Below are 57,671 nucleotides of genomic sequence, written 5' to 3'. Positions count from 1 at the left end.
GGTTTATGAATATATGAATCAGGTAGATTTTTTAAATCATCAAGGTGTGTTTTAACCCAGTTAATGGTGCGTTCAAGTCCATTTTCGAGTGACACTTGGTCTTGCCAATTAAGCTGCTCACGCAACTTGGTCGCATCTAGCAAGTATGCTGCATCTTTTCCAAGGCGATCTTCTGTTACTTGGCATACTTGCTCAAATGGGACTTGTAGCATGTCACAAATCAGCTCAACGAGTGCGCGGATAGAAATGGTGCGCTCGGTTGAAATATGATAGATGTCACCTAGCTGCCCTTGCTGAGCAATTGCGTGAGTCGCTGCTGATACATCGTCAATATGAATGAATGAGCGGGTAGAGTGGCCACCACCATGTAATGGTAATGTTTTGTCAAGTAGTGCAAATAAAATGGTGCGAGGAATAATGCGATACAACTGCTGTCCTTCACCATACACATTCGCTGCCCGTGTATATAACACTGGAAATTTATGTACGTCAAAAAAGGTATGTAAGCTCATATCTGCAGCCGCTCTGGATACAGCATAAGGGGTACTGGGGTTGTAATTGCGGTGTTCAGGCACTAACCCTTCGCAGCTACCGTATACCTCTGGCGTTGAGATATGAATGTACTTGTCTAAGTGATCAATATGTCGCAGGCGGTTGTGTAATTGTACAGTAGACACGCAGTTAGTCATAAACCAGTGCTCAGGGTAATCCCAGCTTTGCCCAACCATACTTTGTGCTGCAAAGTTATATACATGTTTTACCTTGTGCTTTTCAACCAAAGCAATGATTTCATCAAGATGATGATTTAAATCAAGTTGATGAAAATCAAGGTTATTTTTTTGCTCAACCCAACGGTAAGGGAGCAAGGCATTATGTGGCTCTTCTGAGCGACTAGCAGCAATGACATGCTGTTCTTTTTCAAGCATATGTGCACAAAAAGAAGCGCCTGAAAAAGAATTGCTACCAAGTACTAAAATAGGAGAATCAGACATCTTTAAGTTCCTGATAAAGTGCTTTCATAAGTATGTGCCCGATGATCACTTGGGTATCTTCAGATATTTGCATATCTTGTACATCAAAATGAAAAGCCTGATCGAGCATCGGCTTGGCTTTACCGCCTTTAAACCCTAAGATCCCAACGGTGGTCATACCGAGTGCTTGTGCTTGTGCAATGGCGTTTATGATGTTTTCTGAATTACCACTGCCAGATAACACTAAAAGTACATCGTGCTTATTTGCTTTGACTTTGAGCTGATGGCTGAAAATATTTTCATAGCCAATATCATTACCCAAACAAGTCAGCACTGAGCTATTGGCGGCCAAGGACTCAACTTTTAAGGCGTTACCTTGAGGATGAATACCAAAAGTAAAGTCATTAGCAAGGTGAATGGCGTTTGCTGCTGAACCGCCATTTCCGCAGATAAATAAGGTGCCGTTGTGCGCTTTCATATCGAGCAAGGTAGCTACGAGCTGAGCGACTTGTTTACCGTCCAGTTGAGTGAGTACCTGACTTAATGTCGTTGTATAGTCCGCGGTAATGGACTCTGCTGGATGTGCTATTTGCAGCTCAGAAACTGCACCTTGTTTGTTGCTCATAGTACTTCTCGTTGCATCCACTTTAGGTTGTAGAAACGGTCTTGATCTTCAAGTTGACCATTTCCAAATGCATCTATTATCTCGCTAATAGCGGTACTGACATTTTTCTTTGGTGTAAAGCCTGTAGCCAATAACTTATCTGAATTTATTCTGTAGCAGCGCGGGTCGTTAGACGGCGTAACTTCAATCTCACAATTAACTTTGCTTTGTACCATTTTTGCGATATCCATGATCGAGATATTCTCAAATCCAGCATTAAATATGCCAGAAGTCTTTTCTGGATTTTCAAGCATATAGATGTAAAGATCGGTAATATCATCGATATGAATATTTGGGCGTACTTGTGCACCACCGAAAACGGTGATTTTTTTATTTTTAAGCGCTTGCATCGTCAACATATTGACAGAGACATCTAAACGCATACGATCTGATAGACCACACACTGTTGCAGGTCTGACAATTTGCACAGCCATGTCATCCGCGTAGCTTAGTAATACACGCTCAGCAACCATTTTAGTTTTGTTGTATTCAGAGATAGGCTCCAAAGATAAGTCTTCAGTCACTTGCTCTTCTTCTTTTACACCGTATACACTGCCTGATGACGCATAGATAAATTGTTTAATTCCAGACTTTTTAGCTTTGTCTGCTAGTTGCATTGTAGCTAAGGCACTGACTTCCCATGTTAGTTTAGGATTGAGATCACCACAGGGGTCATTAGCAATAGAAGCCAAATGAATAATACTGTCAATACCGTTTAAATCAACATTGTTTGTGTCTCTTACATCCCCTTTTATCACCGTAAGGTTGGGGTGTGCAGGTAAAAAATTGCCAAACCATTGCGTGTCTAAAGCGACTACTTTATAGCCCTTATCCAAAAGCTTAGGTACGAGTACGGTGCCTTTGTAACCTGTTGCACCGGTGACTAAAATTGTTTTGTCTGTCATATTTTCTCTACTTTAAATTACGGTCTTTTCGGCAATTGCATAGAGGACGATTTCATTACAAAAATCGCCGTGTGAATGTAAGTAAAATTGATAATCACTGTGGAGTTGTTCAATTAACTCCGCAATCTGCCATAGATGTTCAGGTTCGTGATAGACTGAAATTGCTAGATTGGGCTTAAACTGCCTAATAATATCACTAGCACCTTTAAGTGCTTCTATTTCAGCCCCTTCTACATCCATCTTGATGTAATTTGGGGAAAGCCCAAAACAGATATCGTCTATTTTTGCGACTTGCAAGCTATTACATTCAGACGTGGTGTCTTCGATAATTTTGCTTTGATCGCCACAAGAACTGAAGCCTAACCGGGTGTTTTTAGACCATACGCCCGCAGGCTGTGTGAACACTCGTGGGTATTGAGTATTTGTATCTCTTAAGCGGCTTTGCAGCTTGCCATAGTTCTTTGGGTCTGGTTCAAAGCAGACAATACTGTCAAATTTTATATGGTATTTTTTTGTAATGTTTACAGCTAGTTGCAGTGTGTCGCCATTAAACGCGCCACAATCAATCATTTTAAGTGGCGATTTAATCAAGCCTTTACTCATTAACTCCTTAGGAAAGTATTGCGTTTCCCAGTCATTTTTGAGATAGGTTGTGTGGCTTGGCTTTTGTCTAAACGCCCTAATTCTCGCAAGGCAGTCTTTGCTCTGAGCATTGGCGAGTTTAGTATGTAATGCGTTTAATTGTTCGGCGTACTGAATTTCACTTTGCTGCAATGTTTGCTTATGATCTTCATCGTAAAAATGGTTGAAAATATGGCTAAACTCGGACATGACCTCATTAAGGTCGTAGCAATTTTGAAAGCCCTTTTCAATCATTTGTGCTTTTACAACATGGCTTAAGCACGAAAGCGAAATAAGCACAGGGTGCTCACTCGGTGAGACTTCATCTGGCTTAAAAATCGGGACCCCTTTGTAATCTTTTTCATTTGAGTACAAATCAACGAAAAATAAAACTTTATCTCCCTGTTTAGACATAGCGTCGAAAATAGCTTTACCATTTCCTCCGGCGCCATAAATAATGTATTCCATTGGTTCCCCTAAACAGTTTTTTGATTTACATGTTTATTTATATCGGTAAGCGCGGGCTTTTCCTTTAATTGTTTTTTCAGCTCAGGATAGGAAAAATCGAGTTTATTACCAAAATGTGCGTAAATTGCTTTGATTGCGGTGTAATCATCGGGTTCATCTAAAGTCAGTCGCCAATGTTCTAACGATTCACCTTCCGCGAATGAAAAAGTGGCAATCGAGCTAAATTTAGCCATGCCCAGTGTGACATGTTCTCTGTCCGCTTTGCTTGTTGCAAGCTGGTGGGTCTTTTCAAGTAGGCTGAATGAGAATGCAGTGCAGTCTAATCCTCTTGGATAGCCACTGTGCGGGCCAAGATTAACGATATCGAAGCCTGAATGAAGGTGTTTTTCGATAACTTGCTGTGTTAGTTCGGCATCGATCAGAGGGCAGTCGCTAGTAAGCCGAACAACCGTGGTATTTGAGGTGGCACCAAAGCAAACTGCAGCCTCATAATAACGTGCTAACACATCATCGGTACTACCTTGATAGTATTTAATATTTTTCTTTTGGCAGAGCGCGACAATCGGGCTCTCAGAGCCATCATTTGTGGTCGCAATGATTATTTGCGATTTGAATTTTTTTAGCCTCTCTAGCATGACCTCTAACACGGTTGAATTACACAGAGGCATAAGCACTTTTCCGGGTAAGCGCGTAGAAGTCATTCTGGCCTGAATGATGATTTGAACGTTTTCCATCGAAGTCGTTGTTATCATTATAATTGCGTTCAATATAGCAAATCATTACACTCAAATACAGAATAAATAAATGATTGTGTGCGTTGAGTTTATTGGCATTGGGCGGTTTTTGTCCGGATGTGAATTATCGGCGCGATAATTGCTTTGCAGTTTGTGTAATGCGTCTAACAAAAGAAGAGAACGTTGTGAAATTTAAATCTCAATTTCAGATTGATGGCAAGGAAGTTGGACACGACTCATCTTGCTACATTATCGCTGAAATGTCAGCTAACCATGGTCAGTCCCTCAGTAAAGCCAAAGAGCTTGTTCACGCAGCGAAAGAAGCTGGGGCAGACGCAATAAAACTTCAGACTTACACCGCTGATACATTAACCATGGATTGCAAGCTGCCGCACTTTGAGGCAACAGGTCCTTGGCAAGGGCAATATTTGTACGACCTTTATAAAGGAGCATACATGCCTTGGGATTTCCACGCGGAGCTGTTTGAGCTTTCAGCCAAGTTAGGGTTAACGTGTTTCTCATCGCCATTTGATAAATCGGCCGTAGATTTATTGCAGCAGTTTGATGCACCAGCCTATAAAATTGCGTCTCCAGAGTTGATAGATCATCAGCTAATTCGAGATGTAGCTGCAACGAAAAAGCCAGTCATTATGTCAACAGGTGGCGCGACTCTGACTGAAATTGCCGACGCTGTTAAGGTGGCGCATGATGCAGGCGTTGAAGAGCTGGCATTAATGAAATGTACTAGCACCTATCCCGCACCAGCTGAGTCGATTAACTTGCGAACAATTCCACATATGCGTGAGGCATTTGGTTGTCCTGTGGGGCTGTCGGATCACACATTGGGTAACGATGTACCTTTGGCATCAGTTGCCGTTGGTGCTTGCATGATTGAAAAACATTTTGTTTTAGATAAAAAAGATAATACCGCAGATAGCTTTTTTTCTATGACGCCCAATGAATTAGAGGCATTGGTTCATGGAGTACGTCAAATTGAAAAAGCGATGGGGACTGTCAATTACCCTACAGAGCCCTCAAAAGCACGCAGATGTGTATATATAGTAAAAGATATTAAAGCAAATGAGATACTGACTGCTGCGCATTTAAGGCAAATGAGGCCCGGCGGCGGAGAAATTATGCCGAAAGAGCTACCAAGACTTGTCGGGAGGCGAGTGAACAAGCCATTGAAATGTGGCACGCAACTAAGCTGGGAGGATTTGCAATAATGGCAAGCAAAGAAGCGTTATTGGGGTATATTCAGCAATTCCTAGAAGAGCGAGGGGTAATTCTCTCACTCGCGGAACTCGAAAAATATAACTTTGTTGCCGAAGGTGCGCTAGACTCTTTCGAGATACTGACGCTAACAATGGGCATTGAGACACACTTTTCTCTTCCTGTCGCTCCAGAGCTGCTGTTAGATGAGCGCAATGGGGTTGTAGGCAACTTAGTAACCGCTCTTATGGAGCAGGCATGATTGTTTTTCGCGTTGATACTCGATGCGGGTTAGGGCACTTCATGCGCATGAAGTGGTTAGCGTGTGAGTTAGAAAAGCAAGATCAGAAAACGCTATTTTTAGTTGATGACTGTGATATATCGAGGACTTTTATGAGTCCTTTGCAGGCAGAGCTGGTTACGATACCTCGCTTTTCTGATAGTGAGCAAGACGCGACTTGGTGTAAAAAGTATCTGTCGTCGATAGAAGATGCAGTTACATGGGTGGTAGTAGATGGCTATGAGCTTGATAGCCGGTGGGAATCCATAGTTCTCGAGCTTGGTATCAAACTGTTAAGTGTTGATGATCTGGAGCGTCCTCATGTGGGAGATTGTGTTTTAGATATGAAATGGTTGGGGGCTGAGACCGAATCTCGCTACCAGCGTTTAATGGACCCTAAAGCACATCGTCTACTTGGCCCTCAATACGCCATTCTTGCACCGGAGTATTTACCGGAAGCGCAACAACAGAATACTGTAAAGCGAGACAATAATATTACTTTTGCCTTAGGGGGCGGTGGTAACTGGCATTTACTCGAAGGAGTGATAGAGCAACTATGTTCACAGGCTTTGCAAATTCAATTGGTTTTTGGCCCAAAAGCAACTGGCACTGAAAATTTGTTGTTGCTCAGTGAACAAAACGAAAATCTTAAAACTTTAAGTGCACCAGCGAGTTTGGCTGAGTGTTATGCCCGTACAGGTTTATTTGTGGGCGCACTAGGCACTTCACTGTATGAATTAGCGGCAACAAAAACACCGTCGCTCACATTTTCATTGGCTCAAAATCAAGAAAATAGAATCGAGGATTTAGAAGAGCTTGGCCATTATTTTCATATATCAGATCTGTTGTCGCTTCCTGTTGAAAAAGTTGTCAGCTTGATCACGACATTGTACACGCATCGAGCTGAGATTGAAGCACTGAGACAAAGCCCAAAAGTTAATGTGGACGGACGAGGAGCAAGCAGGATCACAGACTATCTACTGAATAGCAAAGCTGACTTTTTAGCAAATGAAATAGGTACATCGAGTGCTCTGGGTGAGGTTGTTACGGAGATATCTTCGTCCATTAAAGTAAGAAAGATTTACGATGAAGATGTGAACCGCTACTTAAATGCGAGAAATCGCGATGAGAATATGTGGCGCATGACGGTTACAGACAAAATAAGCAAAGTGGACCATTATAATTGGTGGTTTAACAATGCACGTCAATCTTATGTATTAGAGCAAAATGGCAAAGCGCTTATTTATGTCTGGCATCAATTGCGCAAACACGAAGGTCGAGATTATTTATACGGTGGCTGGTTTGCAGCCTGTGACGATGTGAATTTTGCGCACGCACAAATAATTCTGGATTGGCAACTAAATTACTGTGCAAAGCTGTACCCGAAGGGGATTTGGCTGGCTGTTATTAATAAGGACAATCGATTTGTTAATTTACTCAATCAAAAAGAAGGGTTTATTAGCTTGATTGAAGGTTCCAAAGAGTATTTCCTGACACAGCAAATTTTTGCACAGGCGGATGCGTCAGAGTTTAATTTTGTTGGCAAATTTCCCAGATAATGAGAGCGGTATGGACAGCATCTATTCAATATTTAAAAGCAATGTAGAAGCGCACCCTGAAAAAACTGCAGTGGTATTTAAGCATACATTTTTAAGTTATCGTGCGCTTGACGATCAAGTAACGCGTGTAGTGACATATTTTCAACATATAGGACTTCAGTCAGGCCATCGTGTTGCGCTCTTTGCCCCAAATGGCATTGAGTATCCTGTGGTGTTATTAGCGATAGCAAGAATGGGGCTTGCAGTTGTGCCACTTCCTATCAGCTTAAAAGGTGCAGCACTTGAGATTGCTTTGAAAAAAACGCCCGTTGCAGCTGTGATAGCATGGCCATCGATTAGCCGGCTTTTACTCGATAAAGGGCTCGTGGAGCAACAAAAATTAGTCAGCTTTGAAAAAAGTGTTGCCGGCGAGGTAACTTGGCCTGAAGTGTTGTCTGGCACTTATGTGAGTTCGGACAGAGGTGCATTACCTGCACAACAATCTGAGCCTGACATACATGCTCCGTACATTTTAACGATGACTTCAGGCTCTACGGGAACTCCAAAGCCGATAGTATTAAGTCAGCATTGCAAAATCATGCGAGCAAAAGAAGCGACCGAAATATATTACCAGTTAAATCAGAATGATAAAGTTTTAGTTGCCACCCCCCTTTATCATTCATTAGCGCAGCGTGGGGTATTAATGCCCTTATTATTGGGGGCAACTACGGTGATCATGCCAAAGTTCGCGCTTAAAGGTTGGTTGAATGCCATCGAAACACACAAGATTACTTTTTTATTTGCAGTTTCTGCGCAGCTGGAAAGCTTCCTCGGATACCAAGGAGAAAACTATAACCTGAGCTCGCTAAGATGTGTCGTTTCGTCTTCTGCGGTATTGAATGCCGAATCAAAGCGGGCCTTACTCGGTAAATTACATTGTGCTTTTCATGAGTGTTATGGTGCATCAGAAGTCGGTGTGGTGACCGATTTTTGTGTCTCAAATATGCCAGAAAAAAACGGCAGCGTTGGTGCGCCACTACCATTTGTTGAGGTGAAAATCACCGATGAGCAGCGTGAGCAAGTGGCAATAGGCCAAGTTGGTGAAATTGCCTGTAAAACGATAACTGGTTTCAGCGGATATCATAAATTACCAGAGGCAACAGAGGGTGCGTATGATCAGAGAGACTACTTTTATACGGGTGATTTAGGCTATTTGGATGATCAATGTTATTTGTATTATGTAGGCCGTAAAAAGGAAGTTATTTCAAGCGGTGGTATTAATATTTTTCCTCAAGACATAGAAGCTGTGATAAAGCGCCACCCCAATATTGTGGACTGTGTTGCCTTTGGCTGTCACGATCAGCAACTGGGTGAGGTAATAAAAGTTGTCTATGAGCAACGAGGTGAAGAAGATTTAGACAGATCACTACGAATGATGTGTTTACAAGAATTAACCGACTATCAACAGCCAAGGCAATTAACTCGATTATCCGAGCTGCCTCGCAATCAAATGGGCAAAGTGCTGAGAAATGATGTGAAACTACAAAATCAGTAGTAGGTAGGTGAAGGTATCTGATACTTTCACCTATCATGAGTACTATAGGTTTTGCCATTGCCCAGATTTGCTAGAACGTGTGGCTGCTTCAAATAACGCTAAGCCATCTTTTGCCTGCAAAAAACCAAATACATATTCATTACTAACGGGTTGAGCATTCAGGTAGCTCAATAATGCATCGTGAATATCGGTATAGAGGTTAGCAAATGCTTCGACAAACCCCGTAGGGTGGCCCGGTTTCATACGGTTATATCTAAATTGGTGGGCGTATTGGCATTGGCCAGCTCTATCTAAAATTTCCCGACGTCCGTCGTTGTAATTTAACTCAAGCTCGTCAGGATTTAGTTGATACCAATGCGCACTGCCTTCAGTACCATAAATACGTATTCTTAAGCCATTACGGTGACCTATAGCCGTTTTCGACATCCACATGCTACCTGTCACATTCTGTGGGTACTTTAGTAGCATTTGTACATCATCAACTAATTCTGTGTACTCCGAATGTGTAGCAAATAGAGCACTCGTTTGAAGCGGTTCAAGCTCAAGTAAGTAACTCGAAAGGTGATGCAAGTGCACACCAAGGTCTAGACAGATTGTCGGTACTGCATAGTCTTTTAAACGCCAAGATTGTGGTGGCGCAGCCTTCCCCGCTATTTCTGGTGGGCGTTTAAATCCCTCTTGTGGCATTTCTAAATGGATTTTTTGAATACTTCCTAGCTTTTTACTTTTTATAAGGTTTTTAAGCTCTCTGACCATGGCGTAGCCAGAGTAATTAAATGTCACCGCTAAAAAGTGTTTTTCTGGGTCATACATTTTTTCTAATTGCGCAATCTCCGCGCTACCACATACTAAGGATTTTTCGCAAATCATAGGCACATTTAGTTGCAGTAGCGTCTCAAGTACCTCAAGATGGTGTGGAGTCGGTGTAAGCACGACAACAGCATCAATGTTATCTCGCTCATGCGAGAGCATTTCACGCCAATCTGAGTAAGTATGCTCAGCAGCTATTCCCCATTGTTGCGCAGTGGCTAAATTGCAGTCTTCGTGACGGCTAAATGCGCCTGCCACTACTTTAAATCTGTTGTCTAATTGTGCAGCTGAAAAATGTACGTATCCCACTGCTGAGTTGGCACCACCGCCGATAAATGCAAGTTTTAAACACTGTGTTGACATGCATACATTCCTATTGGCTTCGCGCCTTCAATGTTGTGAGTGTTTCAATTAATGTTGTTGCTATGTAGTCTTGGTCAATTTCCGATAATTCAGGGAACAACGGGAGGGTCACCGCACTGTGATAGTAGTCTTCAGCGCCTTGGCAATGCCCAGATTTAAAACCAAGTGATTGATAATAAGGTTGTAGATAAATGGGAATATAATGAACATGACAGAAAATCCCTTGCGCGCGTAACGTCTCGACAAGGCGCTTATGTAATTCAGGGTTAGTATCTGAGATCCTGATTACATATAAGTGATAAGCGTTATAAACATCTTCGCTTTGCCTTAATGGGGTGATGTCTTCGCTCTGTATAAATAGTTGATCGTAGTTCTGAGCGAGTTGGTTGCGCTTTTCTACAAACTCATCTAAACGCTGAACTTGCTGAGTGCCAAGCGCTGCATGTAAATCAGTCATTCTATAGTTAAAGCCAAGGGCTTGTTGCTCATAGTACCACGGACCATCAGCTTCGTTGTGTAGCAACCCTTGTTCAGCTGTAATACCATGACTTCTATACATCTTAAGCTTGGCGTTGATGGCAGAATCATTGGTAAGCGCCATACCACCTTCAGCTGAGGTGATGATTTTCACAGGGTGGAAACTGAATATGCAAATATCTGAATATTTACAGCTACCTACGGGGTCATCGAGATATTTTCCCCCGACAGCATGTGAGGCGTCTTCAATGATTTTGAAGCCATATTCTTGAGCCAGTGTACTGAGGGACTTCATATCGCAAGATTGGCCTGCAAAATGAACCGGAATAAGCACTTTTGGCAATGTGTTAGTTTGCTTCGCGTGCTCAAGCTTTAACTTCAATGCGTCTACCGATAAATTACCTGTTGTCGGGTCGATATCGACAAAATCAATTTTCGCTCCGCAGTACAAAGCACAGTTAGAAGAAGCGACAAATGAGTTTGGCGAGGTCCAGACAATATCATTATGGGTAACATCCAGTGCCAAACAGGCAATGTGCAAAGCTGATGTGGCACTGTTTGTTGCAGTGCCATATTGAACTTGGCAGTATTCTGTGACTGCATTTTCGAACTCGGGTACTTTTGGCCCTTGAGTCAGCCATGGGGAGTTCAATACTTCAACAACGGCGTCGATATCTTGTTGCGAGATTGCCTGCTTGCCATACGGGATCATAGCAAAGCCTGCTTGTTGAATTCGACAATTTCATCGACGGACAGGTATACAGAATTGGTAAGCGAATTATATTCTGAACCTGGTTTAACAGCGAGACCCTTCTCATTTAGAGCATTAGAATCAAAGTCATTGGTTCGGCTACTGAACTTTATACCTGGTGCGATAACGAAGTGATCTTTGAATTCATAGGTATCGAATGACAAATCTTCTGGACACATGACTTCATGCAGCTTTTCTCCAGGGCGAATACCAATAATTTTTTGTTCTAGGCCAGGAGCCATAGCGGTAGCGAGATCAGAGATTCTGATAGACGGTATTTTGGGAACGAAAATTTCTCCGCCGAGCATTCTTTCGAAGTTCTTTAATACAAAATCGACGCCTTGCTGTAGGCTGATCCAAAAGCGCGTCATGTCTGGGTGCGTAATTGGAATGTGTCCTACATTCTCATCGATGAATTTTTGGAATACAGGTACAACAGAACCTCGTGAACATACTACGTTGCCGTATCTAACAACAGAAAACAGTGTTCTGTGGCCACCGGCAATATTGTTAGCAGCAACGAATAGTTTATCAGATGCAAGTTTTGTAGCGCCGTAGAGGTTAATTGGATTTGCAGCTTTGTCTGTTGAAAGGGCGATAACTTTATCAACATCACAATCCAATGCCGCTTCAATCACATTTTCTGCACCGTTAATATTGGTTTTAATACATTCCATAGGATTGTATTCTGCGGCAGGGACTTGTTTTAAGGCAGCAGCATGGATGACATAATCTACACCTTGCATTGCTCGTCTCAATCTTTCTCTATCGCGTACATCGCCAATGAAGTAACGCATACAATGTTGATTGAAAACTTGCTGCATTTCGAATTGTTTTAGCTCATCGCGTGAAAAAACAATAATCTTTTTAGGGCGATACCTTTCAAGTAGCGTTTTGACGTATTTCTTACCAAAAGAGCCGGTTCCGCCAGTGATTAGGATCGTTTTATTATCAAACATATTTTACCCATCTAAAGGTGCAATCATTTCTTTACACTATAGAAAAAAGTATTAGGTAAAGAGTTTGCGTCAGCACCCTAAAAAAAAGTGATTACTCAATACTTTATATCACTTTTTCAAATTTTGCAGTATTTAAACAGGCGTCATGGGTTAATTTATAGCAATAGATGACTTTTTGAGCGAGTAGGCGTAGACTAAAGGTACGAGCACTAGACTGGAGAGTGTGATGCAAATTAATTCGCCAAGTAATTCTTTTTTTAACCGTACAGAGCAAACCAACAATAAGTTAAGCCAGCAGTTGGCGACGGGCAAAAAGGTGAACTCAGCAGCTGATGATGCTGCGGCGCTTCAAATTATTAACCGACTGACATCCCAACAAGACGGTTTAAATCAGTCTGTAAGAAATGCCTATGATGGTATTTCTTACTCTCAAACTGCTGACTCCGCATTGTCAGGTGTTAATGATGCGGTTGGCCGTATTAGAGAGCTCTCTATTCAATCTGGAAATGGTGCTTTGTCTGACAGTGATAGACAAGCATTGCAAGATGAAGTTTCTCAGCTTCAGTCGCAAATCACCGAAACGTTTGAGAATACAACGTTTGGTGGTGACCCTTTATTTGATGGTCAACAGACTAGCTTTCAGGTTGGCCCTGATGCTAACACAACACAAAGCTTTACCCCAACCGACGGTACGGTTGCAACAGGTATTTTAAGTGTTGACGTATCGACACAAGCCGGTGCACAAGCGGCAATCACAGCAGCTGATCAGGTTGCAAAAGATGTTAATTCTCAAAGAGCGCAACTTGGTGCATTTGAAAATACGTTGGATAGCACGATAAGAGGCCTTGGTAACCAAAGCGACAGAATTGCGGAAAGCCAAAGTCGAATCGCTGACACGGATTTTGCGCAAGCAACCGCAGAGAAAACAGCAAATGATATTTTGTCTCAAACTTCAATTGCACTTAGAGGTCAAGCAAACCAGTCAGCTTCGTCCGTTCTGAGCCTTTTATAGTAAAAATTAATGCTTTTGTATTGATACAAAACATATCGAGTGGCATTTATTTGGCGTTTATGTCAATAAATCGCCACTTAGGTATTGCATCCCTAACATACTCCCTTACAATCTCTCCTATAGACTTATAAAAACACTTGGATCCAGTCCAAATGATACTGATCATCGATAACAACAATAATCGTGCTTCTGGATTAGCTGCAGCACTGACATTTTGCGGGCAGGCTGCAAAAGTAACTGCGGAGTCAGAATTTACCCCAGAGTTGGTCAAGAAATATCAAGAATGTACAATTGTACTTGGTGCACTAAATGGATTGGATCACGAGCACCATATTAAGAAATTACCAGCTCAACCTTTTATCCTTGTGGGTGAAACACTTCGGCCTTTGATGTCACTAGCCAATGTGATTGGCTTAATTAGTGAGCCATTTAGTCATGATGTCACTATGCAGTTGTTACATGACTGTCAGCAATATTTAAGTTTACTGCCAGGGCAAAGCGGACAGAATAAAGATGCTAGAGCATTCGATGGTCTAGTCGGTGATACTGAAGCCGTGAAAGAGGTTCGCTTTTTAATTTCTCAGGTTGCTAAAACCGATGCCAATGTCCTCATTCTAGGAGAATCCGGTACAGGTAAAGAAGTGGTCGCTAGAAACGTCCACTTGCTGTCAAATCGTTCTTCAGGTCCATTTGTACCAGTAAATTGTGGTGCGATCCCTGGAGAGTTGCTTGAAAGTGAATTGTTTGGTCATGAGAAAGGTGCGTTTACGGGCGCGATATCGGCTCGTAAAGGGCGATTTGAATTAGCACAAAATGGCACTCTATTCTTGGATGAAATTGGTGACATGCCCTTACAAATGCAGGTTAAATTATTAAGGGTTTTACAAGAGCGTAGTTATGAGCGAGTGGGTGGTACTAAGCCTATTCAGGCTAATGTACGTGTAATTGCGGCCACACACCGCAACCTTGAAGAAATGATTGAAACGGGCAAGTTTCGTGAAGATTTGTTTTATCGACTCAATGTATTTCCAATTGAAAACCCTTCATTAAGCCAGCGTGTTGACGACATTCCATTGTTACTCAAAGAATTGCTCCGCCGTGTGACTGAACAAGGCAATAAAGGGGTTAAGTTTACTGATCGAGCTATTGAGAGCCTTAAAGCACATGCTTGGCCGGGTAATATTCGAGAGTTGGCAAATTTAGTGGAGCGTATGGCGATCATGTTCCCTGAAAAGTTGGTCGACGTCACCGATTTGCCAACCAAATACCGTTACATTGAAGTTGAGGCATTCGAGCCGGAGTATCCGGAGGAGTTACTAGAAAAAGATGCCTTTAATGAGTTGTTTAGCGATGGCTTCAGTGAGTTTGATGAAGAAGATGAGATAGACAATGCTGCTGAGCAACCACTTCTTGGCCTGTTGCCAGACGAGGGAATCGAGTTAAAGGACTATCTTGCAGAGTTAGAAGTGAGTTTAATCATACAAGCATTAGAAAGGTACGACTATGTTGTAGCACGCGCTGCTGAAATATTAGGTGTTAGACGCACTACGCTCGTAGAAAAAATGAAAAAATACAATTTGAACCGAGATTAATCGGTTCAGATTGACTAGTTCAACAGAGATCTAAGGTCGAGAGACTTTGCATGTTCAATCAATGGATTCTTTCTAAAGCAGTCGTTATCGTGATCGTTTACCATACCGCTGGCTTGCATATGTGCGTAAACAGTCGTAGGACCTAAAAACTTAAACCCTCTCTTTTTTAAATCCTTTGCGAAGCGCTCACTAATTTCAGTGGTAGCTGGGTAGTCTTCTCTCCCTCGGATGTCGTTGATAATGGGCTCAAAATCAACATAACTCCACTGGTACTTGGCAAAGCTACCATATTCTTGTTGTACTGCAATAAAGCGTTGAGCATTATTTATCGTGGCTTTAATTTTTGCCCTATTACGTATAATTCCCGGGTTGTCCATTAGTTGTTCAACATCTGTTTCAGTCATTTTGGCAACAGCTTCGACATCAAAACCTTTAAATGCAGCTCGGTAGTGCGTTCTTTTTTTCAATATTGTGTACCAGCTTAGCCCTGCTTGAGCTGATTCAAGCGTAATAAACTCAAAAAGCTTATTGTCGTTCCAAATAGGCACCCCCCACTCTTCGTCATGATAAGCAACGTAGTCTGGTTTGCTAGCATCCAGCCATAAACATCTAGTGCACATAGCGGTTCCTTTTTAGCGTCTGTCAAATAATCGACCCCTGCATGTAAAAAGCAGGTAGTCAGTGAACAATAATTCTAGATTAACTATATTTTATATCTGTATAAAAATACAGTGTCAAAGTTTTGTTAGCATTTAAATTGAGTTTAACTTAATGAAATATATATATAAATAAAAATGGCACAAGGATTGCTTTATCTATGTTAGGAAGATTCATGAGAGTAGTGTCATGGCGTTAGCAAAAGTGATAAATCCACAATTTGTGCCAGAAAACCAATTCGACCCTTGTCTGTTGCAAGAGGCTTATGTTGGTGAACTGAGCGACCTGAGGCAGCAAGCGAGTTGGTTGAGCCATTTGGTTGATACAATGCCTGCTGGTGTTGTTGTATTGGACGGGCAGGGCATGATCGCAAAGGCAAATCAAATTGCCAAAGATATGCTTGGAGAGCCATTAGAGGGTGAGAAGTGGTTTAACATCATTCAGCGTTCTTTTAGTCCGCAACAAGATGATGGTCATGAGGTGTCTTTGCGAGATGGTAGACTCATCAAGTTGGAGATCACGGCACTTACGCCTGAGCCAGGTCAGTTAATATTAATGACTGATTTAACAGAAACACGCAAATTACAGGCGAGAGTCGCCCATATGCAAAGATTGAGTGCACTTGGCAAAATGGTTGCGTCATTGGCGCATCAAGTACGCACCCCGCTCTCTGCCGCAATGCTTTACGGCGCAAATTTAGGCAGCGCTAATCTGCCAACGCCATCTAGAGAAAAGTTTCATAATAAACTTATGTCTCGTCTCAAAGATTTAGAAAGCCAAGTTAATGACATGTTGTTATTTGCCAAAAGTGGCGAGCAGCAAGTTGTTGAGCGGGTCTCCATGCAACAATTGCTGAATGAAGTCAAAGTTGGCGCAGATGCGATGTTGTCATTGAATAGCGCGGCGATGGAAGTAATTTTACCAGAGCCAGATATCGAAATTATTGGTAACAAGACGGCGCTTGCGAGTGCAATCCAGAACTTGATCCACAATAGTGTTCAAGTTATCGGGGCTGGTGCAAAAATAACTTTGCACGCGACCCGAGAAACAGAAGACGAGCACGTAAGGATTTCTGTTAGTGACAATGGCCCAGGGGTAGATTTGTCTCAGGCTGACAGATTATTTGAACCGTTTTTTACAACCAAATCACAAGGTACAGGCCTTGGGCTGGCAGTCGTCAGCTCGGTGGCGAATTCACACAAAGGGCGTGTTGAAGTAGACAACATGCCAAGCGGAGGAGCGTGTTTTAGCATGCTATTACCGATTTCTCAACACACTCAGCTTCAGGAGGTCGTATGAGTAACAAAATTCTAGTCGTTGAAGATGACGCAGGTTTACGCGAAGCACTCTTAGATACTTTAGAGCTTGCTGGTATTGAATGTGTTGAGGCGGATAGTGCAGAGCAAGCTATGGTACTGCTCAAGCAACAAAGCTTTTCGCTGGTTGTCAGTGACGTGCAAATGGGGCAAATGAGCGGTATTGATTTGCTTAAGAGCATTAAATTAAATTACCCACATTTACCTGTTTTAATGATGACCGCATACGCCACCATTGATGATGCTGTTGAAGCAATGAGGCTCGGTGCCATTGATTATATGGCAAAGCCGTTTGCACCAGAAGTCTTGCTGAATATGGTTAGCCGCTACATGCCTGAGAAGGAAAAAGAGACCGAAGGGCCGATAGTAGCGGATGTGAAAAGCTTCCAGTTATTAAATTTAGCCAAGAAAGTGGCGCAATCTGATGCCAGTGTCATGGTGTTAGGGCCCAGTGGCTCTGGTAAAGAAGTACTTGCAAGATACATTCACGACAGTTCGGAGCGAAGCAATGAACCATTCGTTGCAATTAATTGTGCTGCTATTCCAGAGAACATGCTTGAAGCGACTTTATTTGGTTATGAAAAAGGCGCATTTACCGGTGCTATTCAAGCGTGCCCAGGCAAATTTGAACAAGCCCAAAAAGGGACTATCTTGCTCGATGAGATTACTGAGATGGACCTAGGGTTACAAGCTAAATTGCTCCGCGTTTTACAAGAGCGAGAAGTCGAAAGACTTGGTGGTCGCAAAACAATAGAATTAGATGTACGGGTATTGGCGACCAGTAACAGAGACCTTAAAGAAGCGGTTGCTGAGGGCAAATTCAGAGAAGATTTATATTACCGATTAAATGTATTTCCGTTAACTTGGTTACCATTGAAAGATAGAGCTGCGGATATTGTTCCTTTGGCAAGCCACTTAATGGATAGGCACTGCCAGAAGTCTGGTCAGTCAACTCCTAAGTTGTCATCGGGTGCGCAAGAAAAACTATTGCAACACGCTTGGCCTGGAAATGTGAGAGAGCTTGATAATGTTGTACAAAGGGCTCTAATTTTACAGCAGGGTAGTGAAGTGGCTGACTCAGATATATTCATCGAAAACTTTGAACCGGTTGAATTAGACGTCTCGGCTATATCAGTAAGTAGCCCAGTAGAATTGGATGTTTCGCCTTATGAAAATACAACCGAAAATCATACCAGTTCAAGCAGTGGCGATGCGTTAAGTTACAAAGAGGAGCTTCAAGATAAAGAACATCAAATTATCCTCGATACATTGACCCGCTGTAACGGCAAAAGAAAGGATGTTGCCGAAATTTTAGGGATCAGTCCCCGTACATTACGTTACAAACTGGCTAAAATGAGAGACTTAGGTTTGCCAGTACCTGCCTAAATCGTAAATTGGCCAAGTATAAGCTTGGCCAATTTATCCCTGTCAAAATTCTGTCCTACCGAGCACCCTTACAGGTTCGATGTAACCTATTGATATTTATAGAATAAAAGTTGGCACGATAGGTGCATTTAACTATTCATATGTAATCTCACAGGGTGAGCAATATGAAAATTCAAAACACCGGTTTATATCAAGAAATGCAGTCAATGGCTTCTCAAGCAGGCAGGATCCAGCCAGAGACTAAAGTACCAGCTCAAGCGACTGCAGCTACGTCTAGTGCCCAGTTTGGCGATATACTTTCAAATGCGTTGAATAACGTTGCTGATTTACAAAGAGATACAAAAGCAAAAGTAACTGCGGTTGAGATGGGTGACAGAAGCGTCTCTTTGGCAGAAGCTATGATTGCGAAAAACAAGTCATCTGTAGCTTTCGAAGCGACTGTTCAGGTGCGTAATAAGCTCGTAGAAGCTTATAAAGATATCATGAGCATGCCGGTGTAATTCAGAGAGTTAGTGGAGAGTAACTGTGGCTACAAATCAATCGACAGATTTAGCACTTTCAGATGGTCCAGCAGGAGCAGTAACTGAAGGTGCTGAAACACAGCAAGAGCAAAAATCTGGTTATTTCAGTGCTTTAAGCGGCGTTGATATGCTACGTCAAGTTACGCTCGTAATCGCACTGGCAATATGTTTAGCAATCGCTGTATTTATTATTATCTGGGCACGTCAACCTGACATGCGCCCGTTAGGTCAGTATCCGACTGATGAGCTTGTTCAAACGCTCGACTTTTTAGATGCGCAAAAAATTGAATATGACCTAGATGGTAACACCATCATGGTTGCGGAAACTGATTATCAAAATATCAAACTAAAGATGGCTCGAGACGGCTTTACGCAATCACCATCGTCAGGCACAGACATTTTGATGCAAGACATGGGATTTGGTGTAAGTCAGCGTCTTGAAAGAGAAAGACTTAAGCACAGCCGTGAACAGCAACTAGCGAGAACCATTGAAGAGTTGCAAGATATCAACAGAGCAAAAGTGCTTTTGGCAATTCCAAAAGAGAATGTATTTGCTCGTCGCGAGAAAAAACCTTCTGCAACGGTTGTATTAACCATGAAACGTGGCCGTACACTCGATGGTGAAGAAGTAGATTCAATTGTTGATATTGTTGCATCAGCCGTTCAAGGGTTAGAGCCATCACGCGTTACAGTAACGGATCAAAATGGTCGCTTGTTAAATTCAGGCTCTCAGGATTCTCTAGCTGCACGCTCTCGTAAAGAGTATGAAATTGAGCGTAAACGCGAATCTGAATATTTATCGAAAATTGACAGCATAATGATCCCAGTCGTTGGCTTAGGCAACTTTACGGCTCAGGTTGATTTGACGATGGACTTCAGTGCAATAGAAGAAACACAGAAGCGTTTTAACCCAGATTTACCTGCGGTAAGAAGTGAAACTACGTTTGAAGAGAGTAATATCGGCGGCATAACAGCTGGTATTCCTGGTGCATTGACAAACCAACCGCCAGTAGACTCCAATATTCCAGAAATCGCAGGTGCTGGTGGCAGTGGTAAAGGCACTACACCAACACGCTCGCAAAAAGAAGCAACACGTAACTATGAACTAGACACCACTATTTCACATAGACGTCAACAAACTGGAGTTATCCGCCGTATCAGTGTATCAGTGGCTGTCGATTATGTTGCCAAGGCTGACGCTGAAGGCAATATGGCTATGACGCCTCGCTCACAAGAAGAATTGAATAATATACGCCGACTATTACAAGGTGGTGTTGGATTTGATATGCAGCGTGGTGACGCATTAGAGGTTGTGACAGTCCCATTCGTACGTGAAGATATCTTAGAAGCGTCAGAAATGCCTTTATGGGAGCAAGAATGGTTCATGAAGGTTGTAAGACTGGTGGCAGGTGCTTTGGTAATCATCGTATTGATTATGGCTGTAGTTCGCCCTATGCTGAAGAGATTGATATACCCAGATGACACACTAGAAGAATATGATGAAGATGCATTAACTGCTGGTGTTGACTTAGGTGATAGTACACTTGATATGCTAAGTAATGACTTTGATGAATCAGCTGTTGGCTTCTCTTCCGATGGTACATTACAATTGCCAGACTTACATGGAGATGAAGATCTATTGAAAGCGGTTCGAGCGCTAGTGGCCAATGAACCTGAGCTTTCTTCACAAGTGGTCAAAGCGTGGTTAACTGAAGATGAGTGATGAAGAACAAAAACAACTGCCGCAAGCTTTCGATGTTGAGAAGCTAGATGGGGTCGATAAGGCCGCCATCTTGCTACTCAGCCTTACGGAAGAAGATGCGGCGCAGATATTAAAACACCTTGAGCCAAAGCAAGTACAGAAAGTGGGTATGGCTATGGCTGCGATAGATGACTTATCTCAGTCGAAAATCAGTGCAGTGCATAACCTTTTCATTGAGCAAATACAAAGCTTTAGTACAATCGGATTTCAATCTGAAGACTTTATTAAAAAGGCTCTTACCGCAGCGCTTGGTGAGGATAAAGCGGCAAGTCTTATCGATCAAATTGTTATGGGGTCTGGCGCGAAAGGGCTTGATTCACTTAAATGGATGGACTCTAAGCAGGTTGCTAATATTATTCGCAACGAGCACCCACAGATCCAAACGATTGTATTGTCTTATCTAGAACCTGAGCAGTCAGCAGAGATCCTTTCTCAGTTTACTGAGAAGGTAAGGCTCGACTTGACTATGCGTATTGCCAATTTAGAAGAAGTACAGCCAGCGGCACTACAAGAGCTAAATGAAATTATGGAGAAACAGTTTGCGGGTCAAGCTGGTGCGCAAGCTGCGAAGATGGGTGGCCTCAAAGCCGCTGCAGACATTATGAACTACCTAGATACGAATGTTGAAGGGCAGTTAATGGACTCAATTCGTGAACATGACGAAGAAATGTCACAGCAAATTCAAGACTTAATGTTTGTCTTTGAGAACTTGATGGACGTAGAAGATCGAGGCATCCAAGCGATCCTTCGTGAAGTACAGCAAGATGTACTGATGAAAGCGATTAAAGGTGCTGATGATTCATTGAAAGACAAGATCTTAAGTAATATGTCTAAACGTGCAGCCGATATGATGGCGGACGACCTAGAAGCGATGCCACCTGTTCGGATCAGTGAAGTCGAAGCTGCACAGAAGGAAATCCTAGCGACGGCAAGAAGGCTTGCCGACTCTGGTGAAGTCATGCTTGGTGGTGGCGGCGGTGAGGAGTTCCTGTAAATTATGTCTGAGCCAAAGCTATATCGCGGTAAACCTGTTCACGGTGAAGCTGTTGATGCATTACTAGAGCATCTTGAAGACTGGGACATTCCTGATGTCAAAGAAGACTTGAGCGGCTTATCAGGTCGTTCAACAGCAATGGGTACTCCACTCGAAGAGCTATATACGAAAACTGAGCGACAAACTGAGCCAGAAACCGTTGAGGCAGAAATTCCGACACTGACACTGGAGGAGCTTGAGCAGATCCGTCAAGATGCCTACGATGAAGGGTTGAAGCAGGGCCATGAGCAAGGATATATCGAAGGCTTTGAAAAAGGAGCTAAAGAAGGTAACGAAGCTGGGCTCAAAGAGGGGATTGAATCAGGTAAACAGCAAGGCATAGAAGATGCCAAGCCACTTATTGAAGAACGTTTGCAAATGCTATCAACCCTCGTCGACAAGCTAAATGAACCACTGCACCAATTGGATGAAGCTTGTGAAAAGCAACTTATTCAGCTTGTCAGTTTATTGACACAGCAAATTACCTTTCATGAACTAAAGACAAGCCCAGACTTGATTCTTCAAGCACTTAAGAAAGGTCTAGACGCTTTGCCCATTACAGAGGTGCAATTGAAAGTACATCTACACCCAGAAGATTTGACTCTCGTGGAAGAGGCCTACGGCAGTGAGATGCTAGAAAAACAAAGGTGGCAACTGATCCCGGAACCTACGCTAGAGCGAGGTGGATGTGAAATTAAATCACCAATTTCATCGATAGATCTGACCGTTAAAAACCGCATAACTGAAATATTGGAGAAGTTTTTGCATGATAGCGGTATCTAGTATTTATCGCTACAATATTCATGACAGAAACTGAGCTTCAACATCAGCCACTGGCACAAAGAATTAGTTCATATCAAAAACATATCCAGCCTTATGGGGTTGCCGTCGCTGGCAGCCTAACTCGCGTTGTTGGCTTAACCCTTGAGGCAAAGGGTTTAAACGCCGCGGTGGGAAGCCAGTGTAAAATCGAAACGATCAACGGTTTTGTAGATGCCGAAGTCATAGGCTTCAATGATGATATTTTGTATCTGATGCCAAATGATCATATTTCCGGAGTTCTCCCAGGTGCCAGAGTAATCCCTCAAGTGAAAGAATCTGGCTTACCTGTTGGCATGGGGCTGTTAGGACGTGTGGTAGACGGACTGGGTCGTCCACTAGATGGCCTCGGGGCAATTCAAGCCGATACTAGATTAAAGTTTGCACAAGCACCGATTAATCCGCTCGCTAGGCGTCCTATCAGTGAACCGATGGATGTAGGGGTAAGAGCCATTAATTCGATAATCACAGTGGGCCAAGGGCAACGTATGGGGTTGTTCGCTGGTAGTGGTGTCGGTAAGTCCGTTTTATTGGGCATGATGACTCGAGGCAGTGAAGCCGATGTCATTGTAGTGGGGTTGGTTGGTGAGCGTGGTCGAGAAGTAAAAGAGTTTATCGATGAAATTCTCGGTGTCGAGGGGCGACGACGGTCGGTGGTAGTCGCAGCTCCAGCAGATGCTTCCCCACTAATGCGATTGAAGGGGTGCGAAAGTGCAGTGACAATTGCTGAGTACTTTAGAGATCAAGGTCTAAATGTTTTGTTACTACTAGACTCTGTGACGCGTTATGCCATGGCACAACGTGAGATAGCTTTAGCGGTTGGCGAGCCGCCTGCAACAAAAGGCTATCCACCTTCGGTGTTTGCTAAGTTACCAGCGCTTGTAGAGAGAGCGGGTAACGGGGGAGAAGGACAGGGTTCTATTACAGCGTTTTTTACTGTTTTAAGTGAAGGGGACGATATGCAAGACCCCATTGCTGATTCCGCTAGGGCGATTTTAGACGGCCATATTGTACTGTCGCGAGATCTTGCTGACAGTGGTCACTATCCAGCTATCGATATTGAAAAATCCATTTCACGTGTCATGCCCCAAGTTATATCTGACGCACATATGCAACAGGCCAGAGTGTTGAAACAAGTTTACTCCATGTACCAACAAAACAAGGATATGATTACTTTGGGGGCTTATCAACAGGGGAGCGACCCCATGCTAGATCAAGCGATTGCGATGATGCCAAGTGTGAATAGCTTTTTACAGCAGGGCATGAAAGAAGTACTTAATTACGATGAGTGCTTACAGGGTCTAGCACAACTATTAGGACAAGGCTAATGGCAGAAACCAAACTTGCACTGTTACATAGACTCGAATCAGACAAAGAAGATGGCCTGAGAGTTAATTTTGTTCAAGCTGAACGCAGTTTGCATGACAATCAGCAAAAGTTGAAAGGGTTAAATGACTTTCGTTTGGAGTACTCGCAACAACTGCACAACAAAGCGTTACAAGGGCTCAGTAGTAGCGGCTTTTCACAGTACCACAGCTTTATTAATAAAATTGAAGAAGCAATTAAGCAGCAGGCAAATACAGTTGCTACGGCAAAAAGGGTCGTGGAGCAAAGGCGTAAACTGTGGCTGACCCAACAGGCAAAAGTGAAAGCGATTGCAAAGCTAATAGAGAAAAAAGAGCTTGAAAAGCAAAAACGATTAGCAAAAGAAGAACAAAAAATGCTCGATGAGCTTGCAACAAACATCTTTATGAGACGCAAGTTGGCTAATTAATGGCTTAAAAATTGCATTTTTACAAAATAATAGAGTTATAAGTAGGCAAGTGGCGTTCGATTGCCACACTAAAAGGTGAGAATATGGTTAATGTTTCATTGGAAATTGGATTAAACAACACTGTTTCACCGCAGGATAGGCAGGTAGACGAAAGCTCTGATGGAAGAGGGTTTATGGCTATGCTGGCTGAAGCCAGCGAGCGAGGAGATGCAAAAGCTGCGATACAAAAAGAAGCTGATCAAGAAGAATTAACAAAGCAAGAAGCAAATGCAGAAAAGACGCGAACAGGTGAGGCGGAACAAGGCATTCAACGACCTTTACCAAAAGGGCTAGATGAGCCTTTAAAGCTTGATGACTCAAATCTACCCAAGTCCAACCAAGGTCCTGATGTTGTTTTAAAGGTTGAAACAGCCAATGAGGCGTCAAAGCCCAGCTCTACTTCTAATCCAGACACGTTGCTGTCCCAGATCAATGCGGCAAACAATCAAAAAACTGATGTGGAACATCATCTAGCACCAGTACCACAAGCATTAAAAGATCACCTTGGCAATGCAGAAAAGGTGGATGAGTTACCTATAAAAAGTGGTAAGAAAGGCCCGATTGATTTAATAGGTCCAATCGTTGTTCAAGATAAAGCGCAACAGGGTCAAGATACATCTAAAATCATGCCTGAAGAGGCTGTGAAGACTGATAGAAAAGTTGCAAATGTAGAGATTGCAAATTCATCGAAGCAACCTCAAGGACAAGTTGAAGTTGTCAAGCCAGTGCCCGCAGGACCAAGATATTCAGAAGGGCCGATTGGTGACCCGACAGATGGGGAAGTAACGGTAAGTGACACATCCAAAATGCTAGAAAGTGGCAATAGACCTTTGCCTCATGGCCAAGCTGAAGCATTTAACGGTGTTGCTAAAGAGCGAGAATGGCACTTACATGGTGAGAAAGAGTCAAAATCTGCGCCAGTTACTAGTCAAAAGCCTAATCCCGATGTTGAATCAAAAGTGGTAACACCAAAAGCAATTGAAAGTGAGCAAAAGGCACCAAATTTAATCAGTCAGTTGATGCAAAAGGAGCGCACCTCAGCCACACCAGAACAAGACAAAAAAATGGCTCAACCTTCGGTGAGTGAAGCGGTCGTGAAATTGCCAATCAACAAAAATATGGAAATGGCTACCGATAAACTTACTGAATCAGCAGCAATACCTGACTCTGACGGTGCAGAGATGTTAAAAAATACACCAAAGCAGGCCATTAGTGAGTTCGTGAACGTGCCAAAAGCGACTGAAGGTAAGTCGACGAGTGTGTCAGAGTTAAAGGCGATGGTCGATAACTTGTCACCGGAAGAAAAGCAAGAGCTGGAGAAGCTACTCAATGAGCGCCTCAATGACACTAAATCCACTGATTCCGCTTCTAGAAAGCAAGAAGCGGCACTTTATCATGCCCTAACAGGAAAATTGCCTAATTCAACAGCGTCAACAGCACAAGAAGGCAGTAGCATAGCTGGTAAAGTAACGAGTGAAACTGAGCAAAAAGACAGTGCACTAATAAATAGCTCCAAACAGAGTAATGATAAGCTTGAAAATGTGGTTAAAAGTGATGCTGCAGTTAAACCTGAGTTCACGTACAACAGCACGAAGGCCCCAGTAAAAGAGCAAGCAGCACCTGAGGTAAGCAAACAAACTGTGGCGGATGTTGCGGTGAATACTGAAGAGCAGGCCGAGTTACCAAGTGACTTTGAGGGGGAACAGCAAAATAGTGGTAATAATCAGCGCCAAGCTGCAAGCCAAAATGTGGAAAACGTTTTTAAGGCCATTCGCAGTTTAGGCAGCGAACAAATTCAGAGCAAAGAAGAATTTGAGCAGGTAATTCAGCAGGTTGAGCAGTCACGCCAAAACCAACAGACTTCTGTGCAGCAAACCAATGCTCAAGCTAAACTACAGGTAGATCCAGCGCTTGCACAGGCATTAAACTTGACTCGTAATGACGCTGCTAAAATGCTGCAAGAAAAAGTTAACATGATGGTTAACTTAAATAATAAGGAAGCTGAAATCAGACTAGACCCGGCAGAGTTAGGCAGCATGCAAATTCGAATTCGTTCAGATGCAGAGCAGGCTCAAATAAACTTTGTAGTGCAAAACCAACAAGCTAAAGAATTGCTAGAAGAGTCCATGCCTAAACTGAGAGAAATGTTAGAGGAGCAAGGCATTGAACTTGGCGAAAGTAATATCCAGCAGGAGTCTGAGGGAAATTCAAATAACGATGATGGCGAGCAACAAGGTCATGGAAAACTTGCTAATGAGGCCAGTGAAGCGCAAAATAATAAAGAACAATCAGTGACTAGCAGAAAACAAAGTGATTCGGCAATAGATTACTATGCTTAACAACTGCTATCATTAAGACAGAACGTAAATTAATAGAAGCGCACATATGGCTGAAGAAAGCGATTTAGAAATTGAAGAAGCGGGTGGTTCCAAAAAGAAGCTCATTATTATTATTGCTGCGGTTGTTGTCATTTTAGGTGGCGTTGCAGGCTTCTTTTTATTATCCGGTGGAGAGGAAGAAGAAGCTTCTTTAGCTGAAGAGTCTACAGTAGTACAAGAAGACTTGAGTGAGCAAAATGCGGCAGAAATGGGAAGCGCGCTCTATGTCGCGATGCCAAGACCGTTTGTATTCAATGTACCAGGTGCCAGTAGAGATAGAATTGTACAAATCAAAGTACAACTGTTAGTTCGTGGTGATGTAAATGAAGAAGTGACGAAAAAGCACATTCCACTCATCGAAGGTACATTGTTAAGTGTATTTTCTACCACAACCGCAGATGAATTGAGCACGAGTGCAGGTAAGGAGACATTGAGGTTGACTGCTTTAGATAAAGTTCAAGCAGCAATGGAAGGTGTCGAGGGCAGCAAAGTTATCGAACGAGTGCTGTTTACCGGTTTTGTAATGCAGTAGGAATCCCCTGTGAGCGATTTATTATCACAAGATGAAATCGACGCGCTATTACACGGTGTCGATGAAGTCGAAGAAGACGAAGTTCCCTCTGGTGAGGGAGGCGAGGATGCTAATGCCCTCCAGTATGACTTCTCCTCGCAAGACAGGATTGTGCGTGGGCGAATGCCGACGCTCGAAATTGTGAATGAGCGTTTTGCTAGGCATATGCGAATAAGTCTGTTCAATATGATGAGAAGGACCGCCGAAGTCTCAATCAATGGTGTTCAGATGCTTAAATTCGGCGAATACATTCACACGTTGTTTGTTCCGACCAGTTTGAACATGGTGAGGTTTCGTCCTCTCAAGGGGACTGGCCTAATCACCATGGAAGCAAGACTGGTTTTCATTTTGGTCGATAACTTTTTTGGTGGTGATGGACGCTATCACGCTAAGATTGAAGGGCGCGAATTTACCCCGACAGAACGCCGTATCGTACAAATGCTTTTGAAAATCATCTTTGAGGATTACAAAGAAGCGTGGGCTCCAGTAATGGATGTGTCGTTTGAATATCTTGATTCTGAGGTGAACCCTGCAATGGCAAACATTGTATCTCCTACAGAAGTAGTGGTGATCAGCTCGTTTCATATCGAATTAGACGGTGGGGGCGGTGATTTTCATATTTCCTTGCCATACTCGATGTTGGAACCGATCAGAGAACTGCTTGATGCAGGTGTTCAATCAGATACTGAGGATACAGATTTACGTTGGAGTAAAGCCCTACGTGATGAAATAATGGACGTTGAAGTAGAAATGTCCACCCAATTGCTTGAAGTTGATTTGTCGTTACAACAAATTATGGATTTGAAATCTGGCGATATCATCCCAGTCGAAATGCCAGAGCATATCACGGTGTTTGTAGAAGAACTGCCGACGTTTAGAGCGAAAATGGGTCGTTCGAGAGACAATGTGGCATTGCAAATAAGTGAAAAGATTAAACGTCCTGAGTCTGTTAAATCTGAGCTTCATGTATTTACCAAAGGTGGTAAAAAGCTCGATTCAGATGCAGAATTGGCTGAATTAGAAGAAGATCTGCACCTGTCTGAAGGTGTTGATCTTGATTGGTGATCAAGAATTTAAGGTAGTAAGTGCATGAGTGATGATCAAGATACGATGGATGAATGGGCTGCAGCGCTTGCCGAAGCAGAAGATGCTGACCAAGGAAGTGCTGAAGTTGCAGAGTTAGAAGAGTTAGAAGAAAGTGATGCGAATTTAAGCGCGGATGAAAAAAGAAAACTAGATACGATTTTAGATATTCCGGTCACCATTTCTATGGAAGTAGGTAGGTCGAAAATTAATATCCGAAACTTACTTCAATTAAACCAAGGCTCAGTGGTTGAGTTGGACAGAGTGGCAGGTGAACCGCTCGATGTACTAGTAAATGGTACGTTAATTGCGCACGGTGAAGTGGTTGTTGTCAACGACAAGTTTGGTATCAGGCTCACCGATGTAATTAGCCAAGTCGAGCGAATTAAGAAGCTTAGATAGTAGAATAAGTCATGACTTGGATACTCTTTACGAATGCGGCAGCCGCAACGCAGCCGCAAGGGCCTAGTTTGGAGATAGTAACGGTTGCATTGTCACTGATCTCTATCATCGCGCTTATCATTGGTCTGGCTTGGTTAGTAAAACGTATCAACCCCAATGTGGGTAATAACCAAGATTTCAAAGTCATTCGCAGCTTGCCATTGGGTACTCGCGAAAGGCTGCTCGTAATTGAAATTGATGATAAACAACACCTACTCGGCGTTACCCCGCAAAATATTAACTATTTATACCAATTAGAAACCCCATTAAGTGAAAATCAAGCCGCGCCTTTTGTTAAAGAGTTAAGTCGCTTTGTGGGTCAACCGATAAAAAAAGAAAAGTGAAAACCATGCTTCGATTCCTTTTAATTTTAGCTTTAGCTGTATTTCTACCCCAAGTGAGCGCAAATGACGGTTTTGAAGCATTAAGTGTGACGACTAACCCTGATGGTTCTCAAGAGTACTCGGTAACTCTCCAAGTACTTGCGATGATGACTGCGCTTAGCTTTATTCCTGCTGCGGTTATTATGATGACCTCATTTACACGGATCATTGTGGTTTTGGCTATTTTGCGTCAAGCGATAGGATTACAGCAATCACCGTCAAATCAGATTTTGGTTGGCATGTCGTTGTTTTTGACCTTTTTCATTATGGCGCCAATTTTCAGCCAAATACATGAGCAGGCGGTTCAGCCCTATTTAAAAGAAGATATGACGTCTATACAGGCGTTGCACGCGGCGAAGGAACCCATCAAAGCGTTTATGTTGTCACAGACTCGCATAAAAGATCTTGAGACATTCGCAAAAATTGCCGGCTACGACAAACTAGACAGCCCAGAAGACACGCCCTTTGTAGTGATTATTCCTGCCTTTGTTACCAGTGAATTACAGACTGCATTTATTATTGGGTTTATGTTTTTCATTCCGTTCCTGATTGTTGATCTGGTGGTCGCCAGTGTCTTGATGGCTATGGGTATGATGATGCTTTCCCCTATGATTGTTTCGTTGCCGTTTAAAATTATGCTGTTTGTTTTAGTAGATGGTTGGTCGCTAGTTATGGGTACACTGGCCCGAAGTTTTGGATTAGGGGTGTAATATGGAACCAGAAGTTTTTGTAGACATTTTAAGTGACTCGTTATTTCTGGTGATAAAATTGGTGGCTGCCATAGTGGTACCGGGTTTGATTATTGGTTTAATCGTGTCGGTGTTTCAGGCTGCCACATCTATTAACGAACAAACACTGAGCTTCTTGCCTAAACTGATCATTACACTGGTAGCCCTTATTGCTGGTGGACATTGGATGACTCAAGAGTTAATGGACTTTTTCAAATTGATGGTCATGCGTATTCCTGAAATCGCGGGTTAGTATGGAAATTCTTTTTTCTGAATTAATGCAAGGGCTAAGCGACTTTATACTGCCTTTGATACGTATTAGCTCGATGATTATGGTAATGGCGGGTCTTGGTGCGCAAAGTGTATCGAAACGGATCAAACTTTGCCTCTCCATTGTGGTGACTTTGGTGGTTGCCCCCGCTATTCCCCAATCTCAATTTACAGAACTCTTCTCTTTTCAAATGGTTTTGGTGGTCATCCAGGAAATGATCATAGGTATTGCAATTGGCTTTGCGTCTTTGTTATTGCTAAATACATTTATCGTTGCAGGTCAGGTGCTTGCGATGCAAACAGGCCTAGGTTTCGCCTCGGTTGTTGACCCGTCAAACGGACTGAGTGTACCGGCTGTGGGCCAGTTTTATTTGATTCTTGCTACGTTGCTATTTTTTGTTTTCAATGGGCACTTGATGATGTTTCAAATGATTGTTTTTAGCTTTCAATCTTGGCCAATAGCGGGAGATTGGTGGCACGTCGACAATTATTGGCAAATTGCTACATGGGGCTCATGGCTCTTTGCCACGGCGCTATCGCTGTCCTTAGCCCCACTTACGGCGATGTTAGTTATTAACTTAGCATTTGGTATCATGACGCGAGCAGCGCCTCAGATGAATATCTTTTCTGTGGGTTTTGCATTTACACTCGTGGCTGGTCTAACTATCATTTGGGCGACAATGGGGAACTTTACTATGCAGTATGAGTTTCAGTGGCTTAAAATGACTGAGCTGATGTGTAATTTAGTCGGTTGTACAGTTTAGGAGGCTGAAATGGCTGAAGATTCAGGTCAAGAACGCACCGAAGAACCCACCTCAAAAAAGATTGGTGATGCCAGAAAGAAAGGCCAGGTTGCTCGTTCAAAAGAGTTAGGAACTACCTTTGTATTAATTTTTTCTGCTGTGGCATTGATTCTTTATGGTGCGGATATTGCGAAAGGCTTGTACAACATAATGGGCCGCATGCTGACACTAAACCGTAATGAAACCTATGATACAACTAAAATGTTTGCCGTGTGGGGAGATGCCTTCTCAGAATTGTTCTTCCCTATGTCAATGTTTGTTTTAATTATTCTTGTAGCTGGAGTGATCGGTAATACGCTGTTGGGCGGCTTTAATTTTAGCTGGGAAGCTGCTGCGCCAAAAGCGAGTAAAATGTCGCCCATGAAAGGCATTAAGCGCATGTTAGGGCCACAAGCTGCAGTAGAGTTAATTAAATCCGTTTTGAAATTCGTGCTGGTTGCAGGCTTTGCCATCTTATTTATCAAGTGGATGTTTTACGACATTTTGCACCTCAGTATCGAGTCGGTACCAGGTAGTGTTATCCATGCACTGGAAATTTTAGCTTGGCTCTTTTTGGCGCTCAGTTGTACGATGATTGTTATTTCAGCAATTGATGCGCCTTATCAAAGTTATAACCACCACAAACAGTTAAAAATGACACTTCAAGAGGTTAAGGATGAGTACAAAAACTCTGAAGGTGATCCGCAAATTAAAGCGCGTATTAGAAGAACGCAGCGTGAAATGTCTCAGCGCAGAATGATGCAAGATGTGCCTGATGCAGATGTGGTAGTAACAAACCCAACCCACTATTCTGTGGCGTTAAAATATGACACCGAAAAAGCAGGTGCCCCAATGGTGATTGCGAAAGGAGTTGATGAATTGGCCATGCAAATTCGTAAGGTTGCTAAAGGCAACGAAGTACCAATTGTTGAATCGCCAGTGCTGACACGTTCTTTGTATCACACGACTGAAGTAGGGGACCAGATCCCTGATAAGTTGTTTACAGCTGTCGCGCAGGTGCTAGCTTATGTATTCCAGCTCAAAAAGTTCAATAAGGGACGCGGTAGAAAACCTACAGCACTCAATAAAGACTTACCAATTCCAGATAATATGAAACACTAATAGTTGGAATGAAGATTGCTTTAACTTATTTGCGTCAATAAATTGAAGTTGATAAGTTATGGATTTTAAAGCGGTTCTACAACAAATAAATAGAGACAAAAAAGATTATGCAAAAGGTATTGGTACACCGTTACTGGTACTTGCAGCATTGGCCATGGTTATTTTACCAATGCCCCCATTCTTGTTGGATATCCTATTTTCATTCAATATCGCACTTGCGCTAGTTGTGTTGTTGGTAACTGTTTACACCATGAAGCCACTAGAATTTGGTATGTTCCCCGCAGTTTTACTTATTGCAACTATCATGAGGTTGGCGCTGAATGTTGCGAGTACGCGAGTTGTTTTGCTTGAAGGTCACAACGGCGGAGACGCAGCCGGTAAAGTGATTGAAGCATTTGGCTCGGTTGTAATTGGTGGTAACTATGCAGTTGGTTTAGTCGTATTCTTAATTCTTATTATCATTAACTTTGTTGTAATAACCAAAGGTGCGGGCCGTATTTCAGAAGTATCAGCACGTTTCACTTTGGATGCTATGCCAGGTAAACAAATGGCGATTGATGCCGACCTAAATGCGGGGTTCATCTCGGCAGAAGACGCAAGAGCAAGACGAGATGAAGTTACGCGGGAAGCGGATTTCTACGGTTCTATGGATGGTGCAAGTAAGTTTGTGAAAGGGGATGCAATAGCAGGTATCGTAATCCTTGCGATCAACATTATTGGCGGCTTATTTGTTGGTATGGTACAGCATGATCTGACGTTCTCTCGTGCGATGGAAGTGTACACTTTGCTCACCATTGGTGATGGGCTAGTCGCTCAGTTACCATCTTTACTTCTTTCAATCGGTACCGCGATTGTTGTTACTCGTCAGAACGAATCTCACAATATGGGTGAGCAAGTAACACAGCAGCTAGGAAACGAGAAGTCTTTATTTATTGCCTCAGGCATTTTGATTGTAATGGGCTTAGTACCTGGGATGCCACATGTCGCGTTCTTAGGACTTGGTAGCTTTATGGGTGGGTTGGCCTACTACTCGAAGCAGCATAAAGAAAAAGCAGCTGCAGAGAAAGCCGAAGAAGAAGCACAAGGAACTCAGGTTGCAAACAAGCAGCAGGATCAAAAAGAGCTGGGCTGGGATGATGTACAGCCTGTTGATGTAATTGGTTTAGAGGTTGGATATCGCTTAATTCCGCTTGTAGATCAAGCACAAGGTGGTGAGTTATTAAACCGCATTAAGGGTGTTAGAAAGAAATTATCACAAGAGCTTGGCTTCTTGGTGCCACCAGTACATATTCGTGACAATTTAGAATTGGATCCAAATGCATACAAGATTACCTTAATGGGGGTTGGCTCTGGTGATGGCGAACTAAAGCATGGTGATGAACTCGCGATTAACCCTGGTCAGGTTTTTGGTCCGATTCAAGGTGTAGCGACCAAAGACCCTGCTTTTGGCTTAGAAGCTGTATGGATTAAACCTGATCAAAAAGACGAAGCGCACTCACTTGGTTATACCGTTGTTGATGCTGCAACCGTTGTTGCGACCCACATTAGTCAACTTTTGACTAATAATGCTTCACTACTGCTGGGCCATGAAGAAGTTCAAAACCTACTAGACATGCTTGCTAAAAGCCATCCTCGATTAGTTGAAGGCCTGGTACCAGACATTCTTCCACTGACGACAATTGTAAAAGTACTACAAAACTTACTCAACGAAGGCGTAGCAATAAGAGATATGCGCTCAATTGTTCAGACTTTAGTTGAGTATGGCCCGCGCAGCCAAGACCCGGATGTACTAACCGCTGCTGTAAGAATTTCACTACGCAGATTGATAGTTCAAGACGCAGTTGGAAACGCTGATGAGATACCTGTCATAACATTGGCGCCCGAGTTGGAACAGATGTTGCATCAGTCACTTCAGAACGCAGGTGATGAGGGGGCAGGCATAGAGCCAGGTCTTGCAGAGCGACTTCAAGGTTCATTGAGAGAAGCGCATCAAACGCAAGAAATGTTAGGCGAGCCGTCCATCTTATTAACCTCAGGTATGTTAAGAAGTGTTTTATCAAGATTTGTCAAACATACGATCCCTGGTTTGAGAGTGATGTCATATCAGGAAGTACCAGACGAAAGACAAATCAAGATTATTAGCTCTGTTGGGCAATAGAGGAATGAGGTGCTGAGTCATGAAGATTAAAAGATTTTTTGCAAAAGATATGCGTACTGCTTTAAAAGAAGTTAAAGATGAGTTGGGCGCAGATGCAGTGATAATGTCGAACAAAAAGTTAGCTGATGGTGTAGAGATTGTAGCAGCCATCGATAACGACAGAGTGGCTGCAAAGCCGCAAGAAGCTGCGCCTCAAGCAAATGTAGAATCTGCGCCTCAAGCTCAGCCTACTTATAGCCAACCAGCAAGAGTAGTAAAACCACAGGCTCGTCGTGCCCAACCTGAGCCTCAAGCTAGAGTTGCTGATAGTCTCGAAGCGCTTTTAGAGCGCCAAGCTCCTAAACCTCGTTCGCCAGAGCTTGCGTCTATGTTCTCTCAGTCAGGTATTGATACAGGTGACCTTTTTGCACCTAAAGAAGAGCAAAAGTCCAATTTTCAGCAGTCAGACTTTCATCAAGCGGCTCAGCAGCAGGATTATCAGCAAAATAGTATGGCAGCTTCTAGACCTCAAGCAGCAGCGCGACCTGGGCGCCAGCCTGAGCCAATTGCGTCTGATTGGGGTTTTGACGATGATCTTGAATCTGGTTTTGATGCGCAACCTGTTGCACGCGAACCAAAGCAAGATGAAATGAGTTCAATGAGAGATGAGATGAACGCTATCCGTCAGCTACTTGAATATCAACTATCGGGCTTAATGAAACAGGAAATGGAACGTCGTGACCCAACCAGAGCATGTTTAGTAGATAGACTACAAGGTATGGGCATTAGTGCGGATGTTGCTGAACAGATGGCATGTTTTATCCCAGATGATGTGTCTCGTAAAGAAGCATGGAATGCATTGCTAAATATGGTTGTAAACCAGATGCACACCACAAATAATGACATTCTGCGTCAAGGTGGTGTTTATGCCATGGTTGGACCAACAGGTGTTGGTAAAACAACGACCGTTGCAAAATTGGCTGCATTAGGGGCACAAAAGTACGGTGCAGACAAAGTAGCTCTAATTACAACAGATACATACAGAATTGGCGCTTACGAGCAGCTAGCAACTTATGGTAGAATCATTGGTTGTCCGGTTAAGCAAGTTAAAGATGCAAACGAGTTAGCAGAAGTTCTTTATCATTTGCGCAATAAGCGTCTAGTATTAATAGACACAGCGGGTATGAGTCAAAGAGACCTGCGCTTGACTGAACAGCTTAATACATTGATGCGCAGCTCAAGAGTAGATATTCGCAGTTATTTGGTACTGAGTGCAACTTCTCAAATGCATGTTTTGCAAGAGACAGTAAATCACTTCAAAAAAGTGAATCTAAGTGGTTGCATTTTTACAAAACTTGATGAATGTCTAAGTTTGGGCGAGATTATTAGTATTGCGATTCAAAATCGCTTACCAATAGGGTATCTTACCAACGGACAACGAGTGCCAGAAGACATTCGTGTAGCAAATGCTCAAAAATTAGTTAAAAAGGCTGAGCAATTGTATTTAAAAAGAACAAAAGCACAACATTCACGACGTGAAGCAGTGGCGTGTCAGACAGTAGGAATGTATGATTAATACAGTTTTAGATCAAGCAAGTGGCCTGCGTAAAATGAACCAAAAAAGTAACCACGGAGTAAAAGTAATAGCAGTAACTGGTGGTAAAGGAGGAGTCGGCAAGACCAATGTTTCATTGAATACTGCAATTGCGCTAGGACAACAGGGCCATCGAGTTTTAGTTTTGGATGCCGATTTAGGATTGGCTAACTGTGACGTGATGCTAGGTTTACGAGTCGAACGCAATTTGTCGCATGTGTTGTCAGGTGAGTGTGAACTCGATGAGATTTTAGTTGAGGGCCCCGCTGGAATTAGAATCGTGCCAGCGACTTCAGGTTCCCAGAATATGGTAGAGCTTAGCCCTGCTGAGCACGCAGGCCTTATTCGAGCATTTAGTGAACTGAGCAACGACTTTGATGTGCTGATTGTTGATACCGCAGCTGGTATCTCAGATATGGTGTTAAGTTTCTCGCGTGCTGCGCAGGACGTCATGGTAGTGGTATGTGACGAGCCAACCTCAATTACCGATGCATATGCTTTGATCAAAGTTTTGAGCAGAGAGCATGGCGTATACAAATTTAAAATAGTAGCCAACATGGTCCGTAGCCTTCGAGAAGGTCAAGAATTGTTTGCTAAACTATCAAAAGTGACAGACAGGTTTTTGGATGTTGCTTTAGAATTGGTTGCGACGATTCCTTTTGATGAAAATATGCGTAAATCCTCAAGGCGTCAAAAAACCATCGTAGAGCTCTATCCCAACTCTCCAGCCGCTGTAGCGTTTAGAGGTTTGGCGAGTAAAGCCGTTAAATGGCCTGTTCCCCATCAACCGTCGGGGCACTTAGAGTTTTTCATTGAGCAATTAGTTAACGGGTAATTATGGCTACACCGGTCAATCGAATGGCGGGATATCAATCAGCGGACCACTTAAATAAAGTGGTCGAGCGTCATACACCTTTGGTCAAAAAAATCGCATGCCATTTGCTAGCCAGATTGCCTGCTAGCGTTCAGCTAGATGATCTTGTTCAATCCGGTATGATTGGTTTAATTGAAGCAACAAAAAACTTTGACGCGAGCAAAGGAGCTAGCTTTGAAACCTTTGCTGGCATTCGAATCCGTGGTGCGATGCTTGATGAAATACGCCGTGGAGACTGGGCGCCTCGCTCAGTTCACAAAAACAGTCGTTTAGTTGCAGAAGCGATCGCTGAGCTAGAGTCTATTCTAGGTCGAGAGCCTAAAGACACGGAAATTGCTGAAAAACTTGATATTCCTTTAGATGAGTACCATCATATTTTACATGATGTAAATGCAAGTAAAATTATCGGAATAGAAGACTTAGGTGTCGACCAAGACGTAATTTCACCTGCGGACAATGATTTAGCGCTAGACAAACCATTCAATAACGTTAAGAATGAGCGCTTTAATGAGTCGTTGATAGATGCAATAAAAACATTACCGGAACGAGATGCGATGGTTTTGTCTTTGTACTATAACGATGAAATGAATTTAAAAGAGATTGGCCACATTCTTGATGTGAGCGAGTCTCGAGTGAGTCAGATTCATGGTCAGGCAATGATTAAACTCAGAGCCAAAATTAATGACTGGATCAATTAGAGTACATTTTATAATTTTTATAGGTTCAAACCTCACCGGAGGAAGTTTTGGATAAGAACATGAAAATTCTCGTGGTTGATGATTTCTCTACGATGAGAAGAATAATCAAAAACCTGTTGAGAGACTTAGGCTTTACAAATGTTCAAGAGGCTGATGACGGTAGCACTGCGCTTCCGATGTTGCAAAATCAAGAATTTGACTTTGTTGTTACCGATTGGAACATGCCTGGTATGCAAGGCATCGATCTGTTAAGAGCTATTCGTGCAGACGACAGCCTTAAACATATACCTGTTTTGATGGTAACCGCTGAAGCCAAAAAAGAACAAATCGTTGCGGCTGCACAAGCTGGTGTTAATGGGTACATTGTAAAACCTTTTACTGCTGGAACATTGAAAACCAAGTTAGAAAAAGTTTTTGAACGCTTAGGCTAGTAACGAGTTAAGGATAGGCTTATGTCAGAATCCTCTGCGCCACAAATTACATTAGAGCAAGCTAAACAACTTGTTGAGTATCTTGAGAATGGTGAACAAGAGAAGGCCGACCAAATACTAATTGAAGCAACTAATAAAGAGCAATCTGAGTTATTTGCTGAAGTCGGTAAATTGACGCGTCAATTACACGAATCTCTGAAAAACTTTGAGTTAGATACTCGCTTGTCAGATCTAACCACAGAGGCCCTTCCAGACGCAAAACAGCGTTTAAACTATGTCATGGAAATGACAGAGAATGCTGCTAATAAAACAATGGATGCAGTGGAAGCGAGCCTACCGCTTGCTCAAGAGCTAGCTGATGAGCTCTCAGAGATAAAACCTACTTGGGATAGGTTAATGAGTCGTGATATACAGCTTGGAGAGTTTAAATCTCTTTGTCACGACTTGAACGACTTTATGCAGTCTTCACAAGGCCGTACAGACGAATTACAATCGTTGATGACGAACGTTTTAATGGCTCAAGACTATCAAGATTTAACTGGTCAGGTTATTCGTCGGGTCATTGAACTTGTCAGAGAAGTTGAAGACAGCTTAATACATCTGTTAACCGTATTCGGTGCAGCAGAAGTGGGTCAACTTACCGCGGCTCCAAAACCACAAGAAGTAGTTGAGACCACTGATGAACTATCTGGTCCAGAAGGGCCAATCATTGACGCAGAAGAGAGAGATGATGTTGTCTCTGGTCAAGATGAAGTTGATGATCTGTTATCTAGTTTGGGTTTCTAATAGGAGAGTATAATAATGAGCTTTGAAGTCGATGAAGATATCTTACAAGACTTTCTTGTTGAAGCTGGAGAAATACTCGAACTGTTATCTGAGCAACTCGTTGAATTAGAAAATAACCCAGATGACAAAGATTTACTGAACGCAATATTCAGAGGGTTCCATACTGTTAAAGGCGGAGCTGGATTTCTGGGTATGAACGAGCTCGTCGATGCTTGTCATGGTGCAGAAAACGTCTTTGATGTTTTAAGGCAGGGACAGCGCTCAGTTAATCCTGAATTAATGGATGTAATCCTGCAGTCTTTGGATACTATAAATGATATGTTCGCATGTATTCAAAATCGCGAACAACCGGAGCCTGCTGACCAAGAGCTACTCGATGTCTTACATAAGCTCAGTCAGCCAGAATCTGCTGACGAAGCGCCTATTGAAGCAGCTGCGCCAACCGCGCCAGCTGAACCTCCCGTTGTTGAAGAAGCACCACAGGAAGTGCCCGTCGAAAATGATGTTTTCTTTGATTTAGATGGTAGCAGCAATAGTGCACAAGAGGATAAAGCGAGTTCTGATAGTATCGATGAGATCTCCGAAGAAGAATTTGAAAGCCTGTTAGATGAACTGCATGGCGCTGGCAAAGCTCCGACGCCAGAAGGGCAAGCCGCACCAAAAGCTGAAGCCCCCACAGCTCCTAGCAATGCTAATGATGGTGATATCACTGATGATGAGTTTGATAGTCTATTAGATGAACTCCACGGTGTTGGTAAATTTGGTGATGGTACCAATGAGCCTGCACAATCGGCCCCTACTAGCCAACCAGCGGAACCAGCAGCATCTACAGGCGGTGACGATGAAGAAATCAATGATGATGACTTTGAAGCGCTGCTAGACGAGCTACATGGCAAAGGGCAAGCACCTAAAAACTTAGAGGACGGTGAAGAAAAAAGTGCAGCTCCTAAAGCGCCTGCTGCACCAGCCCCGCAAGCGCCGGTCCCACCAAAGCCTACGCCAAAACCTACGCCAAAACCTTCTGCGGCAGCAAAACCAGCCCCGGCAGCAAAACCAGCGCCAGCAAAATCAGAGCCAGCAAAATCAGAACCTAAAGCCGCAGCCCCTAAAAAGCCTGCAGCTCAAGCGGAAACAACCGTACGGGTTGATACTAAACGACTAGACCAAATCATGAACATGGTTGGTGAGCTTGTTTTAGTAAGAAACCGATTAGTTAGCCTTGCTAATAACAGCAATAGTGAAGCCATGGGCAAAGCGATATCAAACCTTGATGTTGTAACCGCCGATCTTCAGGGTGCTGTTATGAAGACAAGGATGCAGCCAATCAAGAAAGTGTTTGGTCGTTTCCCTCGCGTTGTAAGAGACTTGGCGAGAAGCCTCAAGAAAGATATTAATTTGATTCTTGAGGGTGAAGATACCGATTTAGATAAAAACTTAGTAGAGGCGCTAGCTGATCCACTTGTTCACCTTGTTAGAAACTCGGTTGATCATGGTATTGAGATGCCAGATGTGCGTGAAGCAGCAGGTAAGGCAAGAACAGGTACAGTTACACTTTCAGCATCACAAGAAGGTGACCATATTCTTTTAACCATCAGAGATGATGGTGCAGGTATGGATCCAGAAAAATTGAAGAAAATTGCGATTAGCAAAGGTGTAATCGACTCAGATCAAGCAAGCCGATTATCTGACACCGAAGCTTACAATTTAATTTTCGCGCCAGGCTTTTCTACTAAAGAACAGATTTCTGATATCTCTGGCCGTGGCGTTGGGATGGATGTTGTTAAAACAAAAATCACTCAACTTAATGGTCAAGTAAACATTCAGTCTGAATTGGGTGTGGGTACTATTTTAGAAATCAAAGTACCGCTTACGTTAGCTATCTTACCAACGTTGATGGTTATGGTTGGCGAGCAAACATTTGCTCTACCATTAGCCGGTGTGAGTGAAATCTTCCATTTAGATTTGACCAAAACCAATGTAGTTGATGGTCAATTGACTATTATTGTTAGGGAAAAAGCTATTCCGTTGTTTTATCTGGAACATTGGTTAGTCAAAGGCACCGATATAAACCAGAAAAAAGCAGAAGGTCATGTAGTAATAGTTCAGATAGGTACTCAGCAAGTCGGCTTTGTAGTGGACTCGTTAATTGGTCAGGAAGAGGTTGTAATAAAACCTCTGGACTCACTTCTTCAAGGTACTCCTGGCATGGCAGGTGCAACGATTACATCTGATGGCGGCATAGCCCTGATTTTGGATGTACCAAGTATGTTGAAGCATTACGCGGGCAAGTAGTTTTAGGTATTATTTGCCATCACCGAAAAGTGGTGCCGTGTGCACCACTTTTCGGATCTGTAACATAAAAAAGAGCGATGCCAATGGCAGTTAAAGTATTAGTAGTTGACGACTCAAGTTTTTTTCGTCGTCGTGTAAGTGAAATACTAGAAAAAGATACTGGAATTGAGGTAATTGACTTTGCAGTCAATGGCCAAGAAGCTGTAGAGAAGGCGAGCAAGCTACGACCAGACGTAATTACAATGGATGTTGAAATGCCCGTGTTAGATGGCATTAGCGCTGTTAAAAAAATAATGCAAAGTAACCCAACGCCTATCTTAATGTTTTCTTCATTAACAAGAGAAGGTGCAAGTGCAACATTAGATGCACTAGATGCAGGTGCGGTAGACTTTTTACCCAAAAAGTTTGAAGATATCGCAAGAAACAGTGAAGAAGCTATACGAGCACTGCAAAACAAAGTTAAAGAAATCGGTCGAAAGCGTGTAAGTAGATTCACTAGGCCTATTTCTCCATCCAAACCGGCGGCTATTTCGAGCACATCAAGTTTCTCGCCAAAGCCTGCTAGCAGCACTCGCACAAGCTCAACGGTCACACAGCCAGATAGGAGCTTCCAAAAAGCGGTACCAGAAACGACCCCTCAGCGAAGTTTTAAGGCTTCTGGCAAGTCATATCAAGTGGTTGCAATTGGTACCTCTACGGGTGGACCAGTGGCATTGCAAACGATTTTGACGCAATTGCCTGCTAACTTTCCACACCCCATTCTATTAATTCAGCATATGCCGGCAGCATTCACCCCAGCTTTTGCACAAAGGCTTAACAGTCTATGCAAAATTAAAGTGAAGGAAGCTGAACAAGGTGACAGGTTAATGCCAGGCGTTGCCTACTTAGCACCAGGCGGCAAGCAAATGATGGTTGAATCTCGCGGTGGCAGCAAAACCTTAAAAGTATTCGAAGACGATAGTCCAAGAATTACCTATAAACCTTGTGTCGATGTAACTTTCGCAAGTACTGCTAAAGCCTATTCTGGTGATGTATTGGCAATCGTTTTGACAGGCATGGGCGCTGATGGCAGAGATGGTGCGAGGATGTTGCAACAGGTCGGCGCTACGATTTGGGCGCAAGATGAAAAAACCTGCGTTGTTTACGGCATGCCTCAAGCTGTCGCAGCAGCTGGCTTGTCCTCTGAGAGTTTGGCTCTACAGGACGTAGCGTTGCGTATCAACAAAGAGTTAGGAATTGCTTAAGTTATACTGATTATTAATACAGCTTAGCCATGACAAATCACAAAGGAATAAAATAATAAAGTGAAAATTTGGACGGTTGCTAATCAAAAAGGTGGCGTGGGGAAAACGACCACAACGGTAAGTCTTGGTGGTATTTTAGCTGCGCAAGGCAAGAAGGTATTGTTGATCGATACCGATCCCCATGCATCTTTGACATATTACTTTGGTATTGACTCAGAAGACCTTGAAGTGAGCGTGTACGATATTTTTATACGTGGCTCCAATATGGCAAGTGAAGAAATACTACAAGCTTTATGTCCATCGACGGTAGAAAATTTGGATATTCTGCCTGCGACAATGGCTATTGCCACTCTGGATAGGAGTATGGGTAATCGTTCTGGCATGGGCCTTGTTTTGAAAAAGGCGTTAGCAAAAATCAGTGATTATTATGATTACGCAATTTTAGATTGTCCCCCTGTACTTGGGGTTTTGATGGTCAACGCTTTGGCCGCGAGTGAGCGTATTTTAATTCCTGTTCAAACCGAGTTTTTGGCACTTAAAGGGTTAGACAGGATGATGCGGACGATGACATTAATGCAAAGTTCGCATTCTAAGCAATATCAATATACTATAGTGCCAACAATGTACGATAAGCGTACCAAGGCATCTTTAGAAGCATATAAGTCTCTTGTAGAATCATACAAAGACAAAGTATGGTCTGGAGTAATCCCAGTAGACACCAAGTTTAGAGATGCAAGTTTGGCTCAACAAGTACCGATACAGTTTTGCCCTAAGTCTCGAGGGGTATATGCTTATAAGGCGTTGTTAGAGCATATTGGTGAACTGGAAAGAGGTAATAATGAGTAAGCACCTGTTTGCGAACGAACAAGTGATGAAACAATATCTAGGAGCCTTGTTACAAGAAGAGGACGAACAGGATGTTGCGCTTGCACCCGTTGCTAGGTTGCTTGAGTCTGTGCCTGATGCGCAAAAACAAGTGCAAACTGCTCCTAAAGTCAAAATTATTGAGCAAGCTGAGGCAAAAACAGAAGTTCAAATAGAAGAGAAAGTTGAGCCCGAAGTTAAGCCTGTTGTAAAAGATCTACAAGAATCTACGGTGGCACCAGCCCAAGAGCTTGAGATAACTGAAAATACAACTATTATCAAAGAACAAGCACCAAAATTGAGCGCTGCGAAGGATGCCTTCATTGAGGGTGAGTTCCAAGCATTGTTCTTTGAGGTAGCGGGACTAACACTAGCTGTCCCGTTACAGTCTCTTGGTGGTATTCATCAATTAACAGAAGTAAACCAATTATTTGGTAAGCCAAAGTGGTTTAAAGGGGTTATGCTCAACAGAGAAGAAAAGCTTAATGTGGTGGATACGGCTCGTTGGGTTATGCCTGAAAAGTACACACCAGAGCTTGAGGAGCAGCTTAATTACCAGTATCTAATTATGCTGGGAGATAGCCCTTGGGGGCTGTTAGCTGAAAAACTGGTAAACAATATCACACTGACTGCTGACGACGTTAAATGGCGAACAGCATGTGGAAAGCGCCCATGGCTTGCGGGCGTGATTAAAGATAAAATGTGTGCGCTTATTGACGTAGAGAATTTAAATAGGTTGCTAGAACAAGGCCTCGATAGCCGAGAGCAGTAACTAGCATCAATCTGGAGTTTAATCATGAGTCAAGAAAGAATACTTTCTGCAGATAAAAATGCCGATAGTAATGATGAAGTCCTACAGTGGGTGACATACAAACTAGAGGAAGAAACTTACGGTATCAATGTGATGCAAGTGCAGGAGGTACTTCGTTACACTGAAATCGCGCCAGTTCCAGGTGCACCGAGCTATGTGCTGGGTATTATCAACCTGCGTGGTAACGTCGTTACTGTTATTGACACGCGCGCAAGGTTTGGCTTGATGAGCGCAGAAGTAACAGATAACTCTAGAATAGTCATCATTGAAGCTGAAAAGCAGGTTATTGGTATTCTAGTTGATAGTGTTGCTGAAGTTGTTTATTTACGCAGCTCAGAAATTGACAGCGCGCCGAATATTGGCACAGAAGAAAGTGCGAAGTTTATCCAAGGTGTATCTAACCGAGAAGGTGAATTATTAATCTTGGTCGATTTGAACAAACTACTCAGCGACGATGAGTGGGATGAGCTGAGTCATCTTTAAATCGTGGCTGCAGTAACTTTAGACGATGTTTTAATCGTACTAGTCATTGCCTCAAGCTTTATCAGTATTCTGTGCTTGGGGATTTTGTTTGTTTTTAGTAAGCGTATACAACAAAGCCAACAGCACTATGCAAGGCTACAAAAGCAAACACAAAATGATGCTGATCAAATCAGCATTCTAAGAAGTGAAATTGCTGAGGTGAGAGCCAGCGTCTTGAGTATTGGTAAACGACTGGTTGCTTGTGAGGGGTTTGCTAAAGAACTTGCTCAACAACAAGCGGCTCAAAAATACGATGATCCAGACGCTAAAATATACTCCAGAGCCGTTAAAATGGTGGAGTTAGGCGCTGACCTTGAAGAGATTATGAGAGAGTGTGAACTGCCAAGGGCAGAAGCTGAATTGCTTATGTCTCTACACAACAAATCGCAATAAAAAAGGTGCCAAGTGCACCTTTTTTCAAAAGATTCCGCAGATTTTTTACGTCTAGTAAAATGAGAAAAGCTCCTCTAGTTCTGCTCAAGTTAAACCGGACACTTTCCTAAAGGAATTTTCATAGTTAATTGGCGACATATCGTTGTTAGCGGTATGCGACGGTCTACTTCATAATATCGCATATAACCTGCGACATCGTTTTTCATGTGCTCTCTTGTCGATTGCGGTACTTTCAGTTACCAATCATGCTTTAGGCTGCCGAAGAAGCGTTCAATAACAGCATTGACGCTCTTATGCCCATAAACTCGCCAGCAGCTTACGATAACGCTTGCTAGTGTACTGTGAGCCTCTGATCATTTTATCTAAATCAGAAATTTCATCGTGAAGCTCAATGTATCTTCTAGCAAGGGATTTTAAAGTGATCCTATATACGGTGGTGCTAATATCTTTGTAATTTGTTAAGTCAGGTCGTGTCGTGTTGATGCAAGCGTACGAATCAAACTCATTCTTGTCATATGTCTAAGAGTTTCACGTAACTCATCAGGAGCTGACACGATGCTCGTTCTTATCATCTGCAATGCTACTGTTCTAGCGGCCACAGCACTTTTACGGCAGCTTTTTAAAACTCTAAGAGATTCAACCATACCATCTCTTGTTTTTGGTGTAACTGTACGTAATTTGCTAAAAGCATCATGTGCTGCATTTTCAGCATTAAAGTATCGTTTTTTCGTCGTCTACGGCGATCCGAATTGTCTGGTGAAGTGACTTCTAAAACATCAACCCCGCTGCTTTGCATATAACGCAATAGGCCTAAACCATATGTGCCAGAGCACTCAATTCCCACTCGTGAAACTCGACCAAATGACGACATCCACATAAGCATTTTCTTATATCCATACCTAGTTGTTGGAAAGCTTTCGCTAGATAGTACTTGGTTTAATTCATTAACTACGGCAGCGACATGGATGTCCTTGTGGGTATCAACACCACCCACAACAAACTCTTTGATCTGATTCATAACTTGTTTCCTAGGTTGCAGTCAATATGGATGAGAGCACCAAATCAAATACTTGGACATGACAGTAATGAGATAATCAACAGGCCCTTCTTGAGTCACAAATACTGAAGAGGTTATCCTCACCAAGCAATGAAACTAGGCAATCGACAGATCCGAGGAATGACACAAATTAATGGTCTATCGCTATGAGAGTTAGAGAACCTAGTACATTGTTGGTACCATGTATTAAGCATGAACCATTAATGAATGATTAATACAATAAAACAAAGCTAGAACATTATTACTATCGCTATGAAACACCAAGCCCTTAGGAGGTTGGCGCAAATTATAGGCTTTCATCATGGCTTTGCTGACTAAGTCAGTCGTCATGCGTTTATCAATATGCCAGCCAACAATGCGTCTGGGATATAAATCCAGGACAATCGCCAGATATATCCAACCTTCGACAGTTTTCAGGTAAGTCACGTCGCCCGCCCAGATGTGATTGGGGGCAACAGGATTAAAGTTCTGGTTCAACAGATTATCAGCCACAGCATCACTGTGTTTACGCTTGGTCGTAACCTTGTAGGCCACACGTTGCGTAACCACTAAACCTAGCCATCAGTTTTTGTGTGCTATAGTCACTGATTTTAAAGCCCTCATTGCATAACCGTTTCCGCAGCTCTCGATAGCCTAGGCTGTTTCGGCTTTGTTTAAATATATCCTTTGCCCTGCGATACAAACGCAACTGCTCAGCAGTGATAATGTCAGTAGGCTTATTAAGCCAAGCGTAATAGGCTGAACGACTAACATTAAAACTCTTACAGAGCTGGCTAACCGGATAATTTGAAGCTAGCTGTTTAACGGTTTCAAACGCTACTTGGTTTCCTTGAGCAACAGGGCACTGGCCTTTTTTAATATAACCTCAGATCTACATAAGAATTATAGCCGAGTTACTTTTATACTCGGCTTTTTAGCCTGAAAGGTATAAGCAATTAATCCAGCCATTAAATTAACCATAAATGAGATGCAGCTTCGGTGCCTTGTATGGTCTATTTGAGCCATGTTTTTTTAGCTGATCGAAAACAGTTTCAATGATGAAGCGTTTTGATAGCATTGCTCTATCCCAAGATAAGATTGGCTGACGTTTCATATTACTTCGTTGACCTGTAATAAAGTCAATGTCTTGCTTAGCAAGTTCCGCTTTTAGGCTTGCAGATACATAGCCTTTAGCGTATAAGCCACCTGTAACATTCTCGACCATATCTAGCATTGGCTTTCTATCATCAACATTCCCAGCGGTCACTTTTACGGCTAGTAAACCACCTTCGTCATTCATGATAAGGTGAAGTTTAAAGCCATAAAACTAGCCCATTGTACCTTTGCCTCGTTTGGCTTCGCCTGCAAAAACTTGGTGGCGAGGAATACGCATGTTGTGACAAACCTTAAGTGAAGTTGAATCAATAAATACGATGCCTGTTGGCTTATCAAAGCGCGGCTTTAAATAACTACACAGAGCGGGTAAAGTAGCCTGAAGCAACTTCAACATACGCGTATAACTGACTAAATCAGGAAAATAATGTCGCCAATACTGGCAAAAAAATTTGGTGTAGTAAGTTTTAAAGTCGCGATAACCCGATTGATGAAAAGCAATCAATATAGTCATGACTTCGCTAGAGGCTAGACGAGATAGCTTAATGTGCTGCTTTTCACCGGATGCTATGAGGTGCTTAAGCCACTGAGGTTCAAAAAATAAACAAAAATCATCGACATCTACGTAAATTGCATCTAAGCTATCCATGCCCTTGCATTGGTAATCTTATGTTTCTTGGTCGAAAGATCTGATCACCGCAAGGGCATTTAGTTCAATTTTTTATACGCAGCTCATGTTAATATATCTTTTTCCATCCTCAGCTCCTTATTTTCTTTGCGAAGACGGAGCAGCTCGGCACGCTCATTCCAGTTGTAAAGCAGCTTATCTGTTATCCCTAATGACGCCGCCGCTTTAGGCACGCTATAGCCTTGCTCGGTAACCAATGCGACAGCTTCTTGCTTAAACTCGTTGGTATAAGTTCTGTTTTTTCGTTTTGTCATGTAACACCTCAATATCAGGATTATATTCTTTTATTGAAGAGTCCGGTCTGATTAAAGCAGATCATGTTCTATAAGGTTCATAATTACGGTCAAAAATAAAAGCTGTGGCTATTTGATCATGTTTTTTAACAAAGTGCGATCCCACCCTGAACATTTGTAGGGCTCGTAGGAGGTAAGTAACTCGTCAAATTTAAATATTAAAATGTTAATATTTAATGTATTTAAATTATATATATTGTTTATGTTGTTTCATTGATTTATAATTGTAACTTTATATTCACATGGAGGTGGGTTTAAGTGCTTGGCTACTTTTTATTAAATTCGCTTCAGAAAATTTAACTCGTTGTTTGGTGATTTAAAAATGAAGTTGCTGCACTTTATTAGTCTGTTTTTACTCTCCACGTTATTTATTAAATATGCTAAGGCAAACACTTTTGAGCAAGCCTTTGCGCCCATTATTCAGGGCGACCATATTATTTTTATTCCAATAGAATTACAGCCAAATCATCCTGATTACTTTTCGATAAAGCCGCAAGATGGCAGCGATTTATTAGCTTGGCATTTTGAAAAAGACGCACATTATTATCAAATAGAAGCCTTAGTCAATGGCCAGTGGCTAACTTTAAGCCTCAATGTGATCACTGCATTTTATCATGTACCTCTCTCAACAGGTGCGACGTCTTATCGAATTCGCGGGTGCCACAATCATGGGTGCTCTGAATGGAAGGGGTCTAATCGTACGGTATCAAAAGAAACAGATCTTAATGCGTTTTACGCGGATAGCATCGCGGTTGATAAGTTTCATTCGGTCACGTTGAACTGGGTAGTGCAAGGTGCAAGCGCTGTGTCTATAACAAGTAATCATGGCAGTGAGTATAATAACTTAAACCCTGATAATGGCAGCCTCAGTATTGATGTTTACAAAGAAACAACTTTTACATTGAGTATTGCTGATTTTAATGGTCAGAAAAAGTACACTGAAATCACAGTGGGTGTTATACCAGAACGAGTGGTTAATAAAAGTACGAAAACTGAGCATGTTCAACCGCTGTATGATATTAATCAGGATATAATTCATAAAACATTAGTCGCTTTTGACGATGCGATTTATTTTGCTACTCATGATAAAAAGTTAGTACATTATCGCTATGAACCCGATGCTCAGACAGAGTCCAAATGGCAATTAATATGGGAAAAACCTCTCTCTGGAGAGATAAGCAACCCTCCGACACTATATAATAACAAGCTGTTTTACTCAGTGAGCATTTTTGGTGGTAAAAGTCAGGTATGTAGTGTGTCACTGGTCTTATTTTCGCAGCATACCTGTACTCAAGTTAAACAAGCCCAACTCTATGCAAGCCCTGTTGTTGTCGATACCACATCCTTGCCTCAATCCCATCTCAGCTGGTTACAAAAAAACGGCATTACGCCAATAGAAAGCCAAGCTGTAAATGGCATTTATGTGTTTTACGCAAATGGGGATATCGCGCTCCATTCGCTTAATGATTTGAGCGCGCAGCCACGTAGTTTTGCATTTCCTCAATCAATACAAAACGAGATTATTGATACCCCAGAATTATTCATTGGTGCACCAAATACCACCAGTGCTGGGTGGTTGCAATTTGCGGTGCGAGATGGCAACCGACTGCGTGGCTTACAAGTGCCCATCGCACAAAGTGGCAATTCATTACTGGAGCGTGCAATGTCGCTCTTTAGCTTTGATGACGCTGAGACTTCGCAGCCACAGAATACACAAACCCTTAATCAAGCATGGAGCGCAGAACTATGAGCGTATTTCAAACCATTATTGGGGTGATAGCCTCGAGCTTGCTGTTCATTGCGCCTATTGTGTCTGCCAGCAATTGTGTGAATATGGCCGATGGCGCAACCATTCAACAAGGGGATAGTTATAGTTACTTGGCTGATTTGGAGGGGTCTCGAAATGGACATGCGGATCCTCACCATCATGCTTGGAGGTACAGAGACCCTGCGATAACGGGGTTCTCTCCTCAAGTTACTCTAGATCGCTTTTATGTCACTGATACAAGTGGAAGATTAGTCGAAACTCCCCGTCATAATCGATTGGCTGTTAGTTGGCCAGCAGCACCTGCCCATTTTGATTTATGTATCACAGTTCATGATTTGAAGCCGGGCAGTTATGTATTAAATTTAGCCCGAAAAGAGCATTGGATTTGGTTAAATGAGGGGGCAAAAGATGACCCTAGCCCCATTTACAATGAAGAATCAGGGATTGTACTTTATGACTACACCGCAAGAACAAGGGTCAATGTCGTTGCCAAAACGCTCCCTACGGTCAGTGTACAAAGTGTTGAACCTAGAGTAGGTGATAATAACCCTGACAACCCAGTCAAATTATCGTTTAAAGCAACCGATGCCGGTAAAGACATCAGCAGCTTTTATGTCACGCGCAGCTATTCCATCACTAAAAATGGCACAACGACAACGACCAACGACAATAAAGCATGTCAGATTAGTGCCAGCAACAGTCTTACTTGCAATATTACCGACACCGTTGAAAGTGATTGCAAAACATGGGGCTGTGAAGTGCGTTGGCAAGCGTTTGTTGAAGATAAACTCGGCAATAAAGCCTCAACTGACGAGGTGTACACTAAGTATTTGGCGCAAAATACAGCACCGGTGATTCAAACCTTTAGTCCAAATAAAAACAGCGTTGCTGAAAACGAAACCGTTACGCTAACCATAGATATTAAAGATGACGATAAACTTGTCAGCTTACAGCTCAAGTCCGTTGACTTAACCGTTAATAATTCAGTTAACAGCCTGAAAAGTTATAACTCCAGCTGTACTGGTACGAGCCAGATCCAATGTACTGTGTCGGTCACCATTACTGAGCCCACTGATATTACCTTGACAGTGTCAGACGGTAAAGAAGTCGTCACTGCGGATTGGAGTATTGATGTTGAGCAGGCTCCCAGCATTAAGAGCTTTACTGTGACACCAACGCATCCAGCAATCGGAATGCCTGTTATGTTGCGAGCCGAAGTCTCATTAGATGAGAAGAGTGAATATTATTTTTGCAAGTTCTTAGGTACCGAAGTTGATCAGTTTGATCCAAGGGTGGGGTGCGACTTTGAAAAACGCGTTGGGAGCTGTGATGTCGCTAACTCGATATGCTCTCTTAGCCATACGCACAATCAATCAGGGAGAGTCACCTATTCAGTGTATGCAAAACGTACAGGGGGAATTCCATATGGTCAATCGCAAAGCGTATATTACCAAAGCGCGCTTAATCTCTATATTTCGCCGCTGTCTGCTGCCGATGCGGTAATTAATGAAGGCGAAAAGTTCAAGTTTTCACTGAACGTGTCATCAGCGTTATTAGATAGACTGACTTCATTACAATCACTTGAACTAAAAGTAGGCAATAAGACAATTCCTCAAAGTGATTATACGATTTTTCCAGCACTGCCCGTAAATCTTGTTCTACCGGGGACTGGCAACGCAACTGTAAACGTTGAATGGCAACCGAGCCCAGATGATTATGCAGATAATATCGCCTTAACTTTTGTTGTAAGTGACAACCATGGCAATCAAGTCGAGAGGACTTATAGAGGTTTAAAAGTTAATTACATTAAGCGGCCAGAAGTCCCTGTCTTTACATTGGAGCCCATTAATACTCAAGGTCAGTATAACGCCCAGTTTAGTGCCTTTGCGAATACGGAGCACTTGCAATTTGAAGCGCAAATTGGCGATGCCACGTTTACTCACTATGAAACCCTCTCCTTAGCCGATGTGGATGTTACAGGGCTTTTAACGTACACCCAAAGTATCAATGCCAAACTAGAGCACCATGGCAAGACATTGCGGGTGCGCGCACGTGGTTACAGTGGTACACCAGGCACAGAAAACTACAGAGAAAGTCAATGGAGTGATTATCGAAGCGCGGTTATTTATTATGAAGCGCCAGCTCCCCTTGTCACGGCCTTTGTGAATTACGAAGTACAAGAAGGCGGCGACTTCACCTTGCAGTGGCGCAATCAAAACGACGGCGCAACGCACTACTATAAAGTACTGTCTTGGCCAGGACTTGCCAATGCAAAAGCAACGGCAACGGTGGTGGAAGAAGGTCAAACGCAGTCGCATGCGCTTTCCATAAGTGCCCGTGAACAGGGGGTCAGAACTTACGAAGTGGTGTCGTGTAATAGTCAGGACGTATGCTTGGGTGGACACCAGCTAACGATTGAGCATATCCCGCCAGTGATAAGCTCAGCCTCGTTTTCTAAGGCGTCGAATGGGTCGTGTCCAAACGAGAGTATGTTAACCATTAACGGCATGGGGTTTCATGCGACCCAATCTGAAGTGGAAGTGCGGATCCGTAATACTGGATACAAGCAGTTTTTGAGTAACAGTGCGTTAACGGTTTCAAGAAATAAAATAGAGGGTAAAGTCAGTAAAGCCATTTGTGAGGCCCTGAGCACAGGGGGCGTGTCGGTGACAGCGAGTAACGGTGTGACGTATCAATCAGCCCCATTATTGGGCGTTATTCAAGTAGATGATGCTGCATCAGATGGGCAAGCCTTATTAGATAGACCATTTTCATACAGTAATAACGGATATTTGTATATCGGTGATAACCAAGGCCTAAAAGCTTATTTCGTCGATATGTCTAAAAACATCAGCGGACTGATAGAAAAAGACCATTTTCAGGTGAGCAATCACCTAGGTGAAGTGAAATCAAAACCACTGGTAGAGAGCTTAAACGGGAAGGACGCCATTTACTTCGGCGCTGAAAATGCCCATTTTTATAAAGTAGACCACCTATTTAATCAAAATCTGATGCTGTTAAAGTGGTTCTTTAAAACCTCTGGGGTTGCCAACGCGCAAGCACAGCTCGATGAGCAAAGTAACCTCTATGTAGGCACATTAAACGGGGTACTTTACTCCGTTAATCCAGAGTCAGGTGCTGTGCAGTGGCACTATAACTTCCCAAACAGCGGTGGCATTGTGGCGCAACCGCAAATATTTGCGCCGCAATGTGTTGATGCGAATGGGGTGCCCGCATCTCCTGAGCAGTGTGATGAAGAAAAATCAACAGACCCGATTATTAACCCAACGATGGTGCGTGTTGTTACCGGCGACGAGCAAGTACATGACATCACCAAGCGTATGATGGGGGCCAATGCCTTTAAATGGCAGGACCTACATAGTCATATCACCCAAACCTATAAGCGTGAATACGAAAACTGGTTGGCCCATCAATGGCAACCGAGTGAAGACAGCGCGTGGTCATTTGAAGTGACCAGAGCGGTGTTCATGCTATTGCAGAAAAACCCGTCAAAAGCAGAGGTCAGCTTTTTAACTTACCTACTTGCCCATGGCCATGTCTTTAATGAAATGGTCAATGCCATGATCAATGCCAATGGGGCATTGCCAACAACACCGAACAGCTATGCGCAGTTTGTGGCGCAGCTTTTTGAGTATGCGAGTGGGACAACGCTGACCAATTCACTGGCCGGTAAAACGCAGGCGCAATGGGTAAGTGCGCTAGAAAGTGGTGAAACCCATGCCAATGTGGCCATTGAAATTTTACGCCACAGTGGCGCGCGTTACACCGATGCTGCCTATAACGCGTTACATTACTTTTATGGTGTATGCACGGGTACCAGCGCGTGTCTGTATGATACAGACAGTGACGGCGATGGGATCAGCGACTGGGTAGAACTTGAGGTGGGCAAACTCCCTTATGACGGCTCCGATGGGCTGCCTGCGCCGACGTTGACTTATGAACACACACCGGGCAAAGCGACTTTTACATTCTCATCGTCAGAGCAGGTCGATGGCTATCGCTTATACGAACGTGTTTCGTCAACAGGCGAGTTTCGTGAAATTGCACGAGTGAGCGCAGAGCAGGTTGGCGAGTTTTTAGCCTATTACAGCGTTCAGCATGAAACCGGTAGTTATCGCTATCGAGCAAGGGCGTGTTTGAGCGCACCGGCGTCTGCGCCTCAAATTACCAATGTGTGTAGTGCTAATTACTCTCAAGAGTTAACCATAGACTTTGCCGATAGTCAGGCAGATGGTGAAATTGGCATTGGTGATTTAGTCGTGAATGTGGCTGAACATAGCGCGATTTCTGCTGAATTAGCTGACACCAATGCGTCATTAGCAGCCACACTGGGTAGCTTTAGAGTGACCGAAGGCGGTAGTGCAAGCTATACCATTCCAATTACATTACCTTCAGGCATTGCTGGTGTGACGCCTGAGTTGAGCTTGAGCTATAACTCGCAAAGCCCACAAAGTGCTTTGGCATTGGGTTGGAGCCTCAATGCAGCAGAGAGTATTGCGCGTTGTCGTCAAACGACTGCGCAAGACGGTGGGTTTAAAGCCATCAATTACGATGATGGCGACCGCTACTGTTTAAACGGTCAGCGACTGATTGAAATTACGGAGCTTGATCAAACCTATCCGACTCATTTGGCGCTATATAAAACCGAAGTCGACAGCCATATTCGCGTATTGCGCCGCGCAGGTGCGACCGCTGACTTTTTTGAGGTACATGGTAAAGATGGCTCGATTAAAACATTTGGTGATACAGACAATTCGCGGGTAACCGTTGAAGCCTATGGGGGAGATGGTAATCAGACCCTTAGTTGGTTGCTGCGTGCTGTCAATGACAATATGCGAAACCCAGATAACGAGATCGCTTATACCTACAAACGTGTCTTTGATGCGGGCAACACACGCGCTGACTCATTACCGCTGCTTGAGAAGATTGAGTACAGTGGTAATACCGTGACCATTGCCTTAGACACTGCCCCATTTGTGAGAAGCATGTCGGTCAATGAAGGCACAAGGCTGCGTGACGATGGTCTAATTAATGGGATCTCTATCAAAAATCATGAACAAACAGACTTAGGGCGCTACGACTTTACCTTTGAAGACGCAGGCAATGGTGCTCGGCTACTGACGCAAGTCAAACATTGTATTACAAGTAGTCACTCAAATTCTGAGGTCTGTAAGCAGCCTGTGAGCTTTGAATACAACGCGATTGATACAAGGTTTATGATAAACACCACTTATCATCGTAATGGGTTAGCAGATAAACCGATTGCCGGTATGGTATTTGCCGATACGCAAGGTGACGGAGCCGCAGAGCAAATAACCCTAGAAAAGCTTGATGGCAGAAACTACCGCTTGTGTGCATATAGTGATGTCGGCGCTGAAATCACGTGTCAACAGATAAGGCGTGGTGTGTCAAACGGTGCGAATAAATACCACTCTGATGACCATTTAGGTCAAGATGATCATGTTTCTATGCTGGCCATGGATATTAAAGGCGAAGGTAAACAAAGCATTTGGATTAACTTTGTGTCAGAGAAAATGGCGTCGACCAATGCCGCTTATTGGCAGCAGTATACGCTTAGCAGCACGAATGCGTTTAGCGCACCTTTTGATCTTCCGTTACTCAATAAAAATACGCCGATGTTTGAAATTAAAGCGGCGGATTTAAATGGTGATGGCTACCCAGACTTAGTCTTTAAAAATGACAAAGAGGGTAAAGATTTGCAAGTCAGCCTTTGGAACAAACGGTTAGGGCACTACCCGTTGGGAACCAACTTGAAAACCAGTCAGAGCAGTAAATGGGGACGCTTTACTCAAAAAGGCACAGATTGGCAGCTGCTTGATATGAACTTTGATGGCTTGGCAGACATTATGTCGCTGACCTGCCCTGTCACAGACAGTTGTGAAGAGGCCAATGCCAATACCATTACGGTGCACTATAACCAAGGTCTTGAAGGCGACTCAGAAAGCAACTTGAACCAGTTTGTCAGTGCGACGGTGGCGGATAGAGGCATGGCTATTGGTGGTGATAGCTTACAGTTTTTAACCCCTGTGGATGTCAATAATGATGGATTGGTCGATATTGCGTATATGAGCAAACATGACACCACGGACACGCATTATTGGCGCGTATTGATTAACCGCAGTAACCGGGGAAATCACCCCTCATTTGAATCTGTGTTCTCACTAGAGGCGGGTAATAAAGACAGCAATAAAGGTGACGTGTCGAATGCCTTACCGCCGCTTATTTCAGATACCGACCGAGACGGGTTTATCGATTTTTACTTTAAAAATAGAACAGGCTCGACGTGGCAAAAATATGAATGGTCACCAGAGCGCTTTTTATTACTTAAAGACGAGTCGAGTGAGTTGACGTTACAAGACTTTGATGCCGAGCAAGGTGACTATGCCTACTTTGCCGACGTGCAAGGGGATATGCGCTTGGACTTAGTACACAAGTCTAAACACGAAGTTACTGTGTTCACGAATGCAAACACACGCGCAACGGATGGTATGCTCAAAGCAATTTACCAAGGTGGCCATGGTCAAACTCAAAATAAAACTGAAATTCAATACCGACTCACGACTGACGAGCCGCTCGACACTGCACATTTTGCAGATATTTATGTCGATGCTGAAGAAGACCTTGCCACCGATACAGCGCGTTTTGACGCGCAAAAATTACGTCTGCAGCCTTTAGTTGGGGCAATGGTCTTGGTGAGCAAGGTGACCTCAGACAGCCCGGCAACCAATAACGCAAGTACGACAAGCAGTGTTGAATATCAGTACCAAGGTGCCAAAGCCCAATTTGGTGGCCGTGGTATGCTGGGTTTCCAAAAAATCTCTACGGTATACACAAAGCAAGGTACGACATTTACAACCCACACCCGTTACCACCAAGCTTTCCCGTTGACTGGCATGCCTTACGCGACAGAAAAGTGGATGAGTAATGCAAATATCGACAAGTCGCTCATCAGTAAGGCGGTGAATAGCTATCAAGTCACTGATGGCACGGCAAACTATAAGCAAGTGTACAGTGACAAGGTCAGAGAGTGTCAGGCGCGGTTAAGTTCAGCGCTTGGTGTCACAGGGTTTAACTGCTCTCAAACCACCACAGTGCAAGATACCTATGGCAACGTGACCAGTACTCAAGTGGCGAATTACGACTATTTTGATGCTGAGGCGTTTACGGTAAATGGAGAGCAAGGGGAGGCGTTAAAAACGTTAACCACCACAAACACCTACAGCACAGATGTGATTGAAAAACGCTTAGGGCGTTTAGAGTCTACAGAGGTCACACACACCACCCCAGATGCCGGCGATAAAACGCTCAGCAGTGCATTTACTTATTATGGTAGCGGCCATGCACATGCCTACATGTTAAAAGATGAAATTGTCGGCTCAAACTTAGGATGTGGTAAAAAGCTGACTAAAACCCATACGTATGACGCGTGGGGTAATACGATTAGGGTGAAAAGCACCACCACAGACTGTGAAACGGGTGAACCACAATCCCGTATGGCGCAAACCACATTTGATGCGGCAGGGCGATACGCAATTTATTCAACTCAGTTTGCACAAAGTTGTGCGCTTGCCGCCGATGGCAGTGCAGATTCATGTGATGGGACGTTAAAAGGCGATGAAGTGGTTGAGCGAAACCGCTTTGGTCAGGCAACGCGCATTAAAGATGTAAATAATGTCGAATCAATCGTCACCTATGATGCGTTTGGTCAAAAGCTCGGGACCTATCACCCCTCTGGTGCACAGTCGTATCGTTACCTTGCCGCGTGTGATGGCACTGAGGCCGTGGCTTGCGCATTTATCTCTCATACTGTTGTCAATGGTGAAACGCTAGAGCGACAGTATATTGACCGAGTCGGCCGTGTACTTAAGCAGGAAAAACGCACCGTACTGGATACCTGGGTGGCCAGCCAAAGTTTCTATGATGAATATGGCCGTGTTGTCACAGTACAAAAGCCACATGAGGCAGGTAAACAGTCGGATATTAATACCCTGTACGACGAATTTGACAGGGTAATAAGTACCGAAGACACCACCTCTGGATTAACAACGACCCACACCTATGGTGATTTTGAGCATATTGCGCAAGTCTCTGGCACGGGTATCACAACA

46 protein-coding genes and 5 pseudogenes (1 of these 51 running past the window's edge) are annotated in these 57,671 nt (G+C 43.1%); 37 read left to right on the top strand and 14 right to left on the bottom strand.

Going from position 1 to position 57,671, the window contains the following annotated elements; all coding sequences use genetic code 11:
• The 5 genes in view from N482_RS04390 to N482_RS04370 are tightly spaced (at most 12 nt apart) and all read right to left on the bottom strand, a layout consistent with a single transcriptional unit that may run on beyond the window.
• Positions 1-992, bottom strand: the 5' portion of a protein-coding gene (locus N482_RS04390; protein WP_063375919.1) for a GDP-mannose 4,6-dehydratase. 4 nt of this gene lie to the left of the window's left edge; only the first 992 of its 996 coding nucleotides appear in the window; its start codon is at positions 990-992; the stop codon falls past the left edge of the window.
• Entirely contained in the window at positions 985-1,596 is a 612-nt protein-coding gene (locus N482_RS04385) for an SIS domain-containing protein (RefSeq protein ID WP_063375918.1), read from the bottom strand. Before N482_RS04385 ends, N482_RS04390 begins: the two co-directional genes overlap by 8 nt.
• Complete coding sequence (locus N482_RS04380) at positions 1,593-2,540, bottom strand: NAD-dependent epimerase/dehydratase family protein (protein WP_063375917.1); 948 nt, start codon at positions 2,538-2,540, stop codon at positions 1,593-1,595. The genes N482_RS04385 and N482_RS04380 overlap by 4 nt, the downstream gene beginning before the upstream one ends.
• Before the next feature lie 12 nt (positions 2,541-2,552).
• Positions 2,553-3,629 carry an FkbM family methyltransferase gene (locus N482_RS04375; RefSeq protein WP_063375916.1) on the bottom strand — a complete coding sequence of 359 codons (1,077 nt, stop codon included), beginning with the start codon at positions 3,627-3,629 and terminating at the stop codon, positions 2,553-2,555.
• 8 nt (positions 3,630-3,637) lie between these two features.
• Entirely contained in the window at positions 3,638-4,381 is a 744-nt protein-coding gene (locus N482_RS04370) for a glycosyltransferase family protein (protein ID WP_231100788.1), read from the bottom strand.
• Positions 4,382-4,548: 167 nt separating this feature from the next.
• Between N482_RS04370 and pseI the strand changes: the two genes are divergently transcribed.
• Genes pseI through N482_RS04350 form a run of 4 tightly spaced genes read left to right on the top strand, consistent with a single transcriptional unit; the run spans position 4,549 to position 8,948 of the window.
• Positions 4,549-5,589, top strand: coding sequence for a pseudaminic acid synthase (pseI, locus tag N482_RS04365; RefSeq protein ID WP_063375955.1), 1,041 nt, complete (start codon positions 4,549-4,551; stop codon positions 5,587-5,589).
• Positions 5,589-5,837 carry a hypothetical protein gene (locus N482_RS04360; protein WP_063375914.1) on the top strand — a complete coding sequence of 83 codons (249 nt, stop codon included), beginning with the start codon at positions 5,589-5,591 and terminating at the stop codon, positions 5,835-5,837. The genes pseI and N482_RS04360 overlap by 1 nt, the downstream gene beginning before the upstream one ends.
• Positions 5,834-7,414 carry a hypothetical protein gene (locus N482_RS04355; RefSeq protein WP_063375913.1) on the top strand — a complete coding sequence of 527 codons (1,581 nt, stop codon included), beginning with the start codon at positions 5,834-5,836 and terminating at the stop codon, positions 7,412-7,414. Before N482_RS04360 ends, N482_RS04355 begins: the two co-directional genes overlap by 4 nt.
• 10 nt (positions 7,415-7,424) lie before the next feature.
• Entirely contained in the window at positions 7,425-8,948 is a 1,524-nt protein-coding gene (locus tag N482_RS04350) for a class I adenylate-forming enzyme family protein (RefSeq protein ID WP_063375954.1), read from the top strand.
• Between the two features lie 42 nt (positions 8,949-8,990).
• Here the strand turns inward: N482_RS04350 and N482_RS04345 are convergent, their stop codons facing one another.
• Genes N482_RS04345 through pseB form a run of 3 tightly spaced genes read right to left on the bottom strand, consistent with a single transcriptional unit; the run spans position 8,991 to position 12,308 of the window.
• Entirely contained in the window at positions 8,991-10,121 is a 1,131-nt protein-coding gene (locus N482_RS04345) for a Gfo/Idh/MocA family protein (protein ID WP_063375912.1), read from the bottom strand.
• Between the two features lie 10 nt (positions 10,122-10,131).
• The gene (gene pseC, locus N482_RS04340) at positions 10,132-11,310 is read right to left on the bottom strand and encodes a UDP-4-amino-4,6-dideoxy-N-acetyl-beta-L-altrosamine transaminase (RefSeq protein WP_063375911.1); all 1,179 of its coding nucleotides are present in this window, start codon (positions 11,308-11,310) and stop codon (positions 10,132-10,134) included.
• On the bottom strand, positions 11,307-12,308 hold the full coding sequence (gene pseB / locus N482_RS04335) for a UDP-N-acetylglucosamine 4,6-dehydratase (inverting) (protein WP_063375910.1): 1,002 nt from the start codon (positions 12,306-12,308) through the stop codon (positions 11,307-11,309). The genes pseC and pseB overlap by 4 nt, the downstream gene beginning before the upstream one ends.
• A 226-nt stretch (positions 12,309-12,534) precedes the next feature.
• Between pseB and N482_RS04330 the strand changes: the two genes are divergently transcribed.
• Positions 12,535-13,320 (top strand): flagellin, encoded by a 786-nt coding sequence (locus N482_RS04330; protein WP_063375909.1) that lies wholly within the window; start codon positions 12,535-12,537, stop codon positions 13,318-13,320.
• A 152-nt stretch (positions 13,321-13,472) separates the two neighbouring features.
• A complete protein-coding gene (locus N482_RS04325; protein WP_063375908.1) occupies positions 13,473-14,912 on the top strand; it encodes a sigma-54 dependent transcriptional regulator in 1,440 nt (479 codons plus the stop codon).
• A gap of 14 nt (positions 14,913-14,926) precedes the next feature.
• Here N482_RS04325 and N482_RS04320 read toward each other — a convergent pair whose 3' ends face one another.
• Positions 14,927-15,532, bottom strand: coding sequence for a DNA-3-methyladenine glycosylase I (locus N482_RS04320; RefSeq protein WP_063375907.1), 606 nt, complete (start codon positions 15,530-15,532; stop codon positions 14,927-14,929).
• A gap of 226 nt (positions 15,533-15,758) precedes the next feature.
• Here N482_RS04320 and N482_RS04315 point away from each other — a divergent pair, with 226 nt between their 5' ends.
• From N482_RS04315 to N482_RS04175, 29 genes are all read left to right on the top strand, one after another.
• On the top strand, positions 15,759-16,868 hold the full coding sequence (locus N482_RS04315) for a sensor histidine kinase (protein WP_063375906.1): 1,110 nt from the start codon (positions 15,759-15,761) through the stop codon (positions 16,866-16,868).
• Positions 16,865-18,271, top strand: coding sequence for a sigma-54-dependent transcriptional regulator (locus N482_RS04310; protein ID WP_063375905.1), 1,407 nt, complete (start codon positions 16,865-16,867; stop codon positions 18,269-18,271). Before N482_RS04315 ends, N482_RS04310 begins: the two co-directional genes overlap by 4 nt.
• Before the next feature lie 164 nt (positions 18,272-18,435).
• Positions 18,436-18,771 carry a flagellar hook-basal body complex protein FliE gene (gene fliE, locus N482_RS04305; protein WP_063375904.1) on the top strand — a complete coding sequence of 112 codons (336 nt, stop codon included), beginning with the start codon at positions 18,436-18,438 and terminating at the stop codon, positions 18,769-18,771.
• A gap of 25 nt (positions 18,772-18,796) precedes the next feature.
• Positions 18,797-20,515, top strand: coding sequence for a flagellar basal-body MS-ring/collar protein FliF (gene fliF, locus N482_RS04300; protein WP_063375903.1), 1,719 nt, complete (start codon positions 18,797-18,799; stop codon positions 20,513-20,515).
• Positions 20,508-21,548 carry a flagellar motor switch protein FliG gene (fliG, locus tag N482_RS04295; RefSeq protein WP_063375902.1) on the top strand — a complete coding sequence of 347 codons (1,041 nt, stop codon included), beginning with the start codon at positions 20,508-20,510 and terminating at the stop codon, positions 21,546-21,548. Before fliF ends, fliG begins: the two co-directional genes overlap by 8 nt.
• A 3-nt stretch (positions 21,549-21,551) precedes the next feature.
• A complete protein-coding gene (gene fliH, locus N482_RS04290; RefSeq protein ID WP_063375901.1) occupies positions 21,552-22,370 on the top strand; it encodes a flagellar assembly protein FliH in 819 nt (272 codons plus the stop codon).
• Positions 22,371-22,390: 20 nt separating this feature from the next.
• On the top strand, positions 22,391-23,734 hold the full coding sequence (fliI, locus tag N482_RS04285; RefSeq protein ID WP_063375900.1) for a flagellar protein export ATPase FliI: 1,344 nt from the start codon (positions 22,391-22,393) through the stop codon (positions 23,732-23,734).
• The gene (gene fliJ / locus N482_RS04280) at positions 23,734-24,180 is read left to right on the top strand and encodes a flagellar export protein FliJ (protein ID WP_063375899.1); all 447 of its coding nucleotides are present in this window, start codon (positions 23,734-23,736) and stop codon (positions 24,178-24,180) included. The genes fliI and fliJ overlap by 1 nt, the downstream gene beginning before the upstream one ends.
• 83 nt (positions 24,181-24,263) lie before the next feature.
• Positions 24,264-26,558, top strand: a complete 2,295-nt coding sequence (locus N482_RS04275; protein ID WP_063375898.1) for a flagellar hook-length control protein FliK — start codon at positions 24,264-24,266, stop codon at positions 26,556-26,558.
• Positions 26,559-26,604: 46 nt separating this feature from the next.
• Complete coding sequence (gene fliL / locus N482_RS04270) at positions 26,605-27,129, top strand: flagellar basal body-associated protein FliL (protein ID WP_063375897.1); 525 nt, start codon at positions 26,605-26,607, stop codon at positions 27,127-27,129.
• Between the two features lie 9 nt (positions 27,130-27,138).
• A complete protein-coding gene (fliM, locus tag N482_RS04265; RefSeq protein WP_063375896.1) occupies positions 27,139-28,233 on the top strand; it encodes a flagellar motor switch protein FliM in 1,095 nt (364 codons plus the stop codon).
• Between the two features lie 24 nt (positions 28,234-28,257).
• Complete coding sequence (gene fliN / locus N482_RS04260; RefSeq protein WP_063375895.1) at positions 28,258-28,653, top strand: flagellar motor switch protein FliN; 396 nt, start codon at positions 28,258-28,260, stop codon at positions 28,651-28,653.
• A gap of 11 nt (positions 28,654-28,664) precedes the next feature.
• The gene (gene fliO / locus N482_RS04255; protein ID WP_063375894.1) at positions 28,665-29,036 is read left to right on the top strand and encodes a flagellar biosynthetic protein FliO; all 372 of its coding nucleotides are present in this window, start codon (positions 28,665-28,667) and stop codon (positions 29,034-29,036) included.
• 5 nt (positions 29,037-29,041) lie between these two features.
• Positions 29,042-29,785: a flagellar type III secretion system pore protein FliP gene (fliP, locus tag N482_RS04250; RefSeq protein WP_063375893.1), complete on the top strand. Its 744-nt coding sequence runs from the start codon at positions 29,042-29,044 to the stop codon at positions 29,783-29,785.
• A 1-nt stretch (position 29,786) separates the two neighbouring features.
• Entirely contained in the window at positions 29,787-30,056 is a 270-nt protein-coding gene (fliQ, locus tag N482_RS04245) for a flagellar biosynthesis protein FliQ (RefSeq protein ID WP_063375892.1), read from the top strand.
• A 1-nt stretch (position 30,057) separates the two neighbouring features.
• Entirely contained in the window at positions 30,058-30,837 is a 780-nt protein-coding gene (gene fliR / locus N482_RS04240) for a flagellar biosynthetic protein FliR (protein WP_063375891.1), read from the top strand.
• 9 nt (positions 30,838-30,846) lie between these two features.
• Positions 30,847-31,977 (top strand): flagellar biosynthesis protein FlhB, encoded by a 1,131-nt coding sequence (gene flhB / locus N482_RS04235; RefSeq protein WP_063375890.1) that lies wholly within the window; start codon positions 30,847-30,849, stop codon positions 31,975-31,977.
• A gap of 58 nt (positions 31,978-32,035) precedes the next feature.
• Positions 32,036-34,135 (top strand): flagellar biosynthesis protein FlhA, encoded by a 2,100-nt coding sequence (gene flhA / locus N482_RS04230; RefSeq protein ID WP_063375889.1) that lies wholly within the window; start codon positions 32,036-32,038, stop codon positions 34,133-34,135.
• Positions 34,136-34,154: 19 nt separating this feature from the next.
• Entirely contained in the window at positions 34,155-35,690 is a 1,536-nt protein-coding gene (gene flhF / locus N482_RS04225) for a flagellar biosynthesis protein FlhF (RefSeq protein ID WP_063375888.1), read from the top strand.
• Positions 35,683-36,543 carry a MinD/ParA family ATP-binding protein gene (locus N482_RS04220; protein WP_023401816.1) on the top strand — a complete coding sequence of 287 codons (861 nt, stop codon included), beginning with the start codon at positions 35,683-35,685 and terminating at the stop codon, positions 36,541-36,543. Before flhF ends, N482_RS04220 begins: the two co-directional genes overlap by 8 nt.
• Before the next feature lie 2 nt (positions 36,544-36,545).
• Entirely contained in the window at positions 36,546-37,280 is a 735-nt protein-coding gene (locus N482_RS04215) for an RNA polymerase sigma factor FliA (protein WP_063375887.1), read from the top strand.
• Between the two features lie 47 nt (positions 37,281-37,327).
• Positions 37,328-37,711 (top strand): chemotaxis response regulator CheY, encoded by a 384-nt coding sequence (cheY, locus tag N482_RS04210; protein WP_010364893.1) that lies wholly within the window; start codon positions 37,328-37,330, stop codon positions 37,709-37,711.
• Between the two features lie 21 nt (positions 37,712-37,732).
• Positions 37,733-38,497, top strand: coding sequence for a protein phosphatase CheZ (locus N482_RS04205; RefSeq protein ID WP_063375886.1), 765 nt, complete (start codon positions 37,733-37,735; stop codon positions 38,495-38,497).
• 15 nt (positions 38,498-38,512) lie between these two features.
• A complete protein-coding gene (locus N482_RS04200; protein WP_063375885.1) occupies positions 38,513-40,789 on the top strand; it encodes a chemotaxis protein CheA in 2,277 nt (758 codons plus the stop codon).
• An 83-nt stretch (positions 40,790-40,872) separates the two neighbouring features.
• Entirely contained in the window at positions 40,873-42,033 is a 1,161-nt protein-coding gene (locus N482_RS04195; RefSeq protein WP_063375884.1) for a protein-glutamate methylesterase/protein-glutamine glutaminase, read from the top strand.
• Positions 42,034-42,093: 60 nt separating this feature from the next.
• Complete coding sequence (locus tag N482_RS04190; RefSeq protein WP_063375883.1) at positions 42,094-42,879, top strand: ParA family protein; 786 nt, start codon at positions 42,094-42,096, stop codon at positions 42,877-42,879.
• The gene (locus N482_RS04185; protein WP_063375882.1) at positions 42,872-43,669 is read left to right on the top strand and encodes a chemotaxis protein CheW; all 798 of its coding nucleotides are present in this window, start codon (positions 42,872-42,874) and stop codon (positions 43,667-43,669) included. The genes N482_RS04190 and N482_RS04185 overlap by 8 nt, the downstream gene beginning before the upstream one ends.
• Positions 43,670-43,693: 24 nt before the next feature.
• A complete protein-coding gene (locus N482_RS04180; protein ID WP_023401824.1) occupies positions 43,694-44,191 on the top strand; it encodes a chemotaxis protein CheW in 498 nt (165 codons plus the stop codon).
• Positions 44,192-44,623: a DUF2802 domain-containing protein gene (locus N482_RS04175; protein WP_419555006.1), complete on the top strand. Its 432-nt coding sequence runs from the start codon at positions 44,192-44,194 to the stop codon at positions 44,621-44,623. It abuts the gene before it with no gap.
• An 84-nt stretch (positions 44,624-44,707) separates the two neighbouring features.
• Here N482_RS04175 and N482_RS26045 read toward each other — a convergent pair.
• The 5 pseudogenes from N482_RS26045 to N482_RS24705 form a co-directional block, all read right to left on the bottom strand.
• Positions 44,708-44,974: pseudogene (locus N482_RS26045) on the bottom strand (IS3 family transposase); the annotation flags it as partial.
• Positions 44,975-45,641, bottom strand: a pseudogene (locus N482_RS25465) (IS110 family transposase); the annotation flags it as partial.
• 285 nt (positions 45,642-45,926) lie between these two features.
• Positions 45,927-46,539, bottom strand: a pseudogene (locus N482_RS25460) (IS3 family transposase); the annotation flags it as partial.
• Positions 46,540-46,562: 23 nt separating this feature from the next.
• A pseudogene (locus N482_RS24050) lies at positions 46,563-47,421 on the bottom strand (IS982 family transposase).
• An 89-nt stretch (positions 47,422-47,510) separates the two neighbouring features.
• Positions 47,511-47,714 (bottom strand): annotated as a pseudogene (locus tag N482_RS24705) (transposase); the annotation flags it as partial.
• Positions 47,715-48,075: 361 nt separating this feature from the next.
• Here N482_RS24705 and N482_RS04145 point away from each other — a divergent pair.
• Complete coding sequence (locus N482_RS04145; RefSeq protein WP_063375876.1) at positions 48,076-49,503, top strand: hypothetical protein; 1,428 nt, start codon at positions 48,076-48,078, stop codon at positions 49,501-49,503.
• The coding region (locus tag N482_RS04140) for a SpvB/TcaC N-terminal domain-containing protein (protein WP_081227737.1) at positions 49,500-57,671 on the top strand (8,172 nt) is incomplete at its 3' end. The genes N482_RS04145 and N482_RS04140, both read left to right, overlap by 4 nt.

This window comes from Pseudoalteromonas luteoviolacea NCIMB 1942 (assembly GCF_001625595.1).
GTDB classification, from domain to species: domain Bacteria; phylum Pseudomonadota; class Gammaproteobacteria; order Enterobacterales; family Alteromonadaceae; genus Pseudoalteromonas; species Pseudoalteromonas luteoviolacea_A.
Note: the sequence above shows the minus strand (reverse complement) of the source record. Positions and strands in the feature narration are given on the sequence as shown.

Bases quoted from the DNA above. Each gene is read 5' to 3' on its own strand.
- fliG (WP_063375902.1), top strand. From the start codon at position 20,508: ATGAGTGATGAAGAACAAAAACAACTGCCGCAAGCTTTCGATGTTGAG.
- N482_RS04370 (WP_231100788.1), bottom strand. From the start codon at position 4,381: ATGATAACAACGACTTCGATGGAAAACGTTCAAATCATCATTCAGGCC.
- N482_RS04315 (WP_063375906.1), top strand. From the start codon at position 15,759: ATGGCGTTAGCAAAAGTGATAAATCCACAATTTGTGCCAGAAAACCAA.
- fliP (WP_063375893.1), top strand. From the start codon at position 29,042: ATGCTTCGATTCCTTTTAATTTTAGCTTTAGCTGTATTTCTACCCCAA.
- N482_RS04325 (WP_063375908.1), top strand. From the start codon at position 13,473: ATGATACTGATCATCGATAACAACAATAATCGTGCTTCTGGATTAGCT.
- fliL (WP_063375897.1), top strand. From the start codon at position 26,605: ATGGCTGAAGAAAGCGATTTAGAAATTGAAGAAGCGGGTGGTTCCAAA.
- fliI (WP_063375900.1), top strand. From the start codon at position 22,391: ATGACAGAAACTGAGCTTCAACATCAGCCACTGGCACAAAGAATTAGT.
- pseC (WP_063375911.1), bottom strand. From the start codon at position 11,310: ATGATCCCGTATGGCAAGCAGGCAATCTCGCAACAAGATATCGACGCC.
- N482_RS04355 (WP_063375913.1), top strand. From the start codon at position 5,834: ATGATTGTTTTTCGCGTTGATACTCGATGCGGGTTAGGGCACTTCATG.
- fliE (WP_063375904.1), top strand. From the start codon at position 18,436: ATGAAAATTCAAAACACCGGTTTATATCAAGAAATGCAGTCAATGGCT.
- N482_RS04345 (WP_063375912.1), bottom strand. From the start codon at position 10,121: ATGTCAACACAGTGTTTAAAACTTGCATTTATCGGCGGTGGTGCCAAC.
- N482_RS04220 (WP_023401816.1), top strand. From the start codon at position 35,683: ATGATTAATACAGTTTTAGATCAAGCAAGTGGCCTGCGTAAAATGAAC.
- N482_RS04145 (WP_063375876.1), top strand. From the start codon at position 48,076: ATGAAGTTGCTGCACTTTATTAGTCTGTTTTTACTCTCCACGTTATTT.
- flhB (WP_063375890.1), top strand. From the start codon at position 30,847: ATGGCTGAAGATTCAGGTCAAGAACGCACCGAAGAACCCACCTCAAAA.
- N482_RS04360 (WP_063375914.1), top strand. From the start codon at position 5,589: ATGGCAAGCAAAGAAGCGTTATTGGGGTATATTCAGCAATTCCTAGAA.
- fliJ (WP_063375899.1), top strand. From the start codon at position 23,734: ATGGCAGAAACCAAACTTGCACTGTTACATAGACTCGAATCAGACAAA.
- flhF (WP_063375888.1), top strand. From the start codon at position 34,155: ATGAAGATTAAAAGATTTTTTGCAAAAGATATGCGTACTGCTTTAAAA.
- N482_RS04200 (WP_063375885.1), top strand. From the start codon at position 38,513: ATGAGCTTTGAAGTCGATGAAGATATCTTACAAGACTTTCTTGTTGAA.
- N482_RS04330 (WP_063375909.1), top strand. From the start codon at position 12,535: ATGCAAATTAATTCGCCAAGTAATTCTTTTTTTAACCGTACAGAGCAA.
- N482_RS04215 (WP_063375887.1), top strand. From the start codon at position 36,546: ATGGCTACACCGGTCAATCGAATGGCGGGATATCAATCAGCGGACCAC.
- fliN (WP_063375895.1), top strand. From the start codon at position 28,258: ATGAGTGATGATCAAGATACGATGGATGAATGGGCTGCAGCGCTTGCC.
- N482_RS04380 (WP_063375917.1), bottom strand. From the start codon at position 2,540: ATGACAGACAAAACAATTTTAGTCACCGGTGCAACAGGTTACAAAGGC.
- N482_RS04205 (WP_063375886.1), top strand. From the start codon at position 37,733: ATGTCAGAATCCTCTGCGCCACAAATTACATTAGAGCAAGCTAAACAA.
- N482_RS04180 (WP_023401824.1), top strand. From the start codon at position 43,694: ATGAGTCAAGAAAGAATACTTTCTGCAGATAAAAATGCCGATAGTAAT.
- N482_RS04385 (WP_063375918.1), bottom strand. From the start codon at position 1,596: ATGAGCAACAAACAAGGTGCAGTTTCTGAGCTGCAAATAGCACATCCA.
- flhA (WP_063375889.1), top strand. From the start codon at position 32,036: ATGGATTTTAAAGCGGTTCTACAACAAATAAATAGAGACAAAAAAGAT.
- fliO (WP_063375894.1), top strand. From the start codon at position 28,665: ATGACTTGGATACTCTTTACGAATGCGGCAGCCGCAACGCAGCCGCAA.
- fliH (WP_063375901.1), top strand. From the start codon at position 21,552: ATGTCTGAGCCAAAGCTATATCGCGGTAAACCTGTTCACGGTGAAGCT.
- N482_RS04185 (WP_063375882.1), top strand. From the start codon at position 42,872: ATGAGTAAGCACCTGTTTGCGAACGAACAAGTGATGAAACAATATCTA.
- pseB (WP_063375910.1), bottom strand. From the start codon at position 12,308: ATGTTTGATAATAAAACGATCCTAATCACTGGCGGAACCGGCTCTTTT.
- fliR (WP_063375891.1), top strand. From the start codon at position 30,058: ATGGAAATTCTTTTTTCTGAATTAATGCAAGGGCTAAGCGACTTTATA.
- N482_RS04350 (WP_063375954.1), top strand. From the start codon at position 7,425: ATGGACAGCATCTATTCAATATTTAAAAGCAATGTAGAAGCGCACCCT.
- fliQ (WP_063375892.1), top strand. From the start codon at position 29,787: ATGGAACCAGAAGTTTTTGTAGACATTTTAAGTGACTCGTTATTTCTG.
- N482_RS04195 (WP_063375884.1), top strand. From the start codon at position 40,873: ATGGCAGTTAAAGTATTAGTAGTTGACGACTCAAGTTTTTTTCGTCGT.
- N482_RS04275 (WP_063375898.1), top strand. From the start codon at position 24,264: ATGGTTAATGTTTCATTGGAAATTGGATTAAACAACACTGTTTCACCG.
- N482_RS04375 (WP_063375916.1), bottom strand. From the start codon at position 3,629: ATGGAATACATTATTTATGGCGCCGGAGGAAATGGTAAAGCTATTTTC.
- N482_RS04310 (WP_063375905.1), top strand. From the start codon at position 16,865: ATGAGTAACAAAATTCTAGTCGTTGAAGATGACGCAGGTTTACGCGAA.
- N482_RS04320 (WP_063375907.1), bottom strand. From the start codon at position 15,532: ATGTGCACTAGATGTTTATGGCTGGATGCTAGCAAACCAGACTACGTT.